The organism is Actinobaculum sp. 352 (genome assembly GCF_003957265.1).
In the GTDB taxonomy this organism is placed as follows: domain Bacteria; phylum Actinomycetota; class Actinomycetes; order Actinomycetales; family Actinomycetaceae; genus Asp313.
In genome coordinates, this window is record NZ_RQSN01000003.1 from 230,687 (window position 1) to 272,923 (window position 42,237).

Annotated in this window: 34 protein-coding genes (1 of these 34 running past the window's edge); 16 read left to right on the forward strand and 18 right to left on the reverse strand. The window is 60.9% G+C overall.

Annotation, left to right across the window (positions count from 1 at the left end; all coding sequences use genetic code 11):
- The 7 genes from EKN07_RS04990 to EKN07_RS05020 all read right to left on the reverse strand — a co-directional run.
- A protein-coding gene (locus EKN07_RS04990; RefSeq protein ID WP_126145787.1) for a lysylphosphatidylglycerol synthase transmembrane domain-containing protein crosses the window boundary here: on the reverse strand, positions 1-928 show its 5' portion. The gene continues 1,820 nt to the left of window position 1, outside the view; the window shows 928 of its 2,748 coding nt (coding positions 1-928); it begins with the start codon at positions 926-928; the stop codon falls past the left edge of the window.
- Between the two features lie 46 nt (positions 929-974).
- Complete coding sequence (locus EKN07_RS04995; protein WP_126145788.1) at positions 975-3,476, reverse strand: heavy metal translocating P-type ATPase; 2,502 nt, start codon at positions 3,474-3,476, stop codon at positions 975-977.
- Between the two features lie 20 nt (positions 3,477-3,496).
- Complete coding sequence (locus EKN07_RS13175; RefSeq protein ID WP_126145789.1) at positions 3,497-3,802, reverse strand: heavy-metal-associated domain-containing protein; 306 nt, start codon at positions 3,800-3,802, stop codon at positions 3,497-3,499.
- A gap of 250 nt (positions 3,803-4,052) precedes the next feature.
- Positions 4,053-5,537: a hypothetical protein gene (locus tag EKN07_RS05005; RefSeq protein WP_108716448.1), complete on the reverse strand. Its 1,485-nt coding sequence runs from the start codon at positions 5,535-5,537 to the stop codon at positions 4,053-4,055.
- Positions 5,534-6,592, reverse strand: a complete 1,059-nt coding sequence (locus EKN07_RS05010; RefSeq protein ID WP_108716447.1) for a helix-turn-helix transcriptional regulator — start codon at positions 6,590-6,592, stop codon at positions 5,534-5,536. The genes EKN07_RS05005 and EKN07_RS05010 overlap by 4 nt, the downstream gene beginning before the upstream one ends.
- Before the next feature lie 150 nt (positions 6,593-6,742).
- Positions 6,743-6,988: a hypothetical protein gene (locus EKN07_RS05015; RefSeq protein ID WP_108716446.1), complete on the reverse strand. Its 246-nt coding sequence runs from the start codon at positions 6,986-6,988 to the stop codon at positions 6,743-6,745.
- Positions 6,989-7,127: 139 nt separating this feature from the next.
- The gene (locus EKN07_RS05020; RefSeq protein ID WP_126145790.1) at positions 7,128-8,150 is read right to left on the reverse strand and encodes a zinc-dependent alcohol dehydrogenase family protein; all 1,023 of its coding nucleotides are present in this window, start codon (positions 8,148-8,150) and stop codon (positions 7,128-7,130) included.
- A gap of 865 nt (positions 8,151-9,015) precedes the next feature.
- Here EKN07_RS05020 and EKN07_RS05025 point away from each other — a divergent pair.
- From EKN07_RS05025 to EKN07_RS05055, 7 genes are read left to right on the forward strand one after another with little or no spacing between them, the layout of a single operon-like run.
- Positions 9,016-9,996, forward strand: coding sequence for a hypothetical protein (locus EKN07_RS05025; RefSeq protein WP_108716443.1), 981 nt, complete (start codon positions 9,016-9,018; stop codon positions 9,994-9,996).
- 46 nt (positions 9,997-10,042) lie between these two features.
- Positions 10,043-10,993 (forward strand): hypothetical protein, encoded by a 951-nt coding sequence (locus EKN07_RS05030; RefSeq protein ID WP_126145791.1) that lies wholly within the window; start codon positions 10,043-10,045, stop codon positions 10,991-10,993.
- 46 nt (positions 10,994-11,039) lie between these two features.
- Positions 11,040-11,990, forward strand: coding sequence for a hypothetical protein (locus tag EKN07_RS05035; protein ID WP_126145792.1), 951 nt, complete (start codon positions 11,040-11,042; stop codon positions 11,988-11,990).
- A 55-nt stretch (positions 11,991-12,045) separates the two neighbouring features.
- The gene (locus tag EKN07_RS05040) at positions 12,046-13,044 is read left to right on the forward strand and encodes a hypothetical protein (protein WP_126145793.1); all 999 of its coding nucleotides are present in this window, start codon (positions 12,046-12,048) and stop codon (positions 13,042-13,044) included.
- A 21-nt stretch (positions 13,045-13,065) separates the two neighbouring features.
- The gene (locus tag EKN07_RS05045) at positions 13,066-14,331 is read left to right on the forward strand and encodes a peptidoglycan-binding protein (protein WP_126145794.1); all 1,266 of its coding nucleotides are present in this window, start codon (positions 13,066-13,068) and stop codon (positions 14,329-14,331) included.
- Entirely contained in the window at positions 14,328-14,993 is a 666-nt protein-coding gene (locus EKN07_RS05050; RefSeq protein ID WP_126145795.1) for an ABC transporter ATP-binding protein, read from the forward strand. Before EKN07_RS05045 ends, EKN07_RS05050 begins: the two co-directional genes overlap by 4 nt.
- Entirely contained in the window at positions 14,990-16,906 is a 1,917-nt protein-coding gene (locus EKN07_RS05055) for an FtsX-like permease family protein (protein ID WP_126145796.1), read from the forward strand. Before EKN07_RS05050 ends, EKN07_RS05055 begins: the two co-directional genes overlap by 4 nt.
- A 307-nt stretch (positions 16,907-17,213) precedes the next feature.
- Here the strand turns inward: EKN07_RS05055 and EKN07_RS05060 are convergent, their stop codons facing one another.
- The 5 genes from EKN07_RS05060 to EKN07_RS05085 all read right to left on the reverse strand — a co-directional run bounded on the left by EKN07_RS05060 (position 17,214) and on the right by EKN07_RS05085 (position 24,876).
- Positions 17,214-18,032: a DedA family protein gene (locus EKN07_RS05060; protein WP_240611278.1), complete on the reverse strand. Its 819-nt coding sequence runs from the start codon at positions 18,030-18,032 to the stop codon at positions 17,214-17,216.
- 640 nt (positions 18,033-18,672) lie between these two features.
- Positions 18,673-20,448: an adenylosuccinate lyase gene (gene purB, locus EKN07_RS05065; protein ID WP_240611277.1), complete on the reverse strand. Its 1,776-nt coding sequence runs from the start codon at positions 20,446-20,448 to the stop codon at positions 18,673-18,675.
- 1,002 nt (positions 20,449-21,450) lie between these two features.
- Positions 21,451-22,638 (reverse strand): fructosamine kinase family protein, encoded by a 1,188-nt coding sequence (locus tag EKN07_RS05075; RefSeq protein WP_241228137.1) that lies wholly within the window; start codon positions 22,636-22,638, stop codon positions 21,451-21,453.
- A gap of 95 nt (positions 22,639-22,733) precedes the next feature.
- Complete coding sequence (locus EKN07_RS05080; RefSeq protein ID WP_108716436.1) at positions 22,734-23,123, reverse strand: phage holin family protein; 390 nt, start codon at positions 23,121-23,123, stop codon at positions 22,734-22,736.
- Between the two features lie 949 nt (positions 23,124-24,072).
- Positions 24,073-24,876: a MerR family transcriptional regulator gene (locus EKN07_RS05085; RefSeq protein WP_108716434.1), complete on the reverse strand. Its 804-nt coding sequence runs from the start codon at positions 24,874-24,876 to the stop codon at positions 24,073-24,075.
- Positions 24,877-25,174: 298 nt separating this feature from the next.
- Between EKN07_RS05085 and EKN07_RS05090 the strand changes: the two genes are divergently transcribed.
- Positions 25,175-26,263, forward strand: a complete 1,089-nt coding sequence (locus tag EKN07_RS05090; RefSeq protein WP_126145797.1) for a histidinol-phosphate transaminase — start codon at positions 25,175-25,177, stop codon at positions 26,261-26,263.
- Between the two features lie 620 nt (positions 26,264-26,883).
- On the opposite strand, the gene EKN07_RS05095 is transcribed toward EKN07_RS05090, so the two are convergent.
- Both EKN07_RS05095 and EKN07_RS05100 read right to left on the reverse strand, forming a co-directional pair.
- Positions 26,884-27,699, reverse strand: coding sequence for a YwiC-like family protein (locus EKN07_RS05095; RefSeq protein WP_126145798.1), 816 nt, complete (start codon positions 27,697-27,699; stop codon positions 26,884-26,886).
- Positions 27,700-27,779: 80 nt separating this feature from the next.
- Positions 27,780-28,655, reverse strand: a complete 876-nt coding sequence (locus tag EKN07_RS05100; protein ID WP_108716431.1) for a hypothetical protein — start codon at positions 28,653-28,655, stop codon at positions 27,780-27,782.
- Positions 28,656-29,708: 1,053 nt separating this feature from the next.
- On the opposite strand from EKN07_RS05100, the gene EKN07_RS05105 reads away from it, so the two are divergent.
- From EKN07_RS05105 to EKN07_RS05135, 7 genes are read left to right on the forward strand one after another with little or no spacing between them, the layout of a single operon-like run.
- On the forward strand, positions 29,709-30,782 hold the full coding sequence (locus tag EKN07_RS05105) for a MoxR family ATPase (protein WP_240611274.1): 1,074 nt from the start codon (positions 29,709-29,711) through the stop codon (positions 30,780-30,782).
- A gap of 9 nt (positions 30,783-30,791) precedes the next feature.
- The gene (locus tag EKN07_RS05110) at positions 30,792-31,745 is read left to right on the forward strand and encodes a DUF58 domain-containing protein (RefSeq protein WP_126145799.1); all 954 of its coding nucleotides are present in this window, start codon (positions 30,792-30,794) and stop codon (positions 31,743-31,745) included.
- Positions 31,732-32,175: a hypothetical protein gene (locus EKN07_RS05115; protein ID WP_108716429.1), complete on the forward strand. Its 444-nt coding sequence runs from the start codon at positions 31,732-31,734 to the stop codon at positions 32,173-32,175. The genes EKN07_RS05110 and EKN07_RS05115 overlap by 14 nt, the downstream gene beginning before the upstream one ends.
- The gene (locus EKN07_RS05120; protein WP_164505531.1) at positions 32,175-33,191 is read left to right on the forward strand and encodes a VWA domain-containing protein; all 1,017 of its coding nucleotides are present in this window, start codon (positions 32,175-32,177) and stop codon (positions 33,189-33,191) included. Before EKN07_RS05115 ends, EKN07_RS05120 begins: the two co-directional genes overlap by 1 nt.
- Positions 33,188-34,333 carry a VWA domain-containing protein gene (locus tag EKN07_RS05125; RefSeq protein WP_164505530.1) on the forward strand — a complete coding sequence of 382 codons (1,146 nt, stop codon included), beginning with the start codon at positions 33,188-33,190 and terminating at the stop codon, positions 34,331-34,333. The genes EKN07_RS05120 and EKN07_RS05125 overlap by 4 nt, the downstream gene beginning before the upstream one ends.
- Positions 34,334-34,359: 26 nt before the next feature.
- On the forward strand, positions 34,360-35,112 hold the full coding sequence (locus EKN07_RS05130; RefSeq protein ID WP_125482527.1) for a hypothetical protein: 753 nt from the start codon (positions 34,360-34,362) through the stop codon (positions 35,110-35,112).
- A complete protein-coding gene (locus EKN07_RS05135) occupies positions 35,112-35,873 on the forward strand; it encodes a type I 3-dehydroquinate dehydratase (RefSeq protein WP_241228139.1) in 762 nt (253 codons plus the stop codon). Before EKN07_RS05130 ends, EKN07_RS05135 begins: the two co-directional genes overlap by 1 nt.
- 406 nt (positions 35,874-36,279) lie before the next feature.
- On the opposite strand, the gene EKN07_RS13180 is transcribed toward EKN07_RS05135, so the two are convergent.
- The 4 genes from EKN07_RS13180 to EKN07_RS05155 all read right to left on the reverse strand — a co-directional run bounded on the left by EKN07_RS13180 (position 36,280) and on the right by EKN07_RS05155 (position 40,958).
- On the reverse strand, positions 36,280-37,032 hold the full coding sequence (locus tag EKN07_RS13180; protein WP_126145801.1) for an NUDIX domain-containing protein: 753 nt from the start codon (positions 37,030-37,032) through the stop codon (positions 36,280-36,282).
- Positions 37,033-37,847: 815 nt separating this feature from the next.
- A complete protein-coding gene (locus tag EKN07_RS05145; RefSeq protein ID WP_108716423.1) occupies positions 37,848-38,459 on the reverse strand; it encodes an ATP-binding cassette domain-containing protein in 612 nt (203 codons plus the stop codon).
- An 18-nt stretch (positions 38,460-38,477) separates the two neighbouring features.
- The gene (locus tag EKN07_RS05150) at positions 38,478-40,382 is read right to left on the reverse strand and encodes a DUF6619 domain-containing protein (RefSeq protein WP_164546605.1); all 1,905 of its coding nucleotides are present in this window, start codon (positions 40,380-40,382) and stop codon (positions 38,478-38,480) included.
- A 180-nt stretch (positions 40,383-40,562) separates the two neighbouring features.
- Positions 40,563-40,958, reverse strand: a complete 396-nt coding sequence (locus EKN07_RS05155; protein WP_206435676.1) for a lactococcin 972 family bacteriocin — start codon at positions 40,956-40,958, stop codon at positions 40,563-40,565.
- 266 nt (positions 40,959-41,224) lie between these two features.
- On the opposite strand from EKN07_RS05155, the gene EKN07_RS05160 reads away from it, so the two are divergent.
- Positions 41,225-41,680: a hypothetical protein gene (locus EKN07_RS05160; protein WP_108716420.1), complete on the forward strand. Its 456-nt coding sequence runs from the start codon at positions 41,225-41,227 to the stop codon at positions 41,678-41,680.
- Positions 41,681-42,237: the final 557 nt, after the last annotated feature.

Genomic DNA, 42,237 nt, shown 5'->3' on the forward strand with positions numbered 1-42,237 from the left:
TTGTAGCGCCGCAGGTGGGCAGTTCGGTGTCTGCGCTTGAATGGTTTACAGCTTCTCCCGCAGTACTGTCGCGCAACAGTAGGCGTATTTGTTCTATGCCGAATCGGTCAACGTATCCGATGGGTTCCGCCGTGTTAGCACGCCAAGCCGATAGATCGACGTCGTCGGGCAGATCGTCGATCCGGACTATCTGCACGGCATCAATACCGGCACGTCGTACAAGATTGACCAGGTCGGCACCCACCACACGATCAGGGTCGTCTCCGGCGATGTAGCGGGCAAGGCAGCCGCAGAGCATGCCGAGCAGGACCGTAATCAGGGCGCCGGGCAAGGTCTGAGTTCCCTGCAATACGGAAACGATGAGCACAATAATCAGCAGCCACCAGCCCCAGGAAATGATCTTGGTGCGTTTTCGGGAGCCATTAACCGTAAGAACTGCGGAAATTGCGGCTACGTAGGGCAGAAGGAAAATGATGGTCTGCTCGCTGATTGAGTCCGAGAGTTGGCCGGTAATGGGCGAGAGTGGAAAATAGCGTTGAAATAACCAGAGCAGGCCGTATGCCAGTGCGGTGGCCGATACGAGTGCCATGGCCGAAGTGACGAGCGAGCGCCAGCGCCGCCTCCACGCCAGGTCCACCGCAACGGCGAGGGGAAGAAAGAAACTGAGAAGGCCCTCCAGCACATTGATGGGCATGAAAAGTATCGTTTGCAGTATGCCGCTGGTGGCGGTGCGGACGTCCCGCGTCACCGCCAACGTGGTGGAGGCGCCATATACCGCCAGCAGCATGACCAGCCCGATGCTGATCAGATACAGCACTACCGATACAAGGTCACGTGGGCGGCGAAGCCAGTGGGTGACCTCGTCAACGAGGACGACACTGCGACGCGGCGGGGTGGCCGCAGCGGAGATCGTCACATCGTTCGTCATAGTCGTTAGTTTACGGGGTGCCCGAGCGGCAGGGCCAAAGTTGCCATTACGCGCGGCGCAAACGCAGCGAGTTCAGCACCACAATAACGGAGGAGGATGCCATGGCCGCCGCAGCAATGCCGGGCACGATAATTCCCAACACGGCCAGCGGAATGGCGATCACGTTGTATCCGAAGGCCCAGCACAGGTTCTCCTTGATAATACGCAGAGTGCGTGAGGATACTCGCAGTGCCGCAGGGATGGTACGAATATCCGAGTTGACGATGGTGATATCAGATGCCGCCTTCGCCACGTCGGTTCCTGATCCCATCGCGATTGATAGATCGGCGCCCGCGAGAGCTGCGGCGTCGTTGACGCCATCGCCCACCATGGCAACGCGGTGCCCTTGCGCCTGCAATGCGCTGACAACGGTGAGTTTGCCGTTGGGCAATACGCCCGCCTGCACCTGTTGGATTCCCGCACGGGCGGCAATGGTCTGCGCGGTTGCCTCGTTGTCGCCGGTAACCAGCATGGGTTGAAGATGCTGTTCTTTCAGGCGGGCTATTGTTTCTGGTGCTTCGGGGCGGAGAGTGTCACGTACGGCTAGCACGCCAATAACCCGCTGATCGCGTGCGACGACGACGGCCGTTGCCCCGGATGCGGCCAGCCGCTGTGCAGCGGTGGCCGCAGCTGCGGTGTCAACTCCCTGTTCGGCCAGCCAACGCGCCGTGCCTACGCGAAGTAGTTCGCCATTCACGATGCCGCTGACTCCGTGCCCGGCATGGGCGTGGAAATCGTGTACGGGCAGGAGTTCGAGCTTCTTTTCGCTTGCCGAGCGGGTAATGGCGGCGGCAATGGGATGCTCGGATTTGGATTCAAGGCTGGCGGCAAGGGCAAGAATTATGCTTTGTGCATCCTGGGGTGCGCTGCCTTCCGGCGCGCTCACGCCGGCTTCTTCGTGTATGCTGGCTTCTTCGTGTATGTCGGCAACTTCACCCACGGCGACGACGTCATCAACCCGCATGACGCCCGTGGTCAGCGTGCCGGTCTTATCGAGAAGAATCGTGTCTACGCTATGCGCGGTTTCCAGGATTTCCGGCCCCTTGATAAGCGCGCCGAGCCGGGAGGCGCGGCCGGAGCCAACAAGCAGTGCGGTGGGTGTGGCCAGGCCGAGAGCACAGGGGCAGGCGACCACAAGCACGGTGATTGCGGAGGTCAGCGCCATCTCGAAGGTATTGCCGAACAGCAGGCGCACGGTGAGGTCCGCGAATGCGATGCCGATAACGGCCGGAACGAAAACGGCGGAGATGCGATCGGCGAGGCGCTGTACGGGTGCTTTGCCAATCTGCGCCTCGGTGAGAAGGCGTCCCATCTGCGCAAGCGTGGTGTTCTCTCCGACCCGGCTTGCCCGCACCGTCAGTGACCCGAAGGTATTCATTGTCGCTCCGGTGACTTCGTTACCGGACGTGACATCAACCGGAACTGACTCGCCGGTGAGTAGTGAGGCGTCAACCGCCGAGGTGCCGTCGATCACGACGCCGTCGGTGGCGATCTTCTCACCGGGGCGGACCAGGAACTCGTCACCGGGCTGCAGCTCGGAGGCGGGAATGACCTCGTTCACGGCGGTTCCGTCCGCGCGGCGGACGCGGGTTGCTTCATCCGCGCCGAGGGAGAGCAGCGAGCGGAGAGCGTCACCGGCGGAGCGCCGCGAACGGGCCTCCAACCACCTGCCGATCAAGAGGAAGGTAACGATCATCGCCGCTGACTCGAAGTACAGGTGCGGCATGGCGGAATGTGCGAGTCCGTGAATGCCGGTCATCCGCATGGTGTATCCGAGGGCGCCCGCGCCTCCCCACAGGAGTGCCCACAGCGACCATCCCATTGACGCAAGGACACCCAGGGAAACGAGCGTGTCCATGGTGGTGGATCCGTGGCGGGCGGCTCGGAAGGCGGCCCGGTGGAATGGCCAGCCGCACCAGAAGGCGACTATAAGCGAGAGTGCTCCCGTCGCCCATTGCCAGCCGCGGAACTGCAGGGCCGGAACCATGGAGACGGCGACGATGGGAATGGAGAGGATAAGTGCGACGACGAAGCGCCGCCACAGGTCCGCAACGCGCGCGTTGGCGGCCCGCTGCGCTGCGGCTTCGACTTCTTCCGGGTCGATGCCGGTGCTGACGGCTATGCGGCTCCCGTCGTCCTGCAGCATGGTGCGGCGGAGCACGGAGGCTCCATAACCGGCGTTTTCCACCGTGGTCACAAGTTCCGCATCGGATAGCTCGGCGGCTTGCGGGCCGAGCTCGAGATGTGCCTGCTCGGTGGCAAGGTTGACGACGGCGTCCACGCCGGGCAGTTTGTTCAACTTCTTTTCGACCCGTGCCACGCAGGAGGCGCAGGTCATACCGGTAACTGCCAGGTCTACTTCGCCCACGATGGTGTTGATGGCAGGGGCGAGGGCGGTGTCCGCACCAGCGGTGCTACCAGCCGGGCCATGCGGCCTTTCAACCGAGCCACGTGGCCCACCAGCGGAGCCATGAGTATCGGCGCGTTCGATGTCGCTAGTCTGTGCCATGGCGTTGTTAGTCTGCGCCCTTAGCGCACGATCGATTCCACGGTGTAGTGGCCGGCCTCGGATACCGCTTCGCGTAGGGCTTCGTCGGCGATGTCGTGGTCGGTGTAAACGAGGACTTTCGAGGTGCCGCCGGAGTTCAGCGTCACCGAGACGTTCCCGACGTCGGGCAGGGCTTTCAGTTCTTCGGTGACATGAGCGACGCAATGGTCACAGGTCATGCCGGAGACCCCGAGTTCGATTGTGCGGTCGAAGTCGTTGGTGGCGGTTTTCTGAGCGGCGGTGTCGGCTTCGTCGCTGGACTTGAAGAAGGGAAGATGGAAGGCCATGTGTAGCTCCTTATTCGCGTGGTTCGGCACGGATCATGCTGTGCGTCTTACCACATATTCTGTACCCGGGCGTGGCACGGCGCGTGTGCTTTCGCTCCCCGCCATATCCGGGGACGCCGAGAGGGCGTCCATAGATTGCAACCCTGGTGTGGAGCGCTTTAGTCCCGGATGTGACGTGCGTTGCTTTTGGGTAGGTGGCCCTGACTCGGATGTGCTCCGGACTTCGCGGGACGGGCTCGCAGTGAATCGACTACAGGGGCGGGGTGGTGTCATCCGCCATGCGGGCGCGGAGCCAGTGTGGCGTATGTTCTTCGTCGCGTGGAAACGCGGCGAAGTCGGCGCGCCACGTCTCTGCGGGAACCTGTGCCGCCCACGCCGGTTCCTTGGTCTTATTCAGCGAGAGTTTCGAGCGCCCTTGCGAGGTGAACTCGAAGGTGAGGGAGAATGGCGCCCCTTCGCCCTCGCGGTAGGCGAGTGCCTTGATCTGGCCCGCATAGTTCATGATCGCCGTTGGCAGTAGCCTGACGGGGACCGTTCGTGCGCTGGGAGGCGCGGTCTGCGCTGCCCCGCTGCGGTCGGCGCCGTCGTCGGTGCGGCGTGCATCGCCTTCGACAGTACCGGCCTGGGCGGGTGTGGGAGCGAGTTCGGCACGCGCGGAATAGTGCACGCGCTTTTCAACCATTTGTACAGTCAGGCGCAGGGCTTGCCAGCCAGTGGGCGCGGTGTAGGAGATAAGCGCGAAGATATCGGTGAGGAGAGCCTGGATATCGTCATTCGTTCGTTCGCGTTGACCCTGGTTGGTGACGGCGGGGCGCTCGCTCACATCCCACTGTTTCGGCCGGGCTTGACGGGTGGTTTGGTCCTCCAGTTTCGCCACCGGTAGTACCAGTGTGTTGATTCCCTGCGTGTACCGTTGGAATCCCGCAGCGGCGGCCAGCGGAGAATCGATCAGCAGGGACGCCACTTGGAGCACGACGTCGTCGCCGTCACGTAACGCGCGGATGGCACGTACGGGAATTCCTTGCACGCGGCCGAGTAGCTGATTCTCGTGCAGGTCAAGTTCATCGTGATATGCGATGCGTTTGGCCCACAGCCCATTGGGAAGCTGAGCGAATCCCTCTTCCTGTGTTGGCTCCGTGGGAGAGACCAGGGTGATGGCAGCGGGAGTTTCACCGGCGTCGTCCAGTTCGATCTCGGCTGGGAGTTCCGCCCAATTGCGGTGGGCGACTGGGCCGAGGACTTGGGAGGGAATACAGGCCGTGAAGTCACCCGTCGCGGTTGATTCCCATCCCCAGGCAATACCGTGGTAGATGCCAAGCAGTTCGGGTTCGGCGGTGTCGGGGTGGAATCGCCACAGGCGAGATCCGGCAGTCAGACGTGTCGGTTCCATCCACAGTAGAGGCGTTTCCACATCACCGGCTTTGGCGATGCCGGAGCCGTCAAAGGGCGCGAACTCGACCACACCGCCCAGGAAGGCATCCTTGTGCAGCGGTCCGACGGCTAGCCGCGTTTGAATGAAGGGGTTGTTCGGAACGTGCAGGATATCGATGGGCCGGTCCGCGGAGAAGGGGGAGCCGGGCATTCCGCAGTTCAAGAGCTCGATGAGGTCCGCGACCCGGGTGATAGAAGCGGCCGCAGCGGCGTCGACGGCGAAACCGCATACGTGGTCCAACCCGCGCGTCAGATATGCCTCCGTTTGTGCGGGCGAGAGGGCCAGTTGGTAGGTCAGGCTCATAGCGCATCCTCGCAGGAGCAGGGCAGGGGGAGCATCGTCATGTCGGATTCTGTGGGCGAAATGTGCATGGGAGATACCGTTTCACCTGCTGTGCCGGTTCCAAGCGGCAGGCCGCACTTTTGGGGCAGTGCCCCATTGAGTTCCCGATTGAGTTCCCGCAGTGATTGATCGCTGGCCGCAGCAGCGGATGTGTGGTGATTGTGCGAGGCCGAGTGCGTGACCTCCCAGCTGGAGAGGATCCGCATGCGTTCCTCGGTGGGTGAGCCGGGCTGCATGGTGTAAATGATGAGTGTGAGGGCGGGATCATCGGTAAGTGTGAAGGTTTCGTAGCCGAAATCGAGCTCCCCCACGAGCGTGTGGGTGAGGAGCTTGGAGCCGATGCGGCATAACCCAACATCGTGCAGTTCCCACAGGTTGCGAAACTCTTCACTGCGGGCGTTGAGTTCATCGATGAGGCCGATGAGTTCTCGGTCATTCTTTGCTTTGGCGCTGGCCGCGTGCAGGCTGGAGACGGTGGCGTGGCGTGCCTGGTCCAGATCGCGGTGGAATGTGGCTGCGCGCTGGTCCAGGAAGAGGAAGCGTGCATAGTTGAAGGTGTCACCACTGCCGTCGGCAGGTAGCGAATAAAGGAGCCTTCCGAGCCGATTCGCGCCGATGCGGTCCAGACGGTGATTCTGGATGAAGGCGGGTGTGTTGATTGAGTCAAGAACGCGGCGCAGGTCTGCCCGCAGGTTCTTCTCATCGGTGGTGCTGCGCGCCCGTGCTGAGCGTGGCGCTGAATCGGCCAAGTTGAACAGGTGCTGACGCTCGTCGTCGTCGAGTCGCAGCGCGGTGGCGATGGATTCCAGTACTTCTGGGGATGCGTGGGAGATACGTCCCCGCTCCAAGCGCGCATAGTAATCCGGGCTGACACCGGCGAGTTCCGCCACTTCTTCTCGGCGTAGTCCCGGTACGCGGCGTCGCGTTGACGACGGGTATGCGATACCAGCTTGCTGCGGACTGAGCCGAGCCCTGCGCGTGCGAAGGAAGGAAGAGATTTCCGCCTGACGATCCATACCTTGAGAATAAAGGAAAACGGGTGCGGGGAGCGAGGTGAGGCCGGCCGTTGCCGTGCGTTCTAGCTTGTGGCGGCCGGTTGGAATGTTGCCTGCGAGCGGAATGTTGCCCGCAAGTGGTAGTGGTCCGTGCGGGCTGTTCGCGATGCCTTATAGGCTGTGTTCTCGCCGATGAGCCTCCGTATCGTCGCGTGCCATACTGCGGATGAGTCCGATGAGGTCAGGTGACACAATCGCCACGGTGGCCAGCAGGCCGATGCACCAGTACGACTGCAACTGGTGTGTTGTTAGGCCGATGAGAACGAAGGTGGCGAAGAGCAAGGTGAGCGTCGTCGCGATGAAGTCGAGAATACGCAGCGCGGGATGTGCTGGGGCGGTTGGAGTATTCGCCAGCACTATTGGCCAATGGAGTCACCCGGAGTGAATCGGAGGGCGAGCGGCACGTGGTGCGGTAAGTGCAGCAGTACGCGCCATAGAGCAATACCCAGGGGCCGCTTCGCCGTGAAGCCGACCCCTGGGTGGGTGTAGTTCGGCCTTACGGCTGCAGCAGTACCTTGATGGCGCGGCGCTCGTCCATGGCCTTGTAGCCTTCGGCCGCGTCTTCCAGCGGAATACGCATGGTGAACACCTTGCCCGGGTTGATCTCCTTCTTCAAGATGCGGTCAATGAGGTCGGGCAGGAAGCGGCGTACCGGTGCGGGGCCGCCGTGCAGGTGTACCTCGGAGAAGAACAGCGCGCCGCCGTCGATCTCTTGATCGTGGCTGACGCCGACGAAGCCCACATGCCCGCCGGGGCGGCAGGAGGCAATGGCCTGATCCATTGAAACTTGGTTGCCGACGGCCTCGACAACGCTGTGTGCTCCCAGGCCGCCCGTCAGTTCCTTCACCTTGGCGGCGCCTTCCTCGCCGCGTTCGGCGACCACAATATCGGCGCCGAGTTCGCGGGCGAGCGCGGCGCGGTCCTCGTGGCGGGAGAAGGCGATGACCTTGTCAGCACCGAGGGCCTTGGCGGCGAGTACGGCGGAGAGTCCGACGGCGCCGTCGCCGACCACGGCAACGGTTTTGCCCGGCCCCGCTTCGGCGGCTACCGCGCCGAACCAGCCGGTTCCCAGCACATCGGAGGCGGCCAGCAGGGAGGCGATGATATCCGGGTCGTCGGGCTTCCCGCCGGGAACGACGACGAGCGTGCCGTCGGCCTGAGGGACCCGGGTGTACTCGGCCTGTGTATCGCCCATGAAGCCTCCGTTGACACAGCGGGAGGGGTAGCCGGATTCGCAGATTTCGCAGGTGTTGTCGGAGATGCAGAAGGAGCCGACGACGAAGTCGCCCACCTTCACGTTCTTCACGGCATCGCCCACGGCGGTGACGGTGCCAACGTATTCGTGGCCCATTGGGCGCGGCTGGTCAACCGGTTCCAGGCCACGGTACGGCCACAGATCCGAGCCGCAGATGCAGGCCGCTGCGAGCTTGATAATGGCGTCGGTTGGTTCTACGATCACCGGGTCTTCGCGATCGCCCACCGTGACATCGCCGGGGGCGTTCATGATTACTCCGCGCATTGCGCAGTCTCCTTTCCGGTGGGTGTACCACCGATGTATGCCAGCGGTCTGCAGGCCCGCGAGGGCTGCGAAGGGCAGGCCGCATTACGGTTCTAAAGGTAAAGCAGGCAGACCCCGCTAACCAGGACCTGGCAGGGTAGGGGTGAGTGGAAAGGGAACACGTGCTGCGAGTGACCGGTTCGTCGGCGGCCGGTAGTAATGATGGTCTGTATCCTCGTCAGAGGGTTTACCCAGCTCGCTTCGGTAACTTGTTGACTATGGTACTGGCTGGATGTTACTGTAAAACTGTCCTGAAAGATCAGGCTGACCTTATCAAAATGGGTTGGTAAGGTCCATCGGTCAAAATGAAACGAGAGGAGAGACCAATGAAGGTCTTGCGAAAGTGGTTGGCGGCGCCGCTAGCCACACTAATGCTACTCAGCGGATTGAGTCTTGCTGCGCCCGCCGCACAAGCGGCACCGGGTTGCGCGTCGGGTTGGGCCTGCGTGTGGCAGAGCTACAGCTATACCGGGCAGTGGGCTGCCGCGAAGTCTGACGGGCCGCTTAGCGTTACATCAGACAAGAACGGTGTGGCTAAGACAAAGTCAGCTTCCGCGTGGGCGAATGGTCGGCTCTGCAAGCATTCATACTTCCAGGATGGCAAGGGTAAAAGTTTCCGCCTGGACAGTGAACAACTAGTCAGAACTAACTATCGAGATCCAAACCTGTCCAACGGTGCTGGGAAAGGAACGTACGCGGGCGAGAACTGGAACGACCGAGTCCGAAGTGTCGTATTCTCCGGCGGTCCTCAGTGTAAGTAATTGTGTGTGGGAGGGTGAGGTGGGAAAACTTTGCCCTCCCACGCTAAATCGAAAGGAGATTTACGGTGAAATCGCCAAATCGGATTGCGGCGCTCCTTCTGGCGGCGTTGGCTTTAGGCGCAATTGGTCTGGCTGCCTGTTCGTCCGATTCGTCCAACGACAGTGTATCAGCGACAACTCCGGTTGATGTGTCGTCGAAGTTGGCTGGGATGAATCGTAAGGCGGAGGTTGATCCTGAGACGGCCATAGTCAAGCTGCCAGTGGACTATGTGGAGCAGGGACAACCGGAAACCTCGGACTATATAATGACGGCGTATAGTGCTGCTTTGGCGAAGTGTGCGCGCGAGGAACTGGGTATTCCGTGGGTGGCGATTGAGCCGGATGGGTATTCGCCGACGGCTCATATGTGGACGAAGTATGGCCCGTGGACGAAGCCGGTGGCGGAGAAATTCGCCTTCGTACCACCGTTGGGAGATGGCGCGTTGATTGTCAACGGTTTTGTGGACACTCCTGAGGGATACGAACTTACGCCACTTCCGAATGAAGACCTTTCGGAGGAACAAAGGAGGAAGGTCTACGATATATGTGGGACCAAAACCGAGGTGCAGAGCTTTAATGAAGGGGATTTATGGGTGTATGGTCCGGGCCAGGAGGCACTCAATGATGAGGCGGAGGCGGTGAATCGGGATCCGCGAATGCAAGCCTTAGTCGAGGAGTTGCACGTCTGCTACGACGAGAACGGTATCGAATTCGATGCGGATAGTCCATGGGCAGGTTTTGCTGCGGGTGCCGCTGCCTGGGATCAACCGAATCGGGAGAGGATTACAGAAGAACAGATTCAGCTTGCCTTGAAAGTGGTGGAGTGTAAGGATCAGGTGGATTTCACTCAGCGTGCGGCGGATATTATTGCGGAGCGGCAGGTGCCGATTATTGAGGAGCACGCTGATGAACTCTTCGAGGTCCGGGCCAATTGGGATAACAAACTAGTCGAGGCGAAGGAGTACATTGCATCTCACCCAGAACTGTTCGAACCTGTGTCCAAGTAGACACGGGCTTCCGTGCTCTGTTACTGGAACAAAGGAGGGGATCGACATGCATACCGTGAAACGAGTGGCGGTGTTGACTATCGCTCTTGCCCTGGGCGCATCGGCTGTGGCGGCGTGTTCGTCGGATGAGTCGGGTGGTGGCGCCTCGGGAAGCGCTTCGGTTGATGTGGCCTCGAAGTTGGCGGGGATGAATCGCAAGGCGGAGGTTGATCCCGAGACGGCCACGGTGAAGTTCCCGGTGGACTACGTGGAGCTAGGAGAGCAAGAAGACTCATCTATTCTGCGCGCTGCCAGCGAGGCGGCGGTGGCGGAGTGTGCACGGGAAGAGCTCGGGATTCCGTGGGTTGCTACCGAGCCGGATGGGTATATGCCGACGGCTCATATGTGGCAGCGCTATGGTCCATGGACAAAACCGGTGGCAGAGAAATTCGGTTTTGTCGATCCGATGGGTGATGGAGCGCTGATCGTCAATGGGTACGTGGAGGAACCAGACGGGTATGAGTTGATCCCGTGGCCCAACGAAGGCATTCCTGAGGCTGACCGGAACAAGGTTTTCGATACCTGCAACTCCAAGCCGGAAGTGAAGCGCTTTGACGAGAACGAGTTGTGGGTGCTCGGCCCAGGACAACAGGCGCTCAATGACGAGCATGAAGCCGTGAATCAAGATCCGCGAATGCAGGCTCTGTTTGATGAGTTACGTATCTGCTACGCGGAGAATGGCATGGAGTTTGACGAGGAACTGCCGGGCTATATCACCGCTGATACAGACACGATTGATGAGGAACAAATCGAGCTGGCGTTGAAAACGGTGGAGTGTAAGGACCAGATCAACTTCACTCAGCGGGCGGCGGATATTATCGCGGAGCGGCAGGTTCCCGTCATAGAGGAGTATGCGGACGAGCTCTTCCAGAATCGCGCCAACTGGGATGCAGCCGTTGCGGATGCGAAGGAATACATCGCCTCACATCCCGAACTCTTCGAGCCGGTGACCGAGTAGGCGCGGGCTGGTGGAATCCGCTGCTGGACCAAAGGAGGGAATCGACATGCACACGTCGAAACGAGTGGTGGTGTTAACCGTAGCGCTTGCGCTGGGTGCGCTAGGTCTGGCGGCGTGTTCGTCGGATGAGTCGAACGGTGGCGCATCCGAGAACGCTTCGGTTGATGTGGCGTCGAAGTTGGCGGGGATGAATCGGAAGGCGGAGGTTGATCCCGAGACGGCCACGGTGAAGTTGCCTGTGGATTACGTGAGATTGGGAGAGCAGGAGGACTCGTCTGTTTTGCGTGCTGCCAGTGAGGCTGCTGTGGCGGAATGCGCGCGGGAAGAACTCGGGATTCCTTGGGTTGCTACCGAGCCGGATGGGTATATGCCGACGGCTCATATGTGGCAGCGTTATGGTCCATGGACAAAACCGGTAGCAGAGAAATTCGGCTTTGTCGATCCGATGGGTGATGGAGCGCTGATCGTCAATGGGTACGTGGAGGAACCAGACGGGTATGAGTTGATCCCGTGGCCCAACGAAGGCATTCCCGAGGCCGACCGTAACAAGGTTTTCGATACCTGCAACTCCAAGCCGGAGGTGAAACGCTTCGACGACAACGACCTGTGGGTTGTCGGTCCCGGTCAACAGGCACTCAATGACGAGGAGGATGCGGTGGATCAGGATCCGCGGATGCAGGCTCTGTTTGACGAACTGCGAACCTGCTATGCCGAAAACGGCATGGAGCTTGACGAAGAACTGCCAGGCTATATCACCGCTTATCGAGACACGATTGATGAGGAGCAAATCGAGTTGGCGTTGAAGACGGTGGAGTGTAAGGACCAGATTAACTTCACTCGGCGTGCGGCGGATATTATCGCGGAGCGGCAGGTTCCCGTCATAGAGGAGTATGCGGACGAGCTTTTCCAGAATCGCGCCAACTGGGACGCAGCCGTGGCAGAGGCGAAGGAATACATCGCCTCACATCCCGAACTCTTCGAGCCGGTGACCGAGTAGGCGCGGGCTGTCCGAATCTGCTGGACCAAAGCTGGACCAAAAGGAGGGAATCCACATGTATACATTAAAACGAGTGGCGACGTTAACAGTAGTACTTGCGCTGGGTACTCTGGGTCTCACGGCGTGCTCGTCGGATGAGCCGGTCGATGACGCCTCCGATACCCCCACTGTTGATGTGGCGTCGAGGTTGGCCGGGATGAACCGCAAAGCGGAGGTTGACCCGGAGACGGCCACGGTCCGCCTGCCAGCGGATTATGTGGTGCAGGAGACGGAAGAAGAGGGGGAAGTCATCAGTGCTGCGCACGATGCAGCTGCGGCAGAATGTGCTCGGGAGGAGCTTGGAATTCCGTGGGTGGCAACCGAACCGGCTGAACTCTTGCCTACTGACGAGATGTGGAGTGACTACGGCCCGTGGACGAAATCTGTTGCGGAGAAGTTTGCCTTCGTGGAACCACAGAGCGATCGAAAGTTGATATTCAACGGTTACGTGGAGAAGCCCGAGGGATACGTCGGAATTGAAGACGCTCCTGGGCCGAACGACCATATCTCTGCGAGTCAGCTGGAGGAAATACGTGAGGCTTGTGTCGATAAGCCCGAGTTGCTGCGCTTTGATGCGTTCGAGTTGTGGGAGTACGGCCCCGGCCAAGAGGCGTTGAACGACGAAGTTGACACACGCCAGCAAGATCCGAAGATGCAGGCATTGCTTGAAGAACTACGTGTCTGCTATGTGGAGAATGGTATTGAATTTGACGAGAATCTTGCGTGGGTTGGTTTCGCTGCTGATGCTGCCCCGGCTTCGGAGAAGCCGAACGAGGAGCACATCACCGAGGAACAGATCCAGCTCGCCCTGAAGACGGTCGAGTGTAAGGATCAGATCAACTTCACCCAACGCGTGGCTGACATTATTGCGGAGCGTCAGGTGCCGATCATCGAGGAGTACGCCGATGATCTCTTCACAATCCGCGCTAAATGGGACAACGCCGCTGCCGAGGCGAAAGAGTACATTGCTTCCCACCCCGAACTCTTCGAACCAGTAAGCTCAAACAAGAAGTAACCCAGCACAGTAAGGTCACCCATGAAACGCAGATTCGGATGGATTGTCGTCACCGTCATTGCTTGCCTCGGCCTGGTGGCGGGTGCATTCGCGGTGGGGCGGTTTGTGCGCTCCCCGAATGAGGAAGCTATCGCGAACTCGAAGAATAAGCCAGTGGTTACCGCCAAGGTGGAAGAACGCAGTGTTCCGGCCGAGGAGATCAGGCTCACCGGCAAACTCTCCCTCGGTCGATCATGGAACGTGACCGTGGAGCCGAGTAATGACGCGGTGGCAGTGGTGACGCAGACCTATCTGGGTGCGGGCGACACACTCAACTCCGGAGGGGCACTCGCCAGTGTGGCAGGGCGCCCGGTGATTGGGCTGCAACTGCCCTTTGACCTGTATAGGGATATCAGCGGTGGTGATTCGGGCGACGACGTCCGCGAGATCCAACGCGCCCTGAAGAACCTCGGGCTGTACAACGGCGCCGTCGACGGCGAATACGGGCCGCGAACAGCCAATGCGGTAAAACAGATGTATGTACGCGCCGGCATGACGCCACCTGATCCCGTGCCGCAGGAGACTGCCGACGGCGGGGGAACGGCAGGCGGTACCGCCGGTGGCAGCTCAGCTGCTGGCGGTACCGCAGCCGGTGGGGCGCCGGCGTCGTCGGCGGATAGCCCTGCTGGCGGTTCAGGTGAGGCAAGCAGTACCCCAACACCGCGTGCGACCACGTCTCCGGCCGCATCGCTTACCCCGGTGATTCGCAGCGAGATCATTTCGCTGCCCGCCGCCAGCGTCACCGTAGTGTCGGTTGCAGGGGTGAACACCCATTTGGGCTCGGACCAGCCGCTCGCGCAGCTGCGCAGCGGGCAGGCCTCGGTAGTGGTGCGCGTGGGCGTGGGGGATAAGGATTCCTTCGCTTCCGGGTCTTTCGTTGATGTGCAGGCGGCCAATGACACGAGCGTTGTCGCCTCCGGCACGGTTGGCGGCTTCTCCGAGTTCACACAGGACCAATCCGCCAGCGGAAGCACAGTTCCCGGATACGACATGACGATTAATGTTGCCGACCCGAAGGGGATGGGGAATGAGCAGGACGTCGTCGTTCGCGTCGGCGGTGGCGAGGCAACCAGTGGGCTGGCGGTGCCGGTGACCGCGCTGCGTGAAGAAGGCGGAGAGACCTTCGTCGTCATGAAAGGAACGAATGAGCAGGTTCCAGTGAAGGTCAAGATCGTTAGTGACGGGTACGCGATTATCGACGACGGCGCGCTCAACAAAGACGACGAAATCATCGTTTCGGGATCATGAGCATCATCAGCCTACGCGGCATTCATAAGACCTACGATGTCAAGCCTCCGGTGCCGGTGCTGAAAGGCGTTGACCTGGACGTTTCCCCGGGGGAGCGCGTTGCCATCGTCGGGCATTCCGGCGCGGGTAAATCCACGTTGCTCAACATCATTGGTCTCCTGGATGAACCATCCTCTGGCTCCTACGAGTTGGCCGGGCGACGTACGCAGGGCATGTCCGCCAGGCGTCGCGACCGCTTGCGCGCGGAGATTCTGGGCTTCGTGTTTCAGGACTACCACGTGCTGGGTCACCGGACCGTGGCAGAGAACCTACAACTCAAACTGGCGATTAACGCGATGCCGTTCAAGGAACGCCGCTCTGCGATCGAGCGCGTGCTCGACGCCGTCGGCCTGGAACATCGCGCCGACTCGCTGACGCGATTACTCTCCGGCGGCGAGAAGCAGCGCCTCGCCATCGCCCGGGCGATGATCACCGGGCCGCAGGTGCTGCTTGCCGATGAGCCAACCGGAAACCTGGATGATGAGAACTCACGTACCGTGCGTGGCCTCTTCGATGAACAGGCGGCGCAAGGCGTGGCCATTGTGGTCATCACCCACGACGAGCGCATATCGAGCTGGGCGGACCGGGTTTTGCATTTGGACGTGGGGAGGATCAAGTCATGAGACGGCGGCGGAGTTCCAGGAATAATGACGCTAACGTGCCCGAGCTGGCTGCGCCCTCACCCGCGGACGTGGAAGGAATGTGGCCGCTGGGCGCGCTCGCGGGCGAGAGTGACGGCGTTGATGGAGAAATATCCTCCGATAAGCGGGCTGCGGGCAAAGCGACTGCGGATACTGAACTCGGCGGAGAAGTGGCCAGCGACACGCGTGCCGATGGTGAGGCGACAGAGGTTATCGCCCGTGCGGATCGTGAAAGTGAGGTCGGAGCTTCCGAGGATCGCGAAACTGAGGTCATCGCTCGCGCGGGCCGTGAAGGTGAGACCGGAGCTCCCGCGGAGCGCGAGACTGAAGTCTTCGTCTGGCAGGATCGTGAAGGTGAGCATCGTGAAGATGAAACCGGTGCTCGTGCGGATTGCGAAACCGAAGGGGGCGCCCGTGTGGATCGCGAAACTGAAGCTGGCGGGGAAGCGGGAGCGAAGCGACGTCGCCCGTGGGGAATGCGAATCCGCGACCAGATAACCGACGTCGTCACCGAGCTCTCCTCGCGCCTATCCCGCGCCGTGCTGATGATCAGCGCGGTCGCATTCAGTACGGGAGCGCTTCTGGCGTCGGTGGGAATCTCGCAGAATGCTGCACATCAAGTGGAAGCGGATATCGTTGCGTCGACGACGAATCTCGTGGTGGTGACCGTGCGAGGTTCTAGCCTGTCGGTTGAGAGCGGAGATGACGTTGGTGATACCGATACGGGTACCGACGACGGCGATACCGGCGGTATGGCGGGTGGCGAACCTGCAGGTGGTGACGGTAGTGCCGCAGATAGTGAGCAGGCGGGTGGCAGCGAGGCAGGTAGTTCGCCCGTCGGCGATTCGAGCAGCGAGCAGGAGGATGGCTCGGCTGCGACCGCAAGCGATTCGAACGGTACTACTTCCAGCAGCGAGGCGGCCGCATCTACCGTGCGAAAGACATTCCCGGACGATACGGAAAAACGCCTGGAAGCGATCAACACCGTCGAGGTAGCCGGGCGCAGGCTCGATGTCAGTTCGGTTGCCGGTGAGGCCCGTGTCGGCCGGACCGCCATCGGTTTGGAAGAAAGCACGTCAATACAGGTTCGCGGGGTGACTAGTGGCTACCTGCATGCGGCAGACATCGAGTTCACGGGTAGCCAGGATTGGATGCTCGACGGGGAGCAGAATGTCGCATTCCTCGGCGCAACGGCTGCCGAGACACTGGGCATTCCGGTAACAGACGACACCCGAGATATCAGCATCCAAGTCAACGGTGCCGACTACTCAATTATCGGATTCCTGCCCGGTGAGCACGTGTTCTCTGACTCGGCCGTTATTCCTTACCAGCGCGGTTTGGAGATCGCAGGCAGGGATAACGAGACGCAGGTACTCATCAAGACCGCCCTCGGGGCGGGAAGCCAGATATCCGCAGTCGCTCGTACTGCGATTCTTCCGGCGACGCCGGAGAAGCTCTCCGTGTCGCAGGTGGTGATGCATAACGATTTGCGCGGCGGAGTCTCCGACCAATTGACCCGGCAGGCCACCTGGATTGGCGCGTTCCTCATAATTCTTACCGTGCTGCTGATTGCCAACTCGATGATCGTTTCCGTGACGGCGCGTACCACCGAGATAGGCGTGCGACGGGCGCTCGGCGCATCACGATCCGCCGTGGCAGGTGTGTTCTGGTTCGAAGGCGCTGTGATCGGCGCGCTCGGTGGTTTGGCCGGGGCGGCGCTGGCGGCGATCACCATCACGGGGGTCGCGGCGTTTAACAACTGGTCGGCATATCTGAACCTGGGCTGGATCGCGCTTGGGCCTGTGCTCGGTATGGTGGTCGGAATTGTTGCTTCGGCATATCCGGCACTGCGAGCCACGCGGATCCATCCGGCCATCGCGGTGCGGGCAGACTAGGCGAGGCCACGGGGAGTGGTTGGTAGGTGCTCGTGAGGTGCAGGGGCCTTAGCGGGCGACGGTGGCGCTGGGCGCAGCGGTTAGGTGCAGGGTGTCTTAGCGCACGACGCACGCCGGTGGATGATGTAGGCACGTCTTCTGCAGCGATGTGATATGCGGAGGACATCGGCTGGCCAAAAGGCTCTTGCTGTGCCGAGTCGACGCCGCCGGAGTGGTGCCGAGTCGATTTCGCGGACGAGGTGAAGAAAGTGGCCGTGGGCGGTCAATAGGCCTTCCTGTGCAAGGGGCTTTCCCTTGCCAAAACGTTCTAGTGTGTGGGTGACGCCGCGCGGTCGGCGTCGGCGGCGGGGCGCGAACTGTTCTGGCCCTGCGGCGGAGCGTCAGAGTGCTGTGGCACTGAACGCCAGCGCCGCAACACCCGCCAGCGTCGGAACACCCAGTAGAGCGCTACCACTCCAACCGCAATTGCGACAACGCGGCTGAAGACGCCGACGTAATCCCCAACTATGCTCCAATTGGCGCCGAGTGTATACCCGGCGGTGATCAACACGCTATTCCAGATTGCCGAGCCGGCTGCCGTGAGCAGGGTGAAACGGAGTGGATGCATGCGAGTGACACCCGCGGGCAATGAGATTAACGAGCGGAACACCGGGATCATACGACCAAGGAAAACGGTCCAACTCCCGTGGTGGAGGAACCATGACTCCGTGCGCGTGATGTCATGCGCGTTGACCAACGGCAGACGCGTGAGCAGACGCAGTGCTCGTTCACGCCCGAGCCAGGCTCCCAGACCGTACAGTATCCATGCTCCGACTACGGAGCCCGCCGTGCACCAAAGAATGGCCGAGATCAGAGAGAGCTCCGCGCCTGTGCCAGCGGCAAAGCCAGCTAGGGGCAGGATCACTTCGGAGGGCAGAGGCGGGAAGAGGTTTTCCAGGGCGATAAGGGCTGCAGCCCCTATGCCGCCGAGAGCGGTCATCACGTCGACTGCCCAGCCGGCGATCCCAGTCAACTCGGCGCCTGCGCTGGCCGTGGTGTCAGATAGCATGGCGCTGGTGGTGGCGTGGGAAAGGGTGGTGCTGGCGGTCGCCTCAGAAAGGACGGTGCCGATTGTCGCGCCTGTCATGGGGTTCGTGAGTAACGCGTTAATCTTCTCTCCTCGTTCGTTCGGTGCCGCGCGATTCTCGCGACGGCTGCGTCGAGCCGGGCCGTGCGGTCCGAGTCCGGGTTAGCGGGCTTGCCCTCAGTTACGGCGCGGATGCCTAGTCATTATCCTCCGCTATTCTGGAGGAAGCCTGGAATGCCGACTGGGGAAGGGTGGCCTTGTGTTAGGTGCAGGTGGCAAGAGTGGACTTGAATGCAGCTCATCTCGCATGGGTGCCTTGCGTCCAGACGGGCTGTCGAGCGGGAGTAAACGGATGCCGGGATGAACGGGCGTTGAGCCGGATGGGCCTGATTCGCGCTGAGCCGGATAGGTGCGATGTTTACTGCGCAACAGGACAGGCCCAATTTGCGCTCAGCCGGATGGGCCCGTTGGGCGCGCTTCACTGCATATTGGGAATAACCCCTATGCCAGCCCAAGTGAAACTCAACCCGCCAGGCACTACCCGACAACGTTCTACCGCCCGTGGCCCAGCCCAGGTAAAACTCGCCCGCGCCATCCGTGCAGACCCCAAACCGTTGTCGGGTCACTCAGTCGACGTTGGGCCACGCAGTCGTCATCGGGTCACCTTCCAGGTCGGGCCACCTAGTCCAGGTCGGGGCGTTCAGTCGAGATAACCAACTAATCGGGCCGCCAGGCCGGTGTAACTGGCCGGTGTCAGTTCCAGTAGGCGCCGTTCGACGTCGTCGGGAATGCCTAAACTGCGGATGAAATCGCGCATCTCCTGCGCTCCGACGGTCCGGCCGCGGGTCAACTCCTTGAGCCGTTCATACGGATTCCCCATCCCCGTGGCGCCAGCGATGGATGCGGCGCGCATGGCCTGTTGAATCGGTTCGCCGAGCACCTCCCATGCGGCGTCGAGGTCGGCCGCGAGCCGCTGTGGATTCGGATCCACCCCGGCGATACCGCGGCGTAGATTGTCCACCGCTAACAGAGAATGGCCGAGTGCGGTGCCGATGTTTCGTTGCGTGGTGGAATCGGTGAGATCGCGCTGCATACGTGAGGTCACCAGCGTTGCGGCGAGCGTATCTAGTAAAGCACTCGAGATTTCCAGATTGGCCTCCGCATTCTCGAACCGGATCGGGTTGACCTTGTGTGGCATGGTGGAGGATCCGGTGGTTCCCTGCGCGGCGAGATTCTGATGGAAGTAGTCGAGTGATATGTATGTCCAAAAATCGGTGGCGAGGTTATGCGCAATGCGATTGAAGTGTGCGACGTCGGCGTAGAGGTCCGCCTGCCAATCGTGCGACTCGATCTGTGTGGTGAGGGGATTCCAGGTCAGGTCGAGGCCTTCGACGAAGTCGCGCGAGACGGCGGGCCAGTCGACGCTCGGCACGGCAACGTGATGCGCGCCGAAGGTGCCTGTGGCGCCGTTGAGCTTACCCAAGTACTCGGCGGAGCGGATGCGTTTGAGCTGCCGACGCAGGCGATGAGCAAACACCGCCATCTCCTTGCCGAGCGTGGTCGGCGTAGCGGTTTGACCATGGGTGTGCGAAAGCATGGGAAGCTTGGCGGTGGCGCGGGCCAGATCGGCAAGCTGCTCGGTCAGTTCCTGTGCGGCTGGTAACCACACGTTTTCGATAGCACCTTTGACGGTAAGCGCATACGCCAGGTTGTTGATGTCTTCGCTGGTGCAGAAAATATGGACGATTTCGTGCATGGCGGCAAGGGAACTCGCGCCAGTTGGGGGTGTGGGAGTAGGGGGATTAATGGTGGTGCTGCCTGCATCGTGTTCAAGGTTGCGGTTGCGCGATGTGGGCGTGTTCGTGGGAGGTATGGCGGAGCTTGATGGGGAGTTGCCGCGGTCATGTGGTGCAGGGGTGCCGACGGGGGCCGCTGGGTTAGTGGCTATTGTTTGGGCGGGTGGGTTAGTGGTTATCGCGTGGGCGGCTGTATCGCGGTGGTCAGCATCTGGCGTACCTGACGTGCTTGGCATTTCCAGCGTGCCTGGCATACCCGGCGTCGGCGTAGCTGGCGTGCCTGGTATCGCTGTACCTGGTGTAGGTGTGCCCGGCGTGCCCGATGTCGCCGTACCTGGTGTAGGCATAGCTAGCCGACGTTTGAGGAAGTACTCGACGGCCTTGACATCATGTTTTGTTTCGGACTCGATGGCGGCGAGCTCTTCGATCTCGGCCGCCCCAAAGGTCTCAGGGATTGAACGGAGGTAGGCGATGTCGTCGTCGCCCAGCAGAGGAATGCCAGGCAGCACTCTATGCCGGACGAGGTAGATAAGCCACTCGATTTCGACATAGATGCGCATGCGGTTAAGAGCAGCCTCGGAGAGGTAGTCAACCAAAGGTGCAGTGACTGAGCGATAACGACCATCGAGCGGGCCGAGGGCGATCGGCGGGACGACGTCGGCAAGGCGTTGGAAGCTCATGCAGCCATTTTGGCACGACGACGCGGGCTGTGGGCGCCGTGGCCGTGTGGTGGGCGCGCGGGTGCGCCTGGAGTCGGGCTGGTTTCTTCACCGCAGTGCGAGGGGTTCTTTGCCGTGCCGGGTGTTTTATGAGTCGGGTGGTGGGCGGCGGGTGTGCCGGGGCGGCGCGGATGGGTGTGCCGGGTGTGGTGTGGGTCGGGGTGGCGCGCGGATGGGTGTGCCGGGTGTGGTGTGGGTCGGGGTGACGCGCAAATGGGTGCGAATTGCCGCTGCTTGCCCCTGGCCTTGATGTTGCAGGTCCCTGATGCCGATGTTGTTTGGCCCTCGCCTTGAGAAGTGTAGGTGTTTTCAAGAAGTGTCGGGAAATGCGCGACACTTCTTGAAAATCCCTCTCTTTCTTCACCAGGGCGCGCGGGTTCCTGGCCGGGTGCGCGGGTTCTTGCCCTGGGCAGGGTTCTCACTGGGTCGCATGGGGCTCTTCAGCAGGGCACACGGGCTTCTTCGCCGGGGGCCGTCGTCTTCTTCATCCAGAACCGATGGGTGCTCATGCCCATCATCTTCCTTCTGATGTTCATGAACTGGTGGATCCTCTGGCGAACCGGCGATCCTATCTACCACCTGTTTTCGCGGTCTCACCGTGGGATCGAAAGCGAGAAGAGTAAGAGAATAGGCGCACTGTCGGCGTCGCAGCGCCTGGCATGGCATTGCCAAAAGGTCCCTAGCCAAGCCCCAGCGAAGCCCTGGCTAGGGTGTCGATCCCGTTCGTGTTGGCAATGGATGCCCGCAGCAAGTCTTTGCTCAACAGCCGAGTTTCACTCGGTCGTGGCGAGTCTTCGGTTGGATTCCTCGATGTGGTCTTAACGCGGCTTAGTCGAGCGGCGACCGGTGTGCGCTACACGCGTTGGACTTCTCGATGTGCTCTCGACGCGGCTCGGCGAAACGGGCGTGTAACGGCCTTGAATCTCGTGACCGAAGTCGAGAACTGCCGCATTCTTAACCCGCTCAGAGGTAGCCCCGTGCTTCCTCCACCGTCTGCACTCCGTAGGTGCCGCCGAACAGTGCCGCGTGGACGATGAGGATATGTAGCCGGTGCAGTCCAATGCGCTCACGCCAGCCGTCGGCCAGCGGAGACGTCTCGTGATAAGCAGCGTAGACTCGCTCGACGAACGGGGCGCCGAACACGGTCAGTTGCGCTAGGTCTGACTCGGCATGCCCGCCGTGGCTCGCAGGGTCTATCAATACCGCAACCGGGTCCGTGCCTGCCGTTGGGTGAGTGTCCCGTATGGAAGGTGTCACCGCGCCGCGACTGGCCGAGTCGGCGCTGGCCCAGAACACGTTGCCTGACCATAGATCACCATGCAGAAGCGCGGCATCTGTATGCACCAGCGCAGGTTGGGGAGCATCAAACATTCCGGAGTGCAGTCGAGCGGCTAACTTTTCGATCACCGCCGCGCCCTGTGCCGTGATTGAGCCGTTCGCCCTGGCGGCGGGCAAATACGGCAACAGTCGATCGTCGGCGTAGAACTCACCCCAGGTGCGTCGGGGCAGCGCAGGTGACGCTATCGCCCGTTTCGGGTGAGCCGGAAACGGCAATCGTTCCCACCCGGCCGGAGAGGTCCCCGCACGGTCCGGCTCAGGCGAGTTATGCGGAGAGGTCCCCGCACGGTCCGGCTCAGGCGAGTTATGCGGAGAGGTCCCCGCACGGTCCGGCTCAGGCGAGTTATGCGGAGAGGTCCCCGCACGGTCCGGCTCAGGCGAGGCGTGAGGAACTGTCCGTTTAGTCGGCTCAGTTGCTTCGCTCTTAGACTGCGTAGCCGCAGCAGCCGAATCATGCTCCGGGCCCGCCGTGAACACAAGGGGGAGCGGCGCCTCGCCCATGACGCCGTCGTCGTGCACCCCTGTCGGGGCCTGCCCGAAAACCCGCTGCCCATCGGGGCAGAAAGCATGGGTAACCGCGAGAAGCCGCCCGAAGGTCTCGGCGGCGCGTGGCGAAGGCGGTGCCGCGGAGAGACGAGCCGTCTGCAGCGAAGTGGTGCTGCTCCCCATGAGACGCACAACAGGCGCGCCACCTGCCCGCGCGGCTGCAGCTAGTTCCCGCAGCCCAGCCGCTTCGGCCGCAATTGCGACGGCGGTGCCACGCTTAGTGAAGGTGCCGGTGCCGAAAGTGGAAGCAGTGGACAGAGGGATCACCTCCAAACGAGAACGATGCCTTAGATGCGTTCGGGGATGTGGGACAGGCGTACAGGGGGGATCTGGTGGTCGTCGCTCACCGCGTTGTCCTGTTATCAGTTCCTGCGGTATTGGACCGGTAAGAAGGCGTCCACCACCACGTTGACCAGGCCGATGATGATGCCGCCGAGCAAAGCCGCCTGGAAGCCGTTGACAACGATACCGATGGAGAGTGCACCGGTCAGCCACGACGTCAGGCCCAGCATTGCGGCATTCACGACGACGAAGAACAGTCCCAACGTCATGATGTACAAAGGCAACGAAAGGATGACGAGTAGGGGCCGCACAAGGAGATTAACGACGCCGAGGATGGCGCCGGCAATGACGTAGTAAATGACAATCTTGAGCGTGCTCCCGGAGCCAGAGAGACTGACTCCCGATAGTAGTTGTACGCATACCCACAGGCCGAGTGCGTTGACAAGTGCGCGGACAAATAGCTTCATCATGCTGCTAGCCTAACGATTTCCTGGTCGGCGGTAAACGCAACTGGCAGCGTGGGTGGAGGTGATCGCCCTGTCCGGGTGGTTGCGGCCGCTAGACCGGCGGTGACAGGTGCATGGCCCGGGATTGACACGTGTATGGCCCGGGATTGACACGTGCCGGTGTTGTGTGTTTACCCCATGAGAGTGTTGCGATGGCATGGTCCATGGCGGGGTAGGAGAGCTCTGCCCAGTTCGCACCACGTGAGGGTCGCGACGGCGAGCGGCAAGGTGTTATTGGGGAAGGGATGCTCGGTTTGCGTGGGTGGTTGTGACCTCCATCAGGGTAAATGCGCGGCGAACTGGTTAGTGGGTGTGCATGGTTGGCGGGTGTGGAGGATGCTAATGGTTGCGCAGGTCGCCGATGGGTGCGCGGGTCGCCGATGGGTGCGCGGGTCGCCGATGGGTGCGCACCTGGTTGGTGGACGTGCGCATGGTTTAGGAGCGGAGGATTGTGTTTTGGGCTGGCTTGTGGGTGTGCGGTGACCAAATCCCGTCCAAACGAAAGAGACTCCATCCATGCAAGTGCCAGAATCCGGATGATTCCGCCACTCCTTAAAATGAATCGGTCTAGATTAGCTTCGTTTGGACGGGATTTGGTCAGGTGGTGTGCCAGGAGGACTCTCGGCTCGGCCCAGTAGGCCGAGCCGAGAGTCTGCCACCTCAAGGAGCACACGCGACCGTGCGTTGCACAGATGCAAGTTCGCCGCATCTCGCGCTACCGCCGCGCCTCGCGCTACCGCCGCATCTCGCGCTGCGACCGCATCTCGCGCTGCGACCGCATCTCGCGCTACCGCCGCGCCTCGCGCTACCGCCGCGCCTCGCGCCATTGGTGCGTCTTGCGCTACCGCCGCCTCTTGCGCCACTACCGCATCTCGCGCTGCTACCGCCCCTTGCGCTATGCCAAACGCAATCTTCACTCCCACTGCGCGTTGGCCGGATCAACACCGTTGGCCGCAGCGTTCGCGTCAATGATGTCTTTCAGCCAGGCGGCAAGCCCAGGGGCGACCGCCTCGTAATGCTCCCGGAAACGCGGGTCTTCCACATATCCACGAGCAATCAACACCTGTTTGGCGTGGCTGGCTTCGAACCACTTCCCAATGAGGGTGCGGTGCCGCTCGGCCAACTCCGACGCTGCGGCGGAACCCGGCGTCACACCTGCTGCCATGGCCGCAGCAGCATCGCGCTCGAAGGCATCCGTCTCGTCGCGTACTTGGCGCCAGTCGTCTGCCGACATCGTCGCCTTGTATGCCTCGGCTGCAGCCCATTCCGGGGTCTGCCCCCAACGCTCCTCCGCCTCGCTCTGCCAGGCAGGGTCCCAATTCTGGCCGAGAATATCGCGCTGCTGGTCGGGTGTCAGATTCATGTTGTTGTCCTCCGCTTTCATGAGTCGTTCCACTGCACGAACCATCTCGTGCAGATGAGAGATGCGCTGGAGGAGTAGCTCGCGTTGCTGTGCCAGATGATCGGTTGTGTCCGTGCCTGGATCGTCGAGAATCTCGGCGATCCGGGCCAGGGGCATTCCCGTCTCCCGGTACAGGCATACGCGGTAGACGCGGGCGACGTCGTCTGCGGAATACAGCCGGTACCCGGACCACGAACGGAAGCTTGGGCGAACGACGCCCAGTTCATCCCAGTGGTGCAGTGTCCGCACGCTGATTCCGACCAATGCCGCAACCTGGCCCACCGTAAGTTCGTCCATACCTGCATCATCTCTCATGACTCCACTGTCATGCCTCCCGCCGCGTGAGGGTCAAGCCCAATGGGGCGGAGTTTTGAAGCGCGGCGGCCAGTGTGATCACTTGCTGAGCGCCAGCGGTTACTAGTCGAGCCGTGAGCGGCTACCTACTCACCCGTCAACAGCTACCCGCTCAGTCGCCGCCGCCGACTACCCGCTCAGTCGCCGCCGGCTACCTGCCCACCCGCCAGCGGCTTCATCCAGCGCTGCTCGCTAGCGGTCGCTCGCCCAGCATCCGGCCGGTTCGGCGGCGGACGGCACACCACGGCACACTAGTGATATGGATAACGCGGATAATGTGAGTCAGAGCTGGTTTCGGCCCGAGGTTTTGAGCCTGCCCGCATACGTCCCGGGGAAAAAGGGGCAGGATACGGACATCGTCAAGTTGGCCTCCAATGAGACACCATTTCCTGCACTGCCACAGGTACAAGCCGCCGTCTTGGGCGCGCTCGGTGGCCTGAACCGCTATCCCGACATGTTCGCCGCCGACCTCGTCGCCGATATTGGCCGCTTCCACGAATGGCCCGACGACGGCGTCGTCGTCGGAAACGGCTCTACTACCCTGATTGAAAAGGTGCTCCAGGCCGTGGTGACCCCGAGTGGCGAAGTGATTATGGCCTGGCGGTCATTTGAGGCGTACCCGATTGCTGTGCAGGCAGTCGGCGGAGTGTGCGTACAGGTGCCGCTCACCCGCGACGGCGGCCATGACCTGCGGGCCATCGCCAGGGCCGTCACCCCGCGTACCCGCGCCATTTTGCTCTGCTCGCCGAATAATCCGACCGGAGTCAGTATCACCCATGCCGAACTTGCGGCGTTCCTCGACGAGGTGCCGGACAGCATCCCGGTGCTGCTCGATGAGGCGTATATAGATTTCGTTGAGATGGACGACGCCATCGACTCCCGCGCGCTACTCCCGCAACACCGCAACCTCATTGTGCTGCGCACCTTCTCCAAAGCGTACGGGCTGGCGGGACTGCGGTGCGGCTATGCGCTGTGCAGTGTGGATATGGCCACGGGGCTGCGCGCTGTTCTCACGCCCTTCGGCGTGAACTCTCTGGTGCAGATCGCTGCACGCGCCGCTCTCAATTCCCGGCCGGACGTTATCGCGCGTGTTGCGACCATCAAGGCGGAGAGGGAGCGGCTACTTGCTGCTGTTGCGGCGCAGGGGTGGGATATCCCGCGCTCGCAGTCCAACTTCCTCTGGTTTGAGTTCAGCGACCACAGTCTACGTTTCGAGCAGCTGTGCAACGAGGAGAAAATCGTTGTGCGGCGTTTCGGCGACGAAGGCGTGCGCGTCTCGATCGCCGAACCATCCGGGTCTGTGCGCCTGTTGCGCGCGTTGGAACGCTTTCGCGCCGAGCGCGGATGAGGCGTTTGCGCGGGCGAATGTGGCTGGCGCACTTTCCAAACGCTTTCGCGCCGAATGTGGGTGAGGCGTGTGCGCGAGCCCGTGTGCATCCCTTTTGGTGCGGCGGCCGGACGAGTAGTTCTCAGCGGTCGTGAGGCTGAGAAGCGACACTCCCATGGTCGTCACGTGGCTGAGCCGTCGGCAACGGTGGCTGGTTCGTGTGACGCCGCGGCGGTGTCAAAATCCCGTCCAAACGGCGCCAATCTGGATTGATTCATTTTAAAGAACGGCGGAATCATGCGGATTTCGGCGTCTGTCAAACCCGGGCGCTCTTCGTTTGGACGGGATTTGGACACCGTCGGCTCGGTGGTCGGCTCGGTGGTCGGCGACTGTGCCTGACTCCGTGGCGCCAACGCGTGGGATGTTGCCAGCACCCGCACTCGACAGTCCTCATCCGGCACTCGTGTGCCGCTGGCGAGTTAGCCACGCCCGCTCCTCTCGCCAGCTTCACCTCACTCCGTCCGCGGTGCCACTTAACTAGACACGCCCCATTTGACGAGCCAACCGGGCTCATCAGGCCAGCTATGTCACTCGGCCAGCAGCCACGCCCGCTCCACTCGCCAGTGCCCCCACTCAGCCACCTAACTGGCCAGCAAACTGACGGCGACCAGGAGAACCGAGAGCACTTCGCCCAGCCCGATCACCTTGACTGATATCGGATGTCCGCGCAGACCGGCGAGTGGTACGGCGGTGGCCCTTATCGTCAAAAGTAACCACACCCCGGCATGCCACCATGTGATGTGAAGGCTGCTATTGGCGATGGCCGCTGCCAGAGCCGCCGCACCACACCACACCGCATGCCAGGCAATGGACGCCACGAGGTAGCGGCGTGATCCCCGCTCCCGCACATTCGTCTTCACATACAGAATCGTGCCCGTGAAATACGCCCAGACAAACGCCGTCATTGCCCAGATATGCGGGGCTGTGCCGTGCCAGCTGTGTCCCGCCAGGTGATGCCAACCGTGCCCAGTCAAGGCGGCGTCGTAACAGACTGGAAGCATCAGACTGGCCGCGAGAACGGTGTCGACGCCGTTGGCGAGGGAGCGTTCACTGCGCCGCCACGCGGCCCACGCGGCGGCAGCCACCAGCGGTAGAAACAGCGGCACCCACCGTAGCAGGTAGGGGGCTGCAGCAGCGGTGGCAAGGCTGAGTAAGGCAACAGCGATCCCATAGGCGCGCACCGGCGGCCAATAGCGTGGCCGCATTCGCGAGCGTAGCCATACGCTCGCGGCGTAGAACAGGAAGTACCCAGACCACCACAGCGCAAGTAAAAGAACGTGGATCGCACGCCAACCTCCCGCGATAATGCCGAGGAGAGGCGGCACGTTGATCATGGGCCAGGCGCCGTGGTACTGCGGAATCCAGCCGGAATTGCGGGAGAGACGACGAAGGAGCATCGAGTGAAGTTCTAATTATGAAACTGTTAGGAGCACTCAAGCGCCTCGTGGCTACCGAAGAAACCGAAGCACGCGGCGCCTCAGAAAGTACGGTCTGCTGCTCGACGCAACTGGAATCCATGGCCCGATACTTCACTCCAACAAGTCACTCCCTCCGACTTGGAAATCGAGCAGGCGAAGCCGTTGTGTTTGATTGTTGTGTCGTAGTCAAGGGTCACCGACGTGTTGAGCTCGGAGTTGCAATCTGCGGTGACGTCGCCAATGCTTTCGACATGATAAGTGGCTGTCTTTCCCTCGCACCCGTCGGGAGAAGGATAGTCGTACACGTAGATTGAGCAGGAGACGTTGTCATCGGCGATAATGCAGCGGATGTTGTTCGCTGGTGTCGTGAACTCGCTTGCCTCAATGGCGTCGTCGGGAGCCGGTGAAGCGGGGGTGATCCAGGAGGTCTTCTCTGCCTCTTCAACCAGTTCGCTCGGGTTGTCAGTGTTAATTAGCAGGTAGCGCAGGTCAATCGCGTACTCGGTGTCGCAGGACGCACCGACTTTGCTGAGTGCATCACTGATAGTGGTGGAGGCGCTTTCCCCGGCATTCTCTGAAGCCTCGGCAAAAGAAATGAAAACTTCGGCGTCGTCGCTGGGGTCAGAACACGTCGGATTCTCCACGAGGCTAGTCAGTTCTGCGCGGGTGCCAAACAATTCAGAGTCATCATCCGAGAGGGGCGAGGTGGAGGGTTCGGCAGTGGACTCTGCCACTTCGGCGCCTGTGTGTCCACCAGGATTGGCGGCCTGTTGACCGGCACGTATCACCTTGATGTAGAACACGGACATCACGACGACGAGGAGAACGACCGCAGCGAACACAAGGAAATAGAACGGCCTGCGCGAAACCGACTCGCTTGGTGCGGCCTCGCGTTCAGGTTCGAAATTCTGCCCTATCCAGTCTCCAGTTGTCATGCCTCTAGCTGTCGCCTTCACTATATGTACGTATATTCCTCGCCGGATCTCCGAGTGTTCCGCACGGTGACTGCGCGCCGCGCGTTCCGGCTATTGACCGCCCGGACCCGGAATCCGGCGACGGTGCATTTCACGCTAGCGGAAGAGGGGGCCGCCCGGCTAGCGTTTTCGGGCTTCACTGGCGAATAGCAACAAAAGTGTTATATACGGCGTGAGCGAGGTGACAGTGTTCTGCTCCTCTGTATTTTCGCGTGGCTCGACCTTCGAACGGCGCTGCGATCAGCCCGACGTCGGCGACGCTAGCCACCGGTGGGAGTCGGCGCGGAATCGGCGCGAACTGGTGCCAAGTCGTCTGTGCCGGACGTATTTGAGTCATGCCCTTCGGGCACATGGGAGGCGTGCGTGTTGGACACATCGGAGTCATGCGCGTCGCGTGGTGGGGAGGTGGCATCGAAGCTCTCAGGTCTCTTAGCTGCTGTCAGTGGTTCTGATTGTTCCAGGTTTGGCGCGGATTCGCGAATAGGTCCACCAATCGCGGTGTGACTCCCCGTAGCATGCACTCCCGGCGGAGCGGGATAGCGCGTTCTCCCGTGCCGGACCGACCACCTCGTTGTGAACAAGAACCGCTGCTTTCACCCCGCTGGGGCTGAACGTGGAGCGACCACCCCGCTGGGGCTGAACGTGGAGCGACCACCCCGCTGGGGCTGAAAACGGGCCGCTCCGCCCCGCTGCGTCCAAGGGCGGAGCAGCACTCCGCCGTGCCGGAAGGTGGATCATCCCCATTCCTGCCTGAATTACGAGCGGCGATGTGTCACTATTTGGACACTAACGAATTGAATCTCCCGTTAAACACTCTCAAGCGCAAGCCAAAATACCCCTCTGAACTGCGTGAGTATGCTGATATGTGATTTGTCAAGCTGAAAGTATGGGTATCAATACCCATACTCCTGCCTGGAAGGATTCGCGGGCTGCCTTTAGGCTGAGGTACTGGTAAGCGTCCTCGGCAAGCCTTGCTGAATTCACCGTTCGTGGTCTCACATGATGCGCCCGGCAGTGAACTCGCTCGAAGCCGATGCCGAGGCGATCGGTTCGGAGCCGTCTGGCTTCACGAAGGGAGACAAGGTGACCGAGAAACTCGCTGACGGAATGATCACCGATGAGCAGATGGCACGCGTGGGATCACTGCTTGATCGCGTGCGCGAGATTTTCCGCGGCCGGGTTGTGGGTCAGGAGGCGCTATACAACGCGCTTGTAACATCGCTAATGGCGCGTGGTCATGTGCTATTGGAATCTGTTCCTGGGCTCGCAAAGACGACGGCGGCGACGACGCTAGCAGAGGCTTTCTCTGGCACCTTCTCGCGTATCCAGTGCACTCCTGACCTGATGCCGAATGACATCGTCGGCACCCAGATCTATTCCTACGAGTCCGGGCGTTTTACGACTCAGCTCGGGCCGGTCCATGCCAACATGGTGCTGCTTGACGAGATCAATCGTTCGTCGGCGAAGACGCAGTCGGCCATGCTGGAAGCCATGCAGGAGCGCCAGACCTCCATCGGTGGTCGTATCTACCGCCTTCCCGAACCTTTCATGGTGATGGCAACGCAGAACCCGCTTGAAGAAGAGGGCACCTACGTCTTGCCGGAGGCGCAGATGGATCGCTTCCTTATGAAGGAGATCCTGGGCTACCCCGAGCCTAACGAGGAGGTCGATATTCTCACCCGCACGGCGGAGGATTCCTTCGGTCGGCCGGAGGGCGTGGAACCGATCTCAACCGATGACATCCTTTTCCTGCAGTCCATGACGCGCAAGGTGTACGTGGACTCTTCGGTTGCCGCCTACATCGTCGCTATTATCAACACCACGCGCGGCGGCGGCCCACGTCCCATCGCCGATATCGGCCAACGGGTGACAGTTGGTGCCTCGCCGCGTGGCGGCCTTGCACTGATGCAGACGGCTCAGGCGCGTGCACTGCAGGCTGGTCGCAATTACATCATTCCCGACGACGTCAAGGAGCTGCGTTACCCGGTTCTTCGCCATCGCATCGTGCGCACGTATGACGCACTTGCCAGCGGAGTCACCGCCGAATCGATTATCGACTCCGTGTTCAACGTCGTCCCTACGCCGTGAGGTCATCCCATGCCTGACACAGATTCCATTTACCTCCCCGCGCCGCCGGTGCGCAGCGAACTACACCGCACCGCGTTGCTGCGTTCTCGGCTGCGGTTGCCCGTTGTCAGAAGGACTGCGGGTATTCTCGACGGCGCACATGCCTCGATTATGGCGGGGCATGGCCACGACTTTGCGGATCTGACCGAATACGAACCCGGCGACGATGTCCGCCGGATCGATTGGCGTATCTCTGCCCGCAATGATCGCCCGATCATCCGCCGTTTTGAACGGGAAACCGACATTCGCACGCAACTGGTGATCGACTCGAGCCGGGCGATGCGCGCCGTGGCGCCGTCCGGTGAACGCAAATGCGACATTGCCATGGAAGGCGCTGATCTTCTGGCTTTTCTCGCCGCGCAACGCGGTGACAGCCTCGGGCTCGTCGTCGGCGATTCCAGCGGCATCGAAACGCACACCGCAAAACACGGCACCGCGCATATGGAACGGTTGCTGCGCGCGGCGGCACGTCGCATCGCGGAATCGCATGGCGAGTCAACGCCTTCCGCGCTGTTGGAACGGGCCTTCGTCGTCTCCCATGTCCGTTCCTTGATGATTCTTGTCACCGACTGCCACTGGCCCGGCCCGGAGGATGAGAACACTATCCAGCGGATACGGGCACGGCATGAGTTGGTCGTTCTCCGAGTGGTTGATATGCCGATGACGCAGACCACGTTGGGTGCACAAGGCGCACATATCGACGCGTTGTCTGACATCGATATGGATGGCATTACACTGCCGGCCTACCTGCGTGAAGACGAAGCGCTCGCTGCTGCCATCGGCCGTGAAGACGCTCAGCGAGAGGAGCAGGCCGAGGCACTTCTGCGCTGGCACAAGGTACTGCAGGATCCCGTCAGCTCCAGCGCGGACGTGATGCCATCCCTTATTGCCCTGCTACGGAGGCGCCAGTATGCCCGCGGATGACCTTTTCCCTGCCGTGGGACCATCGGGTCCGGTGGTCATACTGTTTCTTGTACTTGTGGCGGTGCTCCTGTCGTGGATCTTCTTCATCCGCTGGCGGAAGAACGAGGCGAATCGGCCCGCTTTCGCCCCCGTACCACGATTGGATAGAGAGCGTTGGGTGGCCAGTGTTCGACACTTGGTGGAGTCGTCACGCGGTGAGGACGTGCGTGCGCAACATTTGGCTCTGGCTCGTCTCATGCGCGATATCACCTCGGAGCGGACCAGGCGGGATATGGCTTCGTGGTCCGTAGGTGATATGGCGCGTTATCCGCAGCTCGTCCCCGTCTCTCGGCTCATCGGCTCCTGGGAGGAACCGAGTTTCGCGCCCGAATCTGACGCCACAATTGACGCGTCAGCCCGCCAGGCAATCGAGGTGATTACACGATGGTAATGCCTTGGCTGATTCCGGTAGTGCTCGGAGTAGCTGCGCTCGTCGGCGTCGTGGCGTGGCAGCGGCACGCGGATAAACAGCAGCGCTCCGTCAAAGTGGCTCACACACTCTCCGCGCGCTCCAGTGAGTTGTTCCGTACGCGTTTACGGCGCTATCGGGCGGGAATTGTGGCTGCCCTCGCATGCGCTGCACTGGTCACTCTTTCCTCCTCCGTCGTCGCCGCCCGCCCTAGTTCAGCGGAAGTGCTGCAGCGAAATATGGCCTCGCGCGACATCGTCTTATGCCTGGATATCTCGGGCTCCGTGATCCAGTTCGACTCGCAGGTTGTGGAGGCGTTTTCCGAGATCGTGGATTCCTTCGAGGGGGAACGCGTGGCCTTGGTGATTTTCAATTCGTCGGCGCGCACAGTTTTCCCGCTTACGGATGACTACGACATGATTCAGGACCAGCTGGAGATCGCGGCAACCGCGCTCGACGTCGATATTGATCTGAGTACGGGTTACGTCTCAGAAAAAGATGTGGACGAGTACAAAGCATTTGCCGAAGGCACTCTTGTAGATAACTGGTTAGGGTCGTCTCTGGTTGGCGACGGTCTCGTTTCCTGCTCACGTGCCTTTGATTATTCGACGCAGGATCGCTCCCGTACCGTGATCCTGGCAACTGATAACATCGTCGAAGGGTCTGCAATTTTCGAACTGGAGGATGCGGTAGAGATCCTGCAAGACCGTAACATCCGCATCAACGGTTTGTTTATCGATCCGGACCCTGGCTCTTGGCTTACGGAATCGTATGCAGAGGAGATGGAGGAAGCAGTGACATCAGTTGGCGGGAACTTCTTCTACGCCGACGATGCCGATGCAGGCGACCAGATTGTGAAGGACGTGCAAGCTCAGGACGCCGCCGATTTGGAAATCGACGCGGAGACCATTGTGTCTGATCATCCGGGCATATGGCCGGTATTCGCACTCCTTGGAGTGGGCGGAATAATCGGGCTGGGTTGGAGGCTGCGTCTATGAGATTCACATGGTTATGGCCCGCTTTCATTGTGATTCCGGTGCTCATAGGGGGACTGGCGGTGTGCTTCCTCGGTTGGAGGAGGTCGCGCGTACAGGGGCGATCCGCCATTGTGGCATGGGTGCGCCGCGCACTCATGGTTGTGGCAGTTGCACTGTGCGGTGCGGCTCCGGGAGTCGCGGTGCTACCGACAACCGGTGTTGTTCCGGTTGAGGTGTATTTTGTGGTGGACCGTACCGGTTCGATGGCGGCAGAGGACTACAACGGCTCGGAGCAGCGTATGAACGGCGTGAAGTCGGACCTTTTGGAACTGCTTGAGGCTTATCCCAATGCGCGCTATTCGATTATTGCCTTCGACTCGTCGGCGACGACGCAACTGCCGGTAACAACCGATACCAATGCGGTGCGGTCCTGGGTGGATGTGTATGACCGGGAGGTGACTGCAAGCTCGCATGGTTCCAATATGAATCGTCCGGTTGAGAGGCTTGATGAGGTCCTAACTCGCTCCCAAGAAAAGAATCCGGACCATGTGCGCCTGGTCTACCTGTTCTCTGACGGGGAGACCAGAGACGATAGTGTGAACGCGCAACTCGATTACGGCGGCCTCGCGGATAAAATCGACGGTGGAGCCGTACTTGGCTATGGAACCCCCGAAGGCGGTCAGATGAAAGAGATGGAGTATGACGGGACCGAGGGGAATTATATCGAGGACCCCGATAGCAACGAGACTGCTCTTTCTCGGATCGATGAAGAAGCATTGCAGACGATCAGCTCCCAGTTGGGCGTGAACTATGAACATCGCACCGCTCCTGGGGGAGTGGAATCATTGACGGAAGACACCACCGGTTTGGTGGCAGAGGCGCAGGCGCGGCAGGAGAGTTCCATTTACAGTCCGCGTATATGGCCTTTCGGCCTGCTCCTCGCCGTGTTGGCGATGTGGGAGATCGCTGCGCTGGTTCCGCAGGTGCGTAACATGCGCGCGCTGACAGGTATTGAACGGCGCCGGGCGGGTGGCACGCTTGGTGGGTCCGGTGGTCCAGGAGGTGCGGCAACCGCTGCGGGCGGTGCGGCACTTGGCGCCAGTGGCGGGCGGATTAGTGGCCGGCAGTCCACGGCGAAGATGATGCGCGAGGTCCGGCGATGAGCGCGGGAGGTCCGGCCATGAACGGAATGCGTAGAAAGTACTCGGGCCGCGGCTGGCGCGTCGCGGATATTATCATCTTGTCCGTGCTGGTGCTGGCGCTGCTATGGACGAGCCTGATGTGGCTGTTCGCAGCCAGAGGAGGTTCGGCATACGGGAATGAGAACTACGACGGCGCGACGTCGTCGTACCGGAAGGCTGATGGGCTGACGCCGACACTTCTGGGCGAATGGCGTCTGCCCTACTCACGCGGAACAGTATATTTGGCCGACGGCGCGCCGGACACGGGTGTTCCCTACCTGGAGAAGGCCTTGGACTTGGTACCAAAGGCGGAGACGGATGCGTCGGGAATGGTGGTGGACCCGGACCACGTTCCCGAGTGCCAAGTGCGGCGGAATCTCTCCGTTGGTTATGAAATGCAGGGGGATGCGGCGGCTGATTCCGGCGATGCTGAGAGCTCCGCCCAGCTGTACGAGCAGGCGGTGCAGGCACTGCATCCCTGCTACAACGGTGAAGGGAACAGCGACGTCGAGCAACGGCAGGATGACAAGCAACAGGAGCAGCAACAACAGCAAGACCAGGACCCAACAGACGACCCCTCGAAAAACGATCCCGAGCCCACGGAGGAGCCGGATGATGGAGATGACGAACCTTCTCCTGAGCCGACGATGAGCGAGGAGGAAGAGGAATTGCAGAGGCGTAATCAGGAGGGTGAGCAGCAGTACCAGCGTCAGCAGGGCGATGACGATGGTAGCGGCGGATCTGGAGGAGTGAACTGGTGATGGTTCCTGAGTTGCGTCATCCTGGTGCGGCGATCATCGTTCCGGTGTATGACACGACGGGAGCAATGTTCGCTGAACATGCGCGCTCGGCCGAGATGGCAGGAGCGGATGTTGTGGAATGGCGTCTTGATTATCTGGTGGGAAGCCACGCGTCGCGTTCTCTCGCCGATGCGGTGGAGGCCATTCCGGAGGTGCTGGCCACCACGAGGCTCCCGCTCATGTTGACGCTGCGGACTGCCGGCCAGGGCGGTGAGGCCGACATTTCGCCTGGGCATTACGGAGTTATGTTGGCGGAACTGCTGGATATGCTCGTGCATGCCAAGGTTGAGCCGACACGGGTAATGCTGGATGTCGAGTTCTCGAATCCCTCGGCCACCAGTTTGGCGCGGCGCGCCCAAGAACTCGGATTCATGGTCGTGCTTTCGCAGGCAGAGTTGGCGGGCACTCCCGATTGCGACATGCTGGAGATGGAGTTGGAAGAGTTGCTGGAGGTTCCCGGCGTGATCGCGCATCTTGCGGTAACCGCGCGTGGGGATGAGGATGTGCAACATCTGTTGGAGGCGACGCGCGCCGTCAGGGGGCGCTATGATCGCCCGATCATAGCGGTTGCGATGGGGCCGGAGGGGCTGCGTTCTAAGCGTGAGGGGTACCGTTACGGTTCTGCGGCGGCATGGGCGTCAATCGACTGGGGGCAGGGACTGCTTCCCGGCCAGATCTCGGTGGAAGAGCTACTGCGCGCCTTCGCAGAATGCGCGGAGTGATTCACGGCCCCGGGATCTGCCTTGACGTGGCGGAAGATGCAGTTTCGGTGAGGGTGTGGACTGACACGGGTCGGCCTGGTTCGGTCAACACGTTGCGAAGAAGTGTCGCCCTTTTCAAGAAGTGGAGCATTTGTCGCGACATTTCTCGCAAATCCCTCCACTTCTTGACGCTTGGACAGGGAGCGGTCCGCCTCTCCATGTGTCGACGGCGACGGCGAGCCCGCCGCTGCCGGTCTGCTTCCCGTCTTCTGCGGCGTGGAAGGAAGGTGGGGCGGGATGGTGGTTCGAGGAAGTTTGCTGGCCAGGGCCGTACTCCCGCAACTCGAACGCGTTGGGATGGTGGTTCGAGGAAGTTTGCCTTCTGAGGTTCAGTTTGCGACGTGATCGCGGAGCGGGTGCTGAAGCATTAGCGAGTCAAGAGCTGCTGCATAGTCGGAATGATCTGCCGGTCACCGGTCAGCCAGCTGAGCGTAGCGACGTCGTCGGCGGTGACCCACCGCAGTTGTAGATGGTCCTTGCCGCGATGAGGGAATTCTCCTGGAGTGATTGTAGCGAGCCATAGGAGCATGACACGGCCTCCAGGTAGCGGCCAAGCGCCGGGCGGGGAAGGCGCGGTACGGGATGCTGGCAGGGATTCGTGTCGTCCGAATCCTCTTCGAGAAGCAGGAAACGGGGCGCAGGATGTCGGCATGGGGTGGTGAGGAGTGGTGTTGGTTGTGCGTGTGGGTTCGTGAAGGGTGGTCGGAGCGGTCTCAGTTGTGCGAGAGTGTTCGCCGGTGGGAGGTGATGCGGTGGAGGAATTCGCGGGTGTAGTGGAGTGTGGCGTGAGTGTCGGCTGCATCGTCGCCGACGGTTGCGGTGGCGAGGCCAGCTGTGGAGGTACGGGTGATGCGTCTGGTTCCGGCGACTCAAAAGTGGATGGCGGTGTGTGCGTTGCAGCGGGAGCGACGGGAGGCCCGAGAATAATGCCGCAGCCGAGCTCCTCGCGAATTTCCCGCAGCAGGGCGTTCTCAGGGTTTTCGCCAGACTGGACTTTCCCGCCGGGGAACTCCCATCGCCCCGCGAGCTCCTGGGGGTAGGAGCGCTGCGCGGCGAGGAGCCGCGTGGGCGATTCGAGAGAGTCGACGATGGCAGCGCCGACAATCAGTGCTTTTGCCACAGGGGAATGTTACCGGGTGCTGGTGGCTGTGTATGTGCCGTCTGGTGTTGCTCGGGATTGCTGGGGACTTGAGGTGGTGGCGTATGGTCACCTGGCGGTCGGTCAGCCCGCGATGCCGTTGGGTGCTTGTCGTGATGCTGTATCAGTCATCTGGCAGTTGGTACCTCGCGACGCCACCGGGTGCTTGTGGCGATGCCGCATAAGCCACCTAGCCGTCGTTACCTCGTGACGCCACCGGGTGCTGGTGGTAGCGGTGGCTGTGAGTCCTCTGGTGGCTGGTGCCTTGCGTTGCTACGGGTGCCTCGGGGGCGGCTCGTCGTGTATGGGTTGTGGCGGGTGTATGGGTTGCAGAAAGTGTATAGGGTGCTTGCAAGGGTGAGAAGCGAGCAGGTTGCGTGGCGGATGCAGGTGACTCTTCGGCATCTGCACGCGTTAGGCTGCCCGGAAGCAGTCCGTGGGGCCGATGCGGGGGATGGAGTGACTGGCGCTGCCGGGGCCATTGACGGCGCGCTCGCGTCGACGCGATGCTCGCCGTCGACGCGATACATGGAGGGGCGGGACGCTCCCTGCCCACGCTTCAAGAAGTGGAGGGATTTGCGAGAAGTGTCGCGATAAATCCTCAACTTCTTGAAAAAGGCGACACTTCTTCGCAGCATGCGCCACCACTGGGAAACAGCCTGGTCGTTGGAGAGAATGCCCTGCACCTTCGTGCCTAGAGCCGTGACCGCAGCAGGGTGCTTGCTGCCGGGGGCTTGGCGAGCGCGAGATATCGGGACTGAGGACTCGCCGTGATCACCAGTGGTTTCTTTGATGGCTCAGCGGATCTTGTACTCGGTGTCGCACTGCCGGACGAGCCGATTGTCGTGGGTGGCGATAATGACTAAGACGCCGGCATTGGCGCGTTCCCGTAGCAAAGAGCTGACGAGGTTGCGGTTGTCCTCGTCGAGTGATGCGGTGGGTTCGTCGGCGTAGATGACGTCGGCGTGTTTGTACATGGCGCGGGCGACTCCGAGCCGCTGCTTTTCTCCGCCGGAGAGCACTCCCGCGCGAGCGTCTTTTCGCCCGTCCAAGCCGACATGGCGGAGAATATCGTCCGCCTCGCCGCGTGCGAAGCTCTTGAAGGTCGTGTTGTAGGCGACGGTCTCATCTTCCACAATGCCATAGTCCTGGTAGATGAACGCGGCGTGCTGTGCCCAGAAGGCAGTGCGACGCTTGTCGCGCCAGGAGTTCGTTACCTGTCCGTTGATGGTGACCTCACCCGAACTGGGTTGCAGGATAAGCCCAAGGCAGTTCAGCAAGGTGGTCTTGCCGGAACCCGATGGTCCGGTCAGCGCCACCATGTGGCCACCATCCAGATCCAGTTCGATTCCGGTGAAGATCGGCGTTCCATCGATGGTGACGCCGAGGTCTGCGGCTTGAATGTGCATACTGTTTCTCCTTGCGGCTTATGTTGTACGGTTGATGGAGTGGGTGAAGGCGCGTTTCGCATTGGTAGCAAAGGCTAGCTCGATGATGAGCCAACCTAACGCTAGAACGAAGGCGGCGGAGCCGATGAGGTAGAAAGGTTCAGGAAAGCGCAGGAAGCGGCTGAGAATTGTGCCGATAGCGGTGGCGACGACGAGGAGTAGCCCTTCCTTGTGTCGTGGCGCTGCGGTGATCTTGCGGTACGGGATACCAAAGGTATGAGCAGCGAAGATACGGCGTTGCTGGTGGGCGGCCCAGAGCATGGCTCGCTGGGCGACGCCGAAGGCGATAGCACCTACCAAGAGGATGCAGGAAAGGAGGTAGTAGGAGGCTTGTTGGGCGAAGCGCTGTGCTTGTCCGAGTGCAAGATCGGCGATACTTTCAACCTCGGAGACATAGGGTTCAACCACAGTACCGGCCAATAGACTTCGCAACGCGGCCTCGTCGGTAAACACTAGATTGCCGGAGGACAAGGTTGCGCGCAAGAAGTTAACGTCATAGTCCTCTGTTACGTTGTCAGTGACAATGAGCAGAGGATGAGTTGTCTGAATGCTGGAAGAGCCCAGTCCGACGTCGGGTGGAAGGGCGAGCATGGTGCCCGAGTTGAGCTCGAAAAACGGGAGTTTGTGTACAGGTCTTCCAGGATTGAGAAGCAAGGGCATCTGGCCGTCTAAGAACTCGCGTGTGGCAGGCGCGAGACTTCCATAATCTACCCGTTGCAACACGGGCATGGCACCTTCCGGGGAATTGGTGATTGCATGATTGATCCACGCTTGGTCGGTGATGACAATATGATCAAAACCTTCAAGTTCAGCGTCATCTAGTTCTATCCCCTGGTCAATCACGTATGAGGTCATGAGGATGCCGCGTTGGTGGGCTGAGGCCAGAATGTCTTTGAGATTCTGTTCGCCTTCTTCTGTTGACAAGCCAGTGTCCGTTTCGTTCAAGGAGACGCGGACGACTCCTCGCATGGATGCCCATAGAGAGTGTTCGTCGGCGAGGATTTTGGTAGTGACCCAGGCTTGAGCGGTGGAGGGGAGGATTAGCATGGCGGCGCAGATCACAGTACCGGTAAGGAATGTCCCAGTACGCTGGTATCCGCGCAGCGGAATTGCGCGCCGGGCGACCATTTCCACCGTCGGGCGTGCCATGAGCGATAGAAGCAGCGCTACGAGCAGAGTCAGAAGGAAACAAGCCAAGGCGGCGAGTGCGATACGGCCAGCAAGAAGACTGAGATGACCCACCGATAGTTTCAGCGTGAGCCAGACCCCGAATCCGGTAAGGCCGACGGCGAGCCCGCTGCCGATGTCGACGGCGATCTGGCCGAGGTCTCGCGCGTGGATCCGCCAGTTCGGCACTCCGGAGAGCAGGCGGTACGTGCGGGAACGAGCACGGGAGACTTGCCAACTCAACACCGCCACAATAGCTAGTATGAAGGCGGCCATTACTCCGTTGCCAATACCGCTTTGTAATAAGAAGGAGGTCACTGTCAAAAGAGCATTGCGTCGACTGTCCCACTCCAACCGCACACCATTACTCGCTGCCCAATCAGCTAGAGCGTGCCGGAATGTGGTGCTACCTGCGAGAGCGAGTTCACCTTCAAAGGGGCGAGTGCCGAGTTCCGATGTGGAGAGTAAACGACCCGTCTTCCCGTCGAGCCACTGAATAGTCCCTCCATCTTGGACCGGTCCACCCGTTGCCGTGGGTTTCTCCCCGACGTAGATGACATCACGGGTGTTCTCGAAGTCATCGGGATCGGGTGTGGCCAGGTAGAGATTGCCGTGATGAGTAGCCGCGAGATGTTCCAGATCGCTGACAGTCGTGGTCCTTGAGAGACCTCCCTCAAGAGGCTGGAAATACAGTGTGGTATCCGCATTGAAGGGCATGCTGCGTTCTTGGAACTGAGCAGCCTGCCAGACTGAGATACCACAGAACACTGCTAGAAACACAGATACGAGACGAATAGTAAGACGCAATAACAACAGAACACTCCCTCATCTGAGGGCGGTGGACTGGAATCATGGTGCGCCCCAGTCCACCGCGCCGATAAGTGTCAGTGGTAGAGGCTACTTGCAAATCCAATAATTATAGCGGTCTTTCGCCCATGGGTGCTGGACGGCCCAGAGTTCAGCGACGGACTTTTGATGAGCTTTGGTGCGGATAGATTCTTTAGTGCGATTATCCATCCGCACGGTCGAGCCGTGACAGCGGCCTACTGTGTAGTAAGAGCGGACCCTGGCGTTCCAGAATCCATATTCCCACGTCCCCCCTTCGACTGGATACTGTTTCAAGGGGCCGTAGGCAAGCCATGCGGGCTGGATTTGATCATCGGTGATCTCTGACTGTGTTGTTGAAGGGACGGGGTTGTCGCTAGTGGTTGTTGCCTGTGCAGGAAGCACCATTGTTCCCAAGGCAAGAACGGAGCTTGTGACTCCTGCGAGGATTCGATGTTTGATTCGCATCGTATTCTCCTTTGAACCCGGTAGGTGTGGCGCTGCTCGTCAGCGAACCATGCTTGCACGCTAACCGGTTACAGAATACTATCGCGATAGTAGGTTGCGCGCAAGTGAGTGTTCGTAGTGGCCGCATTCAAGGGAGGGTCCGCACCGCGCGCCGTCGTTCGAGGTCTTTATGTAAAGGGTATCCAACGGTGTGACTGTGGCACGTTCTCATGGATAGAGAGCCACGTCGTTGCAAGGTGGCAAGCCACCGGTGATAGTGTTTGGATATGAGTGAATCGTATGCTGAGCAGTCCAACGCGGCTGGCGCGTTTCCTGACCAACCGCGTGGCGGTGATGCGTTTGCCGACCGGCCGAATAACACCGGGTCGTTTTCCAGCGGGTCGCGCGATGGTTGGGACGCGGCCTCGGGTAGCGGTCGGGGGTCGATGCCCCGCTACGGCGAGCCCTCGGGTCGGTCGTATTCACAGGCTCCCTATCCGAACGCGCAACATCCTTATCCGTACGAGCATGACAAGACGCTGACGGTGGTCGGCTTGGTGCTGGCATTCTTCATCCCCTTGGCTTCGATTATTATCGCGGTACTTCAGCTCAGCGAGTTGAACCGGTCCAACGCGGTCAATAGAGACACGCTGGTGCGCATGAATAAAGCGACGCTTTGGATCAATGCTGTCGTGATGTTCCTGGCCGTCATTGTGGCCCTGGCGATTATGTCAGCGGCTTAGCGTGATTGCACATGATCGGCGTCTGCCCCCATTAGTTCCTCGCACCGCTGACCTCCAGGCTGTCAGCGCCCTGGTGTGCTTACTACTTGATCGGCGCTCCCGCCCTATCGGACGGTGAGATATGTGGGTCGATTTGGTGGGCATGAGGGGCGACATGTCAAAGAGTAACTCGGACCTCGCGAAAGACAGCGGCCGTCTTTCGGACTGCTGCTGGCCCGACCGGCGCTGATTTTGTCATTACGGTCCCGACCGCAGCTAGCGGGACCAGCGGTCACCGGCAACTGACTGCGATCCGTAACTAGCGAGACCCGCTCCGAACTGGACCAGCAGTGATCCGCAGCTAGCTAGACTAACGTTGGTCGGCAACTAACTGCAACCCGCAGCTAGCGGGACCAACGTTGACCCGCGACAAGTTGGACCTCTGCGGGCATGGACAGGATCCCGCAACAGTCGATGCAGCCGTTCACGGAGCAGTTGCGGGAGTTAGCGGCAGAGTTCGCTGGCGCAACGTCCCTGCCCCTGTCCGCGTTGGGTATCGTGCAGGATAATCCTTCGTC

Excerpts from the sequence above, each read along its gene's own strand:
- EKN07_RS05120 (WP_164505531.1), top strand. The coding sequence starts at position 32,175 with ATGCCTTGGCTGATTCCGGTAGTGCTCGGAGTAGCTGCGCTCGTCGGC.
- EKN07_RS05010 (WP_108716447.1), bottom strand. The coding sequence starts at position 6,592 with ATGGATCGTCAGGCGGAAATCTCTTCCTTCCTTCGCACGCGCAGGGCT.
- EKN07_RS05110 (WP_126145799.1), top strand. The coding sequence starts at position 30,792 with ATGCCTGACACAGATTCCATTTACCTCCCCGCGCCGCCGGTGCGCAGC.
- EKN07_RS05035 (WP_126145792.1), top strand. The coding sequence starts at position 11,040 with ATGCACACGTCGAAACGAGTGGTGGTGTTAACCGTAGCGCTTGCGCTG.
- EKN07_RS05095 (WP_126145798.1), bottom strand. The coding sequence starts at position 27,699 with ATGCTCCTTCGTCGTCTCTCCCGCAATTCCGGCTGGATTCCGCAGTAC.
- EKN07_RS04995 (WP_126145788.1), bottom strand. The coding sequence starts at position 3,476 with ATGGCACAGACTAGCGACATCGAACGCGCCGATACTCATGGCTCCGCT.
- EKN07_RS05060 (WP_240611278.1), bottom strand. The coding sequence starts at position 18,032 with ATGACAGGCGCGACAATCGGCACCGTCCTTTCTGAGGCGACCGCCAGC.
- EKN07_RS05045 (WP_126145794.1), top strand. The coding sequence starts at position 13,066 with ATGAAACGCAGATTCGGATGGATTGTCGTCACCGTCATTGCTTGCCTC.
- EKN07_RS05135 (WP_241228139.1), top strand. The coding sequence starts at position 35,112 with ATGGTTCCTGAGTTGCGTCATCCTGGTGCGGCGATCATCGTTCCGGTG.
- EKN07_RS05155 (WP_206435676.1), bottom strand. The coding sequence starts at position 40,958 with ATGCGAATCAAACATCGAATCCTCGCAGGAGTCACAAGCTCCGTTCTT.
- EKN07_RS05115 (WP_108716429.1), top strand. The coding sequence starts at position 31,732 with ATGCCCGCGGATGACCTTTTCCCTGCCGTGGGACCATCGGGTCCGGTG.
- EKN07_RS05145 (WP_108716423.1), bottom strand. The coding sequence starts at position 38,459 with ATGCACATTCAAGCCGCAGACCTCGGCGTCACCATCGATGGAACGCCG.
- EKN07_RS05005 (WP_108716448.1), bottom strand. The coding sequence starts at position 5,537 with ATGAGCCTGACCTACCAACTGGCCCTCTCGCCCGCACAAACGGAGGCA.
- EKN07_RS05160 (WP_108716420.1), top strand. The coding sequence starts at position 41,225 with ATGAGTGAATCGTATGCTGAGCAGTCCAACGCGGCTGGCGCGTTTCCT.
- EKN07_RS05055 (WP_126145796.1), top strand. The coding sequence starts at position 14,990 with ATGAGACGGCGGCGGAGTTCCAGGAATAATGACGCTAACGTGCCCGAG.
- EKN07_RS05125 (WP_164505530.1), top strand. The coding sequence starts at position 33,188 with ATGAGATTCACATGGTTATGGCCCGCTTTCATTGTGATTCCGGTGCTC.
- EKN07_RS05030 (WP_126145791.1), top strand. The coding sequence starts at position 10,043 with ATGCATACCGTGAAACGAGTGGCGGTGTTGACTATCGCTCTTGCCCTG.
- EKN07_RS05020 (WP_126145790.1), bottom strand. The coding sequence starts at position 8,150 with ATGCGCGGAGTAATCATGAACGCCCCCGGCGATGTCACGGTGGGCGAT.
- EKN07_RS05040 (WP_126145793.1), top strand. The coding sequence starts at position 12,046 with ATGTATACATTAAAACGAGTGGCGACGTTAACAGTAGTACTTGCGCTG.
- EKN07_RS05090 (WP_126145797.1), top strand. The coding sequence starts at position 25,175 with ATGGATAACGCGGATAATGTGAGTCAGAGCTGGTTTCGGCCCGAGGTT.
- EKN07_RS05150 (WP_164546605.1), bottom strand. The coding sequence starts at position 40,382 with ATGCCCTTCAATGCGGATACCACACTGTATTTCCAGCCTCTTGAGGGA.
- EKN07_RS05130 (WP_125482527.1), top strand. The coding sequence starts at position 34,360 with ATGCGTAGAAAGTACTCGGGCCGCGGCTGGCGCGTCGCGGATATTATC.
- EKN07_RS13175 (WP_126145789.1), bottom strand. The coding sequence starts at position 3,802 with ATGGCCTTCCATCTTCCCTTCTTCAAGTCCAGCGACGAAGCCGACACC.
- EKN07_RS05050 (WP_126145795.1), top strand. The coding sequence starts at position 14,328 with ATGAGCATCATCAGCCTACGCGGCATTCATAAGACCTACGATGTCAAG.
- EKN07_RS05085 (WP_108716434.1), bottom strand. The coding sequence starts at position 24,876 with ATGAGAGATGATGCAGGTATGGACGAACTTACGGTGGGCCAGGTTGCG.
- EKN07_RS05100 (WP_108716431.1), bottom strand. The coding sequence starts at position 28,655 with ATGACAACTGGAGACTGGATAGGGCAGAATTTCGAACCTGAACGCGAG.
- EKN07_RS05080 (WP_108716436.1), bottom strand. The coding sequence starts at position 23,123 with ATGATGAAGCTATTTGTCCGCGCACTTGTCAACGCACTCGGCCTGTGG.
- purB (WP_240611277.1), bottom strand. The coding sequence starts at position 20,448 with ATGAGCTTCCAACGCCTTGCCGACGTCGTCCCGCCGATCGCCCTCGGC.